This window comes from Bartonella senegalensis OS02 (genome assembly GCF_000312545.1).
In the GTDB taxonomy this organism is placed as follows: domain Bacteria; phylum Pseudomonadota; class Alphaproteobacteria; order Rhizobiales; family Rhizobiaceae; genus Bartonella; species Bartonella senegalensis.
Window position 1 is genome coordinate 700,628 of record NZ_HE997540.1, and the last position, 57,671, is coordinate 758,298.

General features: G+C 38.0%; 37 protein-coding genes and 1 pseudogene (1 of these 38 cut by a window edge). 22 read left to right on the forward strand and 16 right to left on the reverse strand.

Going from position 1 to position 57,671, the window contains the following annotated elements:
- Positions 1–1,669: 1,669 nt before the first annotated feature.
- Together BN200_RS02765 and BN200_RS02770 are read right to left on the reverse strand one after the other, a co-directional pair.
- Positions 1,670–6,319, reverse strand: a complete 4,650-nt coding sequence (locus tag BN200_RS02765; protein ID WP_019220913.1) for a translocation/assembly module TamB domain-containing protein — start codon at positions 6,317–6,319, stop codon at positions 1,670–1,672.
- Positions 6,319–8,280, reverse strand: coding sequence for an autotransporter assembly complex protein TamA (locus tag BN200_RS02770; protein ID WP_019220914.1), 1,962 nt, complete (start codon positions 8,278–8,280; stop codon positions 6,319–6,321). The genes BN200_RS02765 and BN200_RS02770 overlap by 1 nt, the downstream gene beginning before the upstream one ends.
- 426 nt (positions 8,281–8,706) lie before the next feature.
- Between BN200_RS02770 and BN200_RS02775 the strand changes: the two genes are divergently transcribed.
- Positions 8,707–10,239, forward strand: coding sequence for a YifB family Mg chelatase-like AAA ATPase (locus BN200_RS02775; protein WP_019220915.1), 1,533 nt, complete (start codon positions 8,707–8,709; stop codon positions 10,237–10,239).
- Positions 10,240–10,250: 11 nt separating this feature from the next.
- Here the strand turns inward: BN200_RS02775 and BN200_RS02780 are convergent, their stop codons facing one another.
- Positions 10,251–11,135: a transporter substrate-binding domain-containing protein gene (locus tag BN200_RS02780; protein WP_034988663.1), complete on the reverse strand. Its 885-nt coding sequence runs from the start codon at positions 11,133–11,135 to the stop codon at positions 10,251–10,253.
- 1,815 nt (positions 11,136–12,950) lie between these two features.
- On the opposite strand from BN200_RS02780, the gene gyrB reads away from it, so the two are divergent.
- The 9 genes from gyrB to trxA all read left to right on the forward strand — a co-directional run bounded on the left by gyrB (position 12,951) and on the right by trxA (position 30,889).
- Complete coding sequence (gene gyrB / locus BN200_RS02790; RefSeq protein WP_019220918.1) at positions 12,951–15,383, forward strand: DNA topoisomerase (ATP-hydrolyzing) subunit B; 2,433 nt, start codon at positions 12,951–12,953, stop codon at positions 15,381–15,383.
- A 119-nt stretch (positions 15,384–15,502) separates the two neighbouring features.
- Entirely contained in the window at positions 15,503–16,285 is a 783-nt protein-coding gene (gene ubiE / locus BN200_RS02795) for a bifunctional demethylmenaquinone methyltransferase/2-methoxy-6-polyprenyl-1,4-benzoquinol methylase UbiE (protein WP_019220919.1), read from the forward strand.
- A gap of 2 nt (positions 16,286–16,287) precedes the next feature.
- Positions 16,288–17,874, forward strand: coding sequence for a 2-polyprenylphenol 6-hydroxylase (gene ubiB / locus BN200_RS02800; RefSeq protein ID WP_019220920.1), 1,587 nt, complete (start codon positions 16,288–16,290; stop codon positions 17,872–17,874).
- A gap of 87 nt (positions 17,875–17,961) precedes the next feature.
- Positions 17,962–19,374, forward strand: coding sequence for a bifunctional phosphopantothenoylcysteine decarboxylase/phosphopantothenate--cysteine ligase CoaBC (coaBC, locus tag BN200_RS02805; RefSeq protein ID WP_019220921.1), 1,413 nt, complete (start codon positions 17,962–17,964; stop codon positions 19,372–19,374).
- 125 nt (positions 19,375–19,499) lie between these two features.
- Complete coding sequence (locus BN200_RS09585; protein WP_244426857.1) at positions 19,500–20,024, forward strand: hypothetical protein; 525 nt, start codon at positions 19,500–19,502, stop codon at positions 20,022–20,024.
- A 116-nt stretch (positions 20,025–20,140) separates the two neighbouring features.
- Positions 20,141–20,998, forward strand: coding sequence for an MFS transporter (locus tag BN200_RS02815; protein WP_020424306.1), 858 nt, complete (start codon positions 20,141–20,143; stop codon positions 20,996–20,998).
- A gap of 2,879 nt (positions 20,999–23,877) precedes the next feature.
- Entirely contained in the window at positions 23,878–27,000 is a 3,123-nt protein-coding gene (addB, locus tag BN200_RS02820; RefSeq protein WP_019220923.1) for a double-strand break repair protein AddB, read from the forward strand.
- A complete protein-coding gene (gene addA, locus BN200_RS02825) occupies positions 26,997–30,470 on the forward strand; it encodes a double-strand break repair helicase AddA (protein ID WP_019220924.1) in 3,474 nt (1,157 codons plus the stop codon). The genes addB and addA overlap by 4 nt, the downstream gene beginning before the upstream one ends.
- A gap of 95 nt (positions 30,471–30,565) precedes the next feature.
- Positions 30,566–30,889 carry a thioredoxin gene (gene trxA, locus BN200_RS02830; protein ID WP_019220925.1) on the forward strand — a complete coding sequence of 108 codons (324 nt, stop codon included), beginning with the start codon at positions 30,566–30,568 and terminating at the stop codon, positions 30,887–30,889.
- A 99-nt stretch (positions 30,890–30,988) separates the two neighbouring features.
- On the opposite strand, the pseudogene BN200_RS02835 reads toward trxA, so the two are convergent.
- Together BN200_RS02835 and BN200_RS02840 are read right to left on the reverse strand one after the other, a co-directional pair.
- Positions 30,989–32,566, reverse strand: a pseudogene (locus BN200_RS02835) (peptide chain release factor 3).
- A complete protein-coding gene (locus BN200_RS02840) occupies positions 32,566–34,227 on the reverse strand; it encodes a lysine--tRNA ligase (protein ID WP_034988887.1) in 1,662 nt (553 codons plus the stop codon). Before BN200_RS02840 ends, BN200_RS02835 begins: the two are co-directional and overlap by 1 nt.
- A 184-nt stretch (positions 34,228–34,411) precedes the next feature.
- Between BN200_RS02840 and BN200_RS09115 the strand changes: the two genes are divergently transcribed.
- A complete protein-coding gene (locus tag BN200_RS09115) occupies positions 34,412–34,561 on the forward strand; it encodes a hypothetical protein (RefSeq protein ID WP_154645968.1) in 150 nt (49 codons plus the stop codon).
- Between the two features lie 1,722 nt (positions 34,562–36,283).
- Entirely contained in the window at positions 36,284–36,922 is a 639-nt protein-coding gene (locus tag BN200_RS02850; RefSeq protein ID WP_019220932.1) for a LysE family translocator, read from the forward strand.
- A gap of 25 nt (positions 36,923–36,947) precedes the next feature.
- On the opposite strand, the gene rlmN is transcribed toward BN200_RS02850, so the two are convergent.
- From rlmN to lptC, 6 genes are all read right to left on the reverse strand, one after another.
- Positions 36,948–38,153, reverse strand: a complete 1,206-nt coding sequence (gene rlmN, locus BN200_RS02855; protein ID WP_034988889.1) for a dual-specificity RNA methyltransferase RlmN — start codon at positions 38,151–38,153, stop codon at positions 36,948–36,950.
- Between the two features lie 40 nt (positions 38,154–38,193).
- Complete coding sequence (locus BN200_RS02860; protein ID WP_019220934.1) at positions 38,194–38,703, reverse strand: invasion associated locus B family protein; 510 nt, start codon at positions 38,701–38,703, stop codon at positions 38,194–38,196.
- Between the two features lie 1,360 nt (positions 38,704–40,063).
- Positions 40,064–40,528 carry a PTS IIA-like nitrogen regulatory protein PtsN gene (gene ptsN / locus BN200_RS02865; RefSeq protein WP_019220936.1) on the reverse strand — a complete coding sequence of 155 codons (465 nt, stop codon included), beginning with the start codon at positions 40,526–40,528 and terminating at the stop codon, positions 40,064–40,066.
- 1,211 nt (positions 40,529–41,739) lie between these two features.
- Positions 41,740–42,534: an LPS export ABC transporter ATP-binding protein gene (lptB, locus tag BN200_RS02870; RefSeq protein WP_019220937.1), complete on the reverse strand. Its 795-nt coding sequence runs from the start codon at positions 42,532–42,534 to the stop codon at positions 41,740–41,742.
- Positions 42,535–42,540: 6 nt separating this feature from the next.
- The gene (locus BN200_RS02875) at positions 42,541–43,149 is read right to left on the reverse strand and encodes an LptA/OstA family protein (RefSeq protein ID WP_034988666.1); all 609 of its coding nucleotides are present in this window, start codon (positions 43,147–43,149) and stop codon (positions 42,541–42,543) included.
- An 82-nt stretch (positions 43,150–43,231) separates the two neighbouring features.
- Positions 43,232–43,882 carry an LPS export ABC transporter periplasmic protein LptC gene (lptC, locus tag BN200_RS02880; protein ID WP_019220939.1) on the reverse strand — a complete coding sequence of 217 codons (651 nt, stop codon included), beginning with the start codon at positions 43,880–43,882 and terminating at the stop codon, positions 43,232–43,234.
- A gap of 195 nt (positions 43,883–44,077) precedes the next feature.
- Between lptC and ihfB the strand changes: the two genes are divergently transcribed.
- From ihfB to BN200_RS02920, 10 genes are all read left to right on the forward strand, one after another.
- Positions 44,078–44,356 carry an integration host factor subunit beta gene (ihfB, locus tag BN200_RS02885; protein WP_019220940.1) on the forward strand — a complete coding sequence of 93 codons (279 nt, stop codon included), beginning with the start codon at positions 44,078–44,080 and terminating at the stop codon, positions 44,354–44,356.
- Between the two features lie 8 nt (positions 44,357–44,364).
- Positions 44,365–44,661, forward strand: coding sequence for a LapA family protein (locus tag BN200_RS02890; protein ID WP_019220941.1), 297 nt, complete (start codon positions 44,365–44,367; stop codon positions 44,659–44,661).
- Between the two features lie 169 nt (positions 44,662–44,830).
- Positions 44,831–45,763, forward strand: a complete 933-nt coding sequence (locus BN200_RS02895) for an RsmD family RNA methyltransferase (RefSeq protein WP_019220942.1) — start codon at positions 44,831–44,833, stop codon at positions 45,761–45,763.
- 2 nt (positions 45,764–45,765) lie between these two features.
- Complete coding sequence (locus BN200_RS02900) at positions 45,766–46,605, forward strand: TrmH family RNA methyltransferase (protein WP_019220943.1); 840 nt, start codon at positions 45,766–45,768, stop codon at positions 46,603–46,605.
- A gap of 25 nt (positions 46,606–46,630) precedes the next feature.
- A complete protein-coding gene (lspA, locus tag BN200_RS02905; RefSeq protein ID WP_019220944.1) occupies positions 46,631–47,134 on the forward strand; it encodes a signal peptidase II in 504 nt (167 codons plus the stop codon).
- Between the two features lie 561 nt (positions 47,135–47,695).
- Positions 47,696–47,950 carry a hypothetical protein gene (locus BN200_RS09590; protein ID WP_244426859.1) on the forward strand — a complete coding sequence of 85 codons (255 nt, stop codon included), beginning with the start codon at positions 47,696–47,698 and terminating at the stop codon, positions 47,948–47,950.
- 105 nt (positions 47,951–48,055) lie between these two features.
- Positions 48,056–48,649 carry a hypothetical protein gene (locus BN200_RS09595; protein WP_341871739.1) on the forward strand — a complete coding sequence of 198 codons (594 nt, stop codon included), beginning with the start codon at positions 48,056–48,058 and terminating at the stop codon, positions 48,647–48,649.
- A gap of 89 nt (positions 48,650–48,738) precedes the next feature.
- Positions 48,739–49,491 (forward strand): acyl-[ACP]--phospholipid O-acyltransferase, encoded by a 753-nt coding sequence (locus BN200_RS09600; protein ID WP_244426861.1) that lies wholly within the window; start codon positions 48,739–48,741, stop codon positions 49,489–49,491.
- A gap of 637 nt (positions 49,492–50,128) precedes the next feature.
- Positions 50,129–50,902 (forward strand): Bax inhibitor-1/YccA family protein, encoded by a 774-nt coding sequence (locus tag BN200_RS02915; RefSeq protein WP_019220946.1) that lies wholly within the window; start codon positions 50,129–50,131, stop codon positions 50,900–50,902.
- Positions 50,903–51,014: 112 nt separating this feature from the next.
- Positions 51,015–51,893 (forward strand): endonuclease/exonuclease/phosphatase family protein, encoded by an 879-nt coding sequence (locus BN200_RS02920; RefSeq protein WP_019220947.1) that lies wholly within the window; start codon positions 51,015–51,017, stop codon positions 51,891–51,893.
- Here the strand turns inward: BN200_RS02920 and polA are convergent.
- From polA to BN200_RS02945, 5 genes are all read right to left on the reverse strand, one after another.
- A complete protein-coding gene (gene polA, locus BN200_RS02925) occupies positions 51,890–54,796 on the reverse strand; it encodes a DNA polymerase I (RefSeq protein WP_019220948.1) in 2,907 nt (968 codons plus the stop codon). The two genes, BN200_RS02920 and polA, sit on opposite strands and share 4 nt — an antisense overlap.
- A 344-nt stretch (positions 54,797–55,140) precedes the next feature.
- The gene (gene dnaQ, locus BN200_RS02930; protein WP_019220949.1) at positions 55,141–55,848 is read right to left on the reverse strand and encodes a DNA polymerase III subunit epsilon; all 708 of its coding nucleotides are present in this window, start codon (positions 55,846–55,848) and stop codon (positions 55,141–55,143) included.
- A complete protein-coding gene (gene coaE / locus BN200_RS02935; protein ID WP_019220950.1) occupies positions 55,841–56,440 on the reverse strand; it encodes a dephospho-CoA kinase in 600 nt (199 codons plus the stop codon). The genes dnaQ and coaE overlap by 8 nt, the downstream gene beginning before the upstream one ends.
- Positions 56,437–57,318 (reverse strand): shikimate dehydrogenase, encoded by an 882-nt coding sequence (locus tag BN200_RS02940; protein ID WP_019220951.1) that lies wholly within the window; start codon positions 57,316–57,318, stop codon positions 56,437–56,439. The genes coaE and BN200_RS02940 overlap by 4 nt, the downstream gene beginning before the upstream one ends.
- Positions 57,311–57,671: the 3' portion of a Maf family nucleotide pyrophosphatase gene (locus BN200_RS02945; protein ID WP_034988894.1), read on the reverse strand. It continues 236 nt past the right edge of the window; only the last 361 of its 597 coding nucleotides appear in the window; the start codon falls outside the window, past its right edge; it ends in the stop codon at positions 57,311–57,313. Before BN200_RS02945 ends, BN200_RS02940 begins: the two co-directional genes overlap by 8 nt.

Below are 57,671 nucleotides of genomic sequence, written 5' to 3' on the forward strand. Positions count from 1 at the left end.
ACCAATGTTTTGCCTGTAGTAACATCTTACGATAATAAAGAGAATGATAATACAGGTTTTCACCTTCATAAGCTTAAAGTTGGTAGTGTGCAATAGATTTACCATTGATATCTTTCATAGAATACCATCATGAAATGGTTTTTATACTAGAGATGCTTCTAAAAAAACGCATGAATTGGCAATAGAATGGCATTTTATTCCTCGTGAAGGATATGCCTCTATTAAACCAACATGAGAAACAAAGGCGTGAAGCAATGCGCACTCTGTATTATTAGAGATACTGCTGTAGATGCTTTTGAAAGCCATAAAGCTAAAAAGGTGATAGAATGAAGGCTAGAAATTGGTTTTTATCTTTATAAACTTTATCTCCCCCAATGAAGATGTTTCCACGCTTATGAAGTCACAAGTTGGTATATGCTCTCTGCCAGCTCTTAGTATCGCTACATTTCTTGCCTTGAGGCGATTCATAAGGAGCATTTTACTCCTTTCTTGCTCAGTTTTTACTACATGGTAGCTCTGCTTATAACCAGCAAACAAATGATTTTAATTGATTCAATCTAAAAGTACTTATGATAACAGAAGCTTAGAATATTCGGGATTCTGATTCAAGTTGAAAAAACAATAATTTATTATTATAATTCAGTCTCTTAATCCACTTCAGAGATTACACAAACAGATACACATAATATTCCTGCTCTAATGAGCAATGCAAAAGCCAATACAGCTAACCCTTATCCATCTCAACCTTTGTCTCAAACGTGCTGCTGTAATAGATTTAAACGTTGATTTATAGATGTAACAGCAAAAGCATGGTCTTTTATTAGGAAACGCTATAAAACACAAAAATTGCTTGCTGTGGACTAGATATCCTAGCTTTTTATCAAACACTGAGTAAAACGATAACAATCACACATCTGGTTTTGTGTTTTCTTATCCTTACAAGGGTGCATGCAAATCCCTTGAGTCATATTCATAAAGAATAGAATTGACAGCAATATATTTGCAATCTCTGCAAAGAATATAAAAAAGGAAAGCGTGGTGTTACAAGAGAAAATACTGCGTAATTATAATGGACCATCTTTACAAAAAACGTTGCTTGATCAAATGCATCTTTCATAAAATATAATAGAGCAATTTATTATGGTTATTTATCATTTTGCACTTTGAATGAAAACTCGGAATATTATAAGATTATTTTAAATCTTCGCATTCAAAATCAAAAAAAATTTGCACGTCACAAACGAGATAAAAGTGTGACTAAAAAACCATTTGAAACAAGAGTAAATAAGCCCTTATAAAAACATTTTATGCAGGATTGCCATGTTAGGAGATGGGAAATAACATGGGAGTACTCATTTATTTTATATAAGATACTTGTGTCTTATAGATTTTTCTTTCCACCATTCATGAAGAGTGTTGTGAGGTTGAGAATAACGAAAGACGTTAAAATGAGTGCGTGCATGAAGAGCACAATGGTTTTTTGTAAAAAGTGTCACTTCCTTAAAGAACATGATAAATAAAAAATCAAATATTTCAGGCATATCTTTTCGTGACTCGGTAAAGAGTCTTTTTGTTTTATGAGACTCCTAGTCGATTATTGCAATCTTTCTCTCACTGAGAGCTTCAGGTACATAAAGCTTAAGCAATTGGAATTTCAGAACTTCAATCTTTAATAATCTCTTTCATAAAAGAGACCAATACTGGAATTTTTTTCATTCCCTATAGCACCTTTCGCTTTAAGGTGGCGGGAAATGTCTAAATTAATTGTTCCCTTCGTCGTTCCATTCGATCCTGCTTCAAAGCCTAAATAAATGTTATTATGTATATAGCGCCCAATGCGTAAACCCGTATTCCCTTTTTCATCAACGATGATATCAAGATCATCAAGACCAATTTTAGCTCGTAACGTATTCAATAAGGATGTATTAGAAGCACCGGCAAGATCAGCTGCCGCTGCCGCAAGTTGAGCAATCTGAAATGGTGATAATTCATTAAGAGAGCGATTAAAAATCAAACGTGCCAAAATCTCATCTTGTGGCAAATTAGGTTGTGAAGAAAAATTAATCTCAAGATTATCAATCGTTCCACTTACGGTTACAGTAACGCGAATATCACCACTATTCTTGTTTGCCACAAAATAAACCGTAGGATTAAGACTACCGCTAAAACTCGCTTGCCCTTGATCAAAACTGAGACGTTGTGACAGAATATCAAAACGTCCACGAATCATCCTAAACTCACCAACTGGATGCACATCATTTAATGGACCTGCTAAGTTAATGCGTCCTCCCAATTCCGTATCTAACCCTCGTCCACGTACAAAAAACTGATTGCGCGCCATAATACGCATATTCGATAGTATTACAGAAGAAGTTTCTTGAAATTCTGCTCGATTTTTATTGATATCCTTAACATCAGCACGTTCGAGTGTTTTTTTAATCGATTTGGTTAAATTCTTATTTTGAATATCAAGAAACTTTGCGTTTCGAAAGTGATCAGGAACCACAACTTCAGCTTTTTCAACTGTGACATCACCACCAATAACAAGGCCATCTTTAAAATGCCCTGTCATAGTTATCTTCCCCGCCAACGTTGCAAGAATCATTGATCCATCGTTATAATTGGCGTTGTTAAGATAAAAGACCAAATCTGGTTGTAAATCATTAGAAATACGACCTGAAGCAGAAACCGATCCTCCCTCAGACGAAACAGCTAAAGCCTTCTCTAAAAGAAGATGGTCGCCATTTAGTTTTCCTTCAATGGTTATATTATTTAACCCTAAATTGGTTTGTGAATCAAAAAAACTACCATTGACTATAGAAAAACTTCCCATCAATTGTGGATTAAGTAATGCACCATGAAGAGTTGCATCAATTCTGGCCATGCCTGTTACATGCGCACCTCGCTTTGCTAATAATAAATCAACAAATGCAATAGGCATTATCCCTTTAACATTCAATTTTGTCTCTGAACCATTGAAAGAAACAGGCCCTTTTATGGAGAGATCTAATCCCTTGTCTCCTGTCGCTATCAAATTCTCAACTTGAAAAGTCGATTTTTTGTAAGAACCATGAGCTTTCATATTGATCGACAGAGGTCCTTTATGGGTCATAGCAGTTAAATTTTGACTAGAAAGCTCAAAATGAGCAGAGGGATCCTTCATTTTTCCGGCAATATCGATCTTACCTGCCACTGCTCCTTCAAGTGCGTGTCCTTCTATAAAATTATTAAGAAAACCTGCAGGAAAATCCTGTAAATTAACATGGAGATCAAGCTTATTTTGTGGATCTAAAGATATACGCCCCTGTGCTTGTGCTTGTATCCCTTCCCCCGTTAAATTTGCATCCAAAGTAAGGTTTTTGTCTATTGTTTTACCTTTAGCAGAAAGCGCAAAAGGCATTATTTTTTTATTTTGAAGAGCAAGTGTTGTCAGCTCCTCACCCTTTATATCATAGATCACATCAGGACTTTGAAAACTACCTCGAATCGTCACTTGCCCTGTCACGCTACCAACCACTCCAAGGTCGGACTTCCATAGATTAACTAAAGCAGCAGGAAACGCATTCATTGTAAGGTGCAAATTAAGGGTATCTTGAACATTTCCTGCAAGGATAATTTGACCTCCATTAATCGCAATTCCTAATTCATCGACTGTCATTCCCTCTTTATCAAAAACAATTGTAGCCGATTTAGGCAATGTCGCATGAAGATTGTGTTGTTTAACATCTATGGTTTTAATCTGTACTTCTCGTCTGAAACCTTCTGGAAGTTCTACAGTAACCATACTACCAGAAAGCTTTGCATTTGTGTTATGAGGCAACATCGCTTGAACAGTAAAAGCTGTTTGCCCATTTTTGCCATTGGCATGAGCATCTAAACGATTAACCATCATTAAAGGCGTTTGAATATGCTCGGCATTGATCAAACCCTCAAACTGGATCATAGCAAAAGGATCAAAGATATCCCCTTTTATTGTTAACTTTTTAACTTTATTCTTTGCAAAGCTTAAATGGTCAACACCTGCCTTTAAACTAGCCTTTTGTTTGCCATTTTCTTCATCAAAAATAAAATCTCCTTTTAGTTTTCCACTGCCTTCTTGTAAAAATAATGCGGAAAGTGCTGAGATATCCTCAGCATCAATATGCAAAGCACCTTTCACAAAACCTCTCGTTTGAGAAAGATCACCGGTTATTTTTGCGCCTCCCGCCCTCATATCGATATTTTCAAATTTTCGAATCTGATGAGAATCCTTAAAAGAAGCAGATAAATATAATGGCTTCTTAGCAAAAGTTCCTTCACCCTTTACAAAGCCAGTTAAAGACATAACTGATGATGTATTATCCACCAGTGTTTGCATAGTAAGTGTTGCGTTTTGCAGCTTCTTTCCTATTAAAAATGCTTCAGCAACATGAGCATGTGTCTTAAGCTTTATAAGGCGATTGTGCCCTCTCGCGGTACTTTTGATTGTGAGAGCACCGTTCATTCTCGAATCTAATTTGGCGAGATCAGATATTTGAGTATAGAAATCCATTTTAGCTCTTTCACTTGAAAAATATCCATCAGCCTTTATGCTCGCATATTGACTTTTCAAATTCAAATGACGCAAAATTAAATTTGCCGTGTCATAAGAAGCACCACCTGAAAGAGTAAAATTTCCTCTGAATAAACGATCGAAAGGTTCAACGCCTATTTTGGTGTTTTCCGTTGTTCCTGATAATTCAAGATCAAAAACACCCCTCATTAAACCAATGGTTCCTTTGGCTTTAATATCTGCGCTACCAGAAAGTGACTGTTTACTCAATAAATTAAAAGAAGCAAGGGTTTGCGCCTTTAAACCAAGATCGCCTTTAAAAATAAAACGATCCATTTTCCCTTTTAACCAAGCAGAAAACCCCTGACCCGTGACACTAAAATCATGTATTAAAACTGGTTTTCTAGAAATAATATCAGTATCTAGATGCACATGAACTGTTTGTCCAAGATCTTCTGCCAATGTGCTCTTACTTTTTTTAATCCCTTGAAGGGTTCCCTTAACCTGGATACCAACATGACGAGATGTTGTATCATCAAGATTTTCGCTCACTCCCCCCATATCAAAAATGGCATCACGAATATGAATATTTTGATTGTTCAAATGATGTACAACAAGTCGTCCATTCCAAGAATGTTGTCCTTCACGGCCATAGTCAATGTTTAAAACAATATTATTGGCAGGCTTTGACGTTTCTGATACTGATAAACGAGTAGGTTCATTTTCTTTATTAAGAGCCATTTTTCCATCAACAAAAAGTCGTCGCAAAAAACCATCTGCTGTTACTTCAGCATTCGCCAAAACATTGATTGCTTCACCCTGAATGACCATATGATCAAGGTACTTTATACCTTCTTTTGTCACCCTCGCTTCTGCTTTCAATATTACATCAGATTCGAAGAGATTATGATATTGAGGGGGCATTAAAGGACCAAATTTGCCTATCAGTTTCGTAGAAAAACCGTGTCCTTCTGCAATAGTTGTAAGAATAACATTGCCATCTAAAATAGGCTGGTGATCCGCTTGCAAAGCAAGTTTGACAACCAAATCATCAAAAGTACCATCACCTTTCATAACGAGATTTAAGGCGGGGCGTTTTTCAAGTTTAAAAATATTCGCCAAAATGCCATTTTGTGGTTCATCCGCAGAAATATCAATTTTAGCGGTACGATTGCTATCGGATAACTTCGTCACAACAGAAAAAGACCCAGGTGCATCTAAACGCTGAGCCGCTATATCAACATCAAAATCATTATTCGCAAAGGTTAGATATCCGTTTAAAGACATATCAGCAGAAACACCCAAAAGCTCCTGTTCAAACGCCACACGCTGAACTGTAAGCGTATTGATAGAAATGGCAAGGGGTAATGTTGGTAAAGAAAATTTCCCTGCCTCAAGGGAAGAAACAAAAGAAGAGTTTCCCTGCGGTTTGCGTAAAAATGTAATCTGATCCATTGAAAGCTGGTTAATACTCACCCTCCCCCTTAGCAAAGCTAAGCGGTTCCAATCTATTTTAGCATTGGTCATTTTAAGCCAAACACCTTTTTTATCGCTGATGGTGATAGCACCTATAGATATTTGCGAAGACAGTGTCCCTTGCATATTATGCAAACGAACTTGGCGATTAGGGGCTGAAAGTCTGCGCTCAATTAAAGAGACAAGCCATGAACGATCATCTGTTGTTACTTGGCTAGAGAGTGAATTTCCCTTCTGCGCAAAAATAAGAGCGCTTAGTAAAAAAAACAAAAACCCAAAAAAGAAAGCCGATAAACGCATAGTTTTTTTCATTAAAATGCTTGCCCTATACCTACATAAAAACCAATGCGAGGATCACCTTTCTCGCGCTTTAGAGGAAATGCAAGGTCAACGCGCAAAGGACCAAGATTGGTCATATAGCGGCCTCCAATACCGGCTCCCCATTTCATTTTTTTAGAAAAATCAAACTGCGCTTTATCTCCTACGGTACCTCCATCAAGAAAACTGACAACCCCTATCTTATCATTTAAAGCAAAACGTAATTCTGCTGACCCTTCAAAAAGTGCACGCCCACCAACAATAGAATCCTTGTCTGTTTTGATACCAATATTACGATAAGCATAACCGCGAACAGAACCACCACCACCAGCAAAAAAGAGTGTATCCGAAGGTATTTGTGCTGTATCACTGCCAAAAATCGTACCAAACTTTACACGTGCTGCAAAAATAAAACGATCTTTTTCATCAAACGCCCAATAAGAACGACCTTCCACAGTCATTTTTGCTACAAAATTGCTAAAACGCATTTCATAAAAAGGTTCAAAAATCGCTTCACCATACAGACCTTTTGTTGCATTGAATTTATTATTACGACTGTCGTAAATCAAACTACTTGGTAACCCTATTGTCGTAAAATCACGGCTCCCAAAATAGATATCGCGTGAATAACCGTTAGAAACTTCTACAGCCGCCTGCCCTGATAGATGCGCATTAAAAATATGCGTGATCCCTAACTTGCTTCTAATGGCTTTTGTCGTATAATTTTCTAGGACATCTTGCTGGATTTTCAGTTCTGCCCTAAAATCTGTATCAGGAGTGAATATACCAGGTTTTATAAACGTGCCACCCAAAAGGTAATTAAAATTTTTAAAATTATATGATTGCTTCTTTTTGCCACCAATACCATTTATTTTCGTCTCAATTTTAAGACGTTCCGCATGACCAAAAAGGTTTTTATGCATCCAATACGCTTCAAAACCAGCACCATCTAATGTAGAATAGCTTCCACCAGCACCAAAGCGACGTGGCTTACGCTCTTGTACAACAAGTGTCAGAGGGAGACTCCCATCTGGATTAATTGTCTCAGCTTCACGGAGATTCACAGCACGAAAAACATCAAGTCGTGTAAGCCGTTCATTCGCTTTGGCAACAGCCTCAGAATCATATCTCTGACCTGGCTTTAATCCTGTCATCCACGCGATATAGGCTGAATCTACACTTGGTTCTTTGCTCACATTGCGCACACTTAAAGGACCGTAATATGCTTGGCGCCCAGGATCAACAATAATCTGCGCATCAATAAGGTGCGTAGCATGATCCGCAACAACATCACTCTTGATAATCTTAGCTTTTGCATACCCTTGTCGACGCCATCCTTCAATCACCCACCGTTCTGCTTTAAGAATAGTTTCAGATTTGGCAACAACCCCAACTTTATAACCCAACTCTTCAATTGTAGGCATTCTATTGCTTTCATCTTTTATGAAGGGAGCAACTTTATCGATACCTGCAACACTAAAAACATATTGAGGCCCTGCATCAATAGTAATAACAACCTTAGAGTGTGTTGGCAATTGAGTCACCGGACTTAAATCAGCGGCTTCTAAATCATTAATCTTAATACTAATAACACCACCATAGCGTCCCTCAGCATAAAGAGCGGAAAGAATTGCCCGATAATCTGAACGCGCTTTAGCCAACAAGCCAGAAGAACTCGATAGGGCTTTCTCTCGGTCAGCGAAAAGAGAAGACACAGCTTTTACTATTTTAACACCCTCTGGTGAGGCACCCGGTGATGCAACGACATCAACTTTATAAAATCTCTCTGCACCACTGGCATGAGAAGAGGAATTTGTTCTCTTGTGACCAAAAAGAGGTATACCGAATAACTCAAATGCTGCAAGTGACCTCGGAAAAGTCAAAACCAAGCATAGACCTATCAATACGCTGCGCATGGTTGCTGATTTAAAAAAAACTCCTGTCTGATATACCATCAAATCAGATACCTTCAATACACTTTAAATCATTCTTTTATAAATAACACCGAACAAAAAAGATAAATATATCTGTTGGGAATATTTTATACTTTTGCTCACAGCAAATTTTATACGTTCACGCGTATAAAATAACACTCTTTGCTTGCAATACATAAAAAGCCCCCCTTATATTCACAAAATCCTGTACTGGTGCACAACAAAATCGCCTCAATTTTCCTTCCTAACATATTCATTTAGCGTATTATAAACGTTTTATTGAGTGGCATGCTATCATGGTTAAATTTGTGCAAACCATTCTCCATAATTGCACTATAAGCCCGCATAATTTAATATAGATCTCTCCTTACAAAAGACTATACAGACACTTCTTGATTTTTATGTGCAGATGTGATTGTCTCGTTTAAGTCAAAAGGGGGGGAATTGATGATCGCGCATGTTACAACTGTCGCTTTTCGTGGTCTAGAAGCAGTCCCTGTTGATGTACAGGTTATGATTTCTTCTGGTAAGATAGGCATGGCTATTGTTGGATTACCAGATAAAGCAATCGCAGAAAGCCGTGAACGTGTGCAAGCAGCGTTTCATGCTTGCGGGCTTTCTCTGCCCAACAAACGGGTCACTATTAATCTTGCTCCTGCTGATCTGCCTAAAGAAGGATCGCATTATGATTTGCCAATCGCCGTAGGCTTAATGCTCGTTATGGGAATTCTTCCTCTTGATGTAGCACAAGACTACATCATTTTAGGCGAATTATCATTGGACGGTTCACTTACAGCAGTTAATGGTGTTTTACCAGCAGCCATGACAGCTTTAGCATGCGATAAAGGACTTATTTGTCCCTCCCCATGTGGACCTGAAGCCGCATGGGCCAATGCAGAAATGAACATTCTCGCACCTGAAACGCTTCTTACCATGGTCAATCATTTTAAAGGAACACAAATTCAAAAACGTCCACAACCACGTCAATATACCATCCAAACTGAGCTTCCAGATCTTTGCGAAATTAAAGGACAAAAAACCGCCAAACGTGCATTAGAAATTTGCGCAGCTGGACGGCATAACCTTTTATTTGTCGGTCCTCCTGGTGCAGGAAAGTCTATGTTAGCACAACGCTTACCTTCCATTTTGCCGCCCCTTGATAGCCGTGAGCTCTTAGATGTCTCTCTGATTGCTTCTATCACAGGAGAAATAGTACAGAATACCATTTCACTCCACCGCCCCTTTCGTGCACCGCATCATTCTGCTTCTATGGCTGCAATGATCGGTGGTGGACTTAAAGCACGACCAGGAGAAGTCTCACTTGCACATAATGGTGTCTTATTCCTTGATGAGTTGCCGGAATTTTCTCCACAAGTTCTCGATTCTCTTCGCCAACCTTTAGAAAGCGGAGAATGTGTTATCGCCCGCGCTAACCACCATATTAGCTATCCTGCTCGTATCCAACTTATTGCTGCGATGAACCCTTGTCGATGTGGGATGGCAGGCGAAAAAAATCATGTTTGCGCAAAAGGAATACGTTGTCAAATCGATTATCAATCCCGTATTTCTGGTCCTCTGCTTGATCGAATTGATTTACGAATTGATGTCCCTGCTTTAACAGCTATGGATCTTATGCAACCTGAACAATCAGAAAAAAGCTGCGATGTTGCAAAACGCGTCGCACGGTGTCGTACCATTCAAACCAAACGTTTTACTCAACTGGGGCTTGACCATATTCGCACTAACGGTGATTGCCCTGCTAAAATTATCGAACAAATTGCTATTCCTGATAAAAATGCCGCTACACTCTTACGAGATGTAAGTGTAAAGATGCATCTTTCTGCACGTGCCTATCATCGTATTCTCAAAGTTGCACGCACCATTGCTGATCTCGACGAAGCAGACTATCTCTCACGCCACCATCTCGCGGAAGCGATTTCCTATCGACTGGGCACTGAAAGATTAACAGCCCTTACCTAAAAAAGCATGCTTCAATAAAAACTGATCGGAAAATAACGCAGATAAAGTTCTGTAAGCTTACCATCATCTTCTAGAGATTTCAGAGCATAATTGAGTATATCAACCAACTGTTCGTTCTTTTTTGCAACAGCAAGCTGCATTCCTTGTCCTAATAACTGTGGCGCCAGATAAGCTCCTCCAACAAAATAGCAACAATCAGCGGATTTTGGATTATTTAGCCATAAAGATAAAGCAAATCCATCATCAAAAATAAGATCAATTTTATGATCTTGTAGCGCTTTATAGAGCTCTGCCCTGTTTTTAAATCTTTGCCATTTGGCTTCAGGAAAATAACTACGAAACAGCTTTTCGTGCACACTTTTAGACAAAACGCCACTGTTTAAATGTGTCAGTTTATCACTTATTGGTTCGTCGAGATTCAAAAGTTGAGAGGCAATAAATCGAGACGCAACAAATCGCGCTGGAAAACGCAAATAAGATCCTGTAAAAACAAGATCTTGATGCGTTTTAATGGTTTCTTTTAAACCTGCAATAATCACTTCCGCGTTACCATTTTTGACATGATCTATAAGCTCTTCCCAAGGAACAACTTCTACCTCACAGAATTTTTTAAGGTTTAACTTTGAACAAATAGCACGTAATAAATCGATATTATAGCCTACAAGATGTCCTGTTTTGTCAAGAAAGTTAAAGGGAGGAAAATCAAAAGTTGTTACAAAACGCAAGCGAATGATATGCGATGTATCAGGTTGTAGCAAACGTTCATGTGCATTAAAAAAAGAGGGCAGTTTTACAGCCGTTTCAGCCTCTGCCAAACAGGAAAGCAGCCCCCACCATGCCATCAAAAGGACTCCAATGAGAACATTAAATCTCTTTATAGTTTTTTTTATTTTCAAAATCTTGTCCCTCATTTTGCAAAGCTAAAATGCAACTTCTCTCAACCATAATATCTAACGCCCTTAACTGAAATATCTGGTCCTTTAATCAAATTAAAATGCTTAATGTTCTTAAAAATTGTCACAAAATTTAACAATTTTTCCCTATTTAAAATATATCGAGATTTAGAATTTTGGAGTAATATCAAAATTTTAGTGCCAAATTCCCCAAGACAAATATATAAAGAATGCCATAAAACCATTATGAAGAAAGCGTTTTCTTTAGCACAAGCGGAAAACACCCAATTCTATACAATTCGATTAAAATTTGAGAGCGAAGATGGGAATATTTACAAAAGATAGGCTTTTTACCAGAAAAAAGCATTCCATACAAAAATCAGCAAAGGATTTATCTTTATGGAAGATAAATTGCTCTAATTCGTGTAAAAACTGAAAATCTTCCTCATTATTTTATTGAAAACATTCATGTTGTTTTAAAAGCTAGAATTCAAAGACGAGAGCTCTTAATCCTTAGCTCAATAATAGTTTTGTTCGTGTATCCATGGAAAAGCGTAACGTCAATCGATAAGCGTTATAAATACTGGTATCAGAAAGAAAGTATCCGGTTTTAGAATTATTTTCCAAGGATTATAAATTATTATTATGATGACTTTGAAAATTAATACTCCCTTACTTATTTCTATGTGACTGGCTATGAAGGTTATTACAAGAGACAAATATTGAGAAAAAACAAGCCCAAGATGTGACTGAGAAGATTCATGGCTGTGCTGGATGCTTTGAATCAATTACTGTATTTTCTTCTCACGCTGGATAACCGGTATGCTATTTTCAAACAGCTCAGCTTGTTGAGGCAAATAAAAATAGACAAGTTATTGCTGATAAAGATTATATTTAGATGCATCAAGAAAACAGCACAGAATAAAATATCTTTATAAATCAGGACTCTTTTATCGAAGAATTCTTCAATAAACTAGAAACCTCAAACATGTCTTCTCATGATTTGATAAAAAGTTTCTTTTTTATGCAATTGCTGGTCTCTGCTGCGATTATCCTGTAGCTTAGAAGGTATGCACATCATGAGCAAAAATGGAGAATTAAAAACCGATATTTTTGGCATATCGTTCATTTTATTTTCCTCAATATCTCTGCTGAATTAAGAATATTTCTCATGCTTTTACTTCAAAAAAACCTCATTTTTCCTTTTTAATAATACATTCTGATTCTTCAAATAAGCTGTACACACTTTTGGCATCACAACACAATTTTTTCAAAGCTTCTGCGTACGAAAAAATATGATGTAAGGAGACATTGTCAGTTTTGAAACATGATGCAAAAAGAAGCACAGTAAATGCTCTGCTGTTATAAAGTCAATTATTGTATAGTGACAACAAGCGCTTATATAAAGCATACGAATTGATTTCGTGAGCTTGTTATACACTTCTTATTCATCATCATAAGGTGGTGGGGTAATAACACTTCACTGTTCCTGTCATTGTCATGCAGCACTGTGACTATCATCTCCTCTTAAAAAATTAATAATCCCTAAAAATAAACTTCTTTGAGACGCTCTCTGCCTCTTTATTACAGCTAAAAACGCAACCTAACAGGATACTATCGCTTGCGTGTGAAAAAAATTGTTCTAAGTAATTGTGTAATATGGAGGACTTCTACCTATTCTATATTCACAGATATTGAATATAAATCTGATATACGGTAAACGTTTAATGTGGTTATTCCATAAATAACTGGCAAAAATGTTAAGCTCCAAAAAAGCTTATGAAATATCGCAAATTGAATACAGGAATGGATTAACTTATGAGTGATGAAATAGCCTCACAAGTGGATGGTGATGACTATGGTGCCGCTTCTATCAAAGTTCTCAAAGGTCTTGATGCTGTACGTAAACGTCCTGGTATGTATATCGGTGATACAGATGATGGCTCAGGCTTGCATCATATGGTCTATGAGGTTGTAGACAACGCTATTGATGAAGCTTTAGCCGGTCATGCTACTCTTGTAAATGTGACACTCCACGCTGATGGTTCCTGTTCTGTTCGTGATAATGGACGCGGAATCCCTACCGATATTCATCCAACAGAAGGTGTTTCAGCGGCCGAGGTTATCATGACCCAACTTCATGCCGGTGGAAAGTTTGACCAAAATTCTTACAAAGTTTCGGGAGGATTACACGGCGTTGGTGTTTCTGTTGTGAATGCACTCTCTGTTTGGTTACAACTACGAATCAGACGCAATAGCAAAATCCATGAAATGTCATTTACTCACGGAGTCGCCGATGCTCCACTCAAAATTGTTGGTGATTGCGATGCAGAAAGCGGAACAGAAATCCGATTTTTACCAAGCCCTGAAACCTTTACCATGGTTGAATTTGATTTCGAAACTTTGGAGCGTCGGTTACGGGAACTCGCTTTTTTGAATTCTGGTGTGCATATCATCCTTGTTGATCAACGTCATGCCGACATCAAATCTGTTGAATTGCATTATGAGGGTGGATTAACTGAATTTGTCAAATATATTGACCAATCGAAAAAAGCGCTCCTTGATCATCCTATTTACATTGCAAATGAAAAAGATGGGATGAGCGTTGAAGTTGCTTTATGGTGGAATGATTCCTACCATGAAAAAGTCTTGTGTTTTACCAACAATATTCCTCAGCGTGATGGGGGAACCCATTTGGTGGGGTTCCGCAGTGCTCTTACACGCCAAATTAATGGTTATGCCGAATCTTCAGGCATTGCAAAAAAGGAAAAAGTGAACCTCACTGGTGATGATTGCCGCGAAGGACTTACAGCTATTCTTTCTGTTAAAGTCCCTGATCCCAAATTTTCTTCACAGACAAAGGATAAATTGGTTTCCTCTGAAGTGCGGCCTATTGTTGAAAATTTGGTGAATGAAGGTCTCTCTGCGTGGCTAGAAGAACATCCTAGTGAAGCAAAAATTGTTACGAACAAAGTAGTGGAAGCTGCAGCGGCTCGAGAAGCTGCACGCAAAGCACGTGAACTCACAAGACGAAAAGGGGCTCTCGATATCACCTCTTTGCCTGGAAAACTCGCCGACTGCCAAGAACGCGATCCAACAAAATCGGAGATCTTTATCGTTGAGGGAGATTCTGCTGGTGGTTCAGCAAAAAGTGGGCGTTCACGCCAAAATCAAGCAATTTTGCCTCTACGCGGTAAAATTCTCAATGTCGAACGCGCACGCTTCGACCGAATGCTCTCCTCTGATATGATTGGAACACTCATCACTGCTCTTGGAACGTCCATTGGTAAAGATGAGTTTTCGCCAGATAAATTACGCTACCATAAAATCATCATTATGACCGATGCTGACGTTGATGGTGCCCATATCCGCACCCTACTCCTTACTTTCTTTTTTAGACAAATGCCTGAATTGATTGAGCGTGGACACCTTTATATTGCTCAACCACCTCTCTATAAAGTAACACGAGGAAAGTCTTTTCAGTATATCAAAAATGAAGCAGCGTTCGAAGAATTTTTGATTGATACTGGACTAGAAGAAACAACGTTAGAACTTTCAACAGGAGAAGTTCGTGCAGGTGCTGATTTGCGCCAACTTGCCGAAGATGCCCGTACGTTACGCCAACTGTTAAATGGTCTTCACACGCGCTACAATCGCAATATTGTTGAGCAAGCCGCAATTGTTGGTGCTTTTAATCCTGAAGCTTTTGCAACACCAGAAAAAGCCAAAACAACAGCTGAGAAGGTAGCTAGTCGTCTCGATTTGATTGCTGACGATATGGAACGTGGGTGGAATGGTCAGTTCATACCAAATGGAGATTTATGTTGTGAACGTGTTTTACGCGGGGTTAAAGATGTCGTTACCCTCGATGCAGGACTTATCAATTCAGCTGATGCACGCCAAATTGATCGTGTTTCTCAAAATCTTATGGAGATCTATAGCTCTCCCCCTCTCTTGCATCGTAAAGATAAATCAGAACGTATTTTGGGACCTATGAGCCTCTTAGAAAGCATTTTTACAAATGGCAAAAAAGGCATTACGCTCCAACGTTATAAAGGTCTTGGAGAAATGAATGCTGAACAGCTTTGGGAAACCACACTTAACCCTGATGCACGCGCCCTTTTACAAGTTAAAATCAATGATGCAACCGATGCAGATTCACTGTTTTCCCGTCTAATGGGTGATGAAGTTGAACCACGGCGGGCTTTTATTCAAGATAATGCCTTAAGTGTTGCCAATCTTGATATCTAAAGGTACTCTCCTGTTTCTGGCTGTATAAACGTCGTGGTTTTAGAGAGGGGTTTTATATATTTGAATACTCCTCTACACTCCAATTTACGACAAAAGAAAAAATAAGGAAGATCACGCATATGACAGCTGAAACAGAACGCATAGGAGTCAAAGGAGGTATGGAATATTCTTTTGGCTTTACAAAAATTGATGAAGCGCAAAAGCAATCCATGGTTGATGGAGTCTTTCACTCTGTTGCTGAGAACTATGACAAGATGAATGACATTTTGTCACTTGGATTACACCGTATGTGGAAAAATTCCATGGTCGCATGGCTTTCTCCACCAGCAGTTTCTCATTGGAAAGTTTTGGATGTGGCTGGCGGTACCGGTGATATTGCTTTTCGTATTCTTAACGCTTCACGGCAAAAAGCCCACGCTACAGTGCTTGATATTAACGGTTCGATGCTTAGCGTCGGAAAAAAACGCGCAGAAAAAAACGGTCTTGCCCCTCTGATTGACTTTGTTGAGGCAAATGCAGAACATCTGCCTTTTGAAGATCAAAGTTTTGATGCTTATACTATTGCTTTTGGAATTCGTAATGTCCCTCATATTGATCAAGCCCTTAGGGAAGCTTTTCGTGTTTTAAAACCGGGTGGACGTTTCTTGTGTTTAGAATTTTCAAATGTTGAAATGCCTCTGCTCGAAAAAATTTATGATCTTTGGTCTTTCCATGCTATCCCTAAGCTTGGTCAACTTATCGCAAATGATGGTGATGCTTATCGTTATTTGGTTGAATCTATTCGCAAATTTCCTAAGCAAGATGATTTTGCCCATATGATCAATCATGCAGGTTTTTTGCGAGTATCGTACCGCAATCTCACGGGTGCAATCGCAGCGCTGCACTCAGCCTGGAAGATTTAAAAATGGTGCCAATTTCCACTTACTTTCAATTAATACGTGCCGGATGGGTTTTAGCACGTGAAGGCGTTTTGAGTGCTTTACCTCACGATAATCTTCAAGGACTTTCAGCATTATGCTACCGTATTGCAAGTGTATTAGCGCGGCGCAAAACCAAAAAAAAACAACGATCTGAAAAACTTTCCTATGCTATCAATAGACTAGGCCCCTCTTACATAAAACTTGGTCAATTCCTTGCGACCAGACCCGATATCGTAGGACGTGATATTGCTGAAGATTTGGTACAGCTACAAGATCGTGTTCAAACATTTTCCTGTACAGCTTCCATTGATCAAATTGAAAGTTCGCTTGATCGCTCTATCAATGATTTATTCGTAAACTTTTATCCTCCTATTGCTGCCGCTTCTATTGCTCAGGTTCATCCAGCTGAATACTATGATGAAACAGGACATAAAAAAAAATGTGCTGTTAAAGTCATTCGTCCTAATATCAGAACGCGCTTTGCTAGAGACCTTAGAGGATTCTACCTTATTGCCCGTTTGCAGGAACGTTATATACCAGCTTCTCGACGGCTGCGTCCTGTTTGTGTGGTTGATACTTTAGCACAAACCACACGACTTGAAATGGATTTGCGATTAGAAGCAGCTGCTATATCAGAAATGGCTGAAAATATTCAACATGATACAGGCTTTCGGGTACCTAAAATTGATTGGGAACGAACAGGACGTAATGTTCTCACAATGGAATGGATTGATGGTATCAGAATATCGGAAATTTCTGCCCTGAAAGAAGCCGGTTTTGATTTGCAAGCACTCGCAGTTACACTCATTCAATCTTTCCTTCGTCATACATTGCGTGATGGTTTTTTTCATGCCGATATGCATCCTGGTAATTTATTTGTGGACTCAAAAGGGTGTATTGTTGCTGTCGATTTAGGAATTACAGGACGACTTGGCAAAAAAGAAAAGCATTTTCTTGCTGAAATTCTCTATGGCTTTATTACCCGCGATTATCATCGGGTAGCACGTGCTCACTTTGAAGCAGGATATGTACCTCCACACCACAACATTGAGAGCTTTGCGCAAGCCAACCGCGCTATTGGTGAACCAATTCATGGACAATCAGCACAAAGCATTTCTATGGCTAAGTTACTTACACTGTTATTTGAAGTCACTGAATTATTTGATATGCAAACGCGCCCCGAACTTTTATTACTGCAAAAAACTATGGTTGTCGTGGAAGGGGTTGCTCGCACCTTGGATCCCAATTTTAATATGTGGAAAGCCTCTGAACCCGTTGTTAAAGAATGGATTAGCAAAAATTTAGGACCTGTGGGAGTGGCAAAAGACTTTAGTGAAGGAGCGCAAGCACTTCTTTCGTTAGCACGTAAAACACCGCAGTTGATACAAAATTTTCAACGTATAGAAGAAGACCTCAATCAAATGATAGAAACAGGGTTTAATCTTTCTCCCACTACCCTCAAACAACTTGCCGTTGAACAAAGTCGCTCTAATCGCTATGGACGTTATAGCCTTTTCATCATTGCGCTTTGTTGCATTTGTCTCACTTTTTACCTTTTTCACCTTTTTTAATCCGTTGAATATACTCAAAAAAACATTTATAATGAAATCATTGCAATATGAAATCATTGCAATCATTTTGTTTTTTGGGATATTTTAATGGCTAGTCTTACTATTCGCAATCTTCCTGCCAAAGTGAAAGAAATTCTGCGTATAAGAGCCGCGCAAAATGGTGTTTCTATGGAAGAGGAAGCGCGTCGCCTTTTAAGCAATTGCACAACTCCAACGCCATCACCCTCTCAAGCAAGCTCTGTAGAAATGCAATCATTGCAATCAAAATCCATACTCCTCATTATTGGTGGAAGTATTGCAGCCTACAAAGCGCTTGATCTCATTCGCCGTTTGCAAGAACGGGGAGCACGCTTAAATATTATTATGACAAAAGCAGCACAAAAATTTATTACCCCTTTAGCAGCTGAAGCGTTGAGTGGTCGTACTGTTTATAGTGATTTATTTTCACGTGAAGAAGAACATGATATTGGTCATATCCGGCTAGCACGGGATGCTGATTTGATTATTTTAGCACCAGCCACTGCCAATCGTATTGCAAAAATAGCAACCGGTAGAGGAGAAGACTTGGCTGATTGTGTGCTGTTAGCAGCACGTTGTCCTCTCTTGATTGCTCCGGCTATGAATCCAGCCATGTGGACACATCCAGCAACTGTTCGTAATATTGCACAACTATGTGCAGATGGTGTTCATATAGTTGGACCAGAAACCGGTGCAATGGCTGAGCGTGATGAAACAGGTCTAGGGCGCCTGAGTGAACCCTTAACTATTATAGCTGCAGCAGAAGCCCTTTTGAATACAACAAAAAGACCACTTTCTGGTCGCCATTTCATTGTTACCTCTGGCCCTACCCATGAACCCATTGATCCCGTGCGTTATATTGCTAATCGCTCTTCGGGCAAACAAGGCCACGCTATTGCAAAGGCTTTAGCTAACTTGGGCGCCAAAGTGACGCTTATTTGTGGACCAGTCAATCTTACCGATCCACCAGAAGTGAACACTATTCATGTTGAAACAGCGTGTCAGATGTTACAAGCTGTACAAAAAGCATTGCCGGCTGATGGAGCAATTTTTGTTGCCGCTGTTTGTGATTGGCGCAGCCAAACACCATCTCTCCACAAAATCAAAAAGAGTGCTCATAAAACACCCCCATCCTTACAGATGGTCGAAAACCCTGATATTTTAGCAACAATTGGTCATGCTTCAAACCGCCCTCCACTTGTCATTGGTTTCGCGGCTGAAACCTGTGACCTCATTGCTCATGCACAAAAGAAATATGTTGAAAAAGGAGCCAATTTTATTCTTGCGAATAACATTACTCTCCCTGATGGTAAAAACGTTATGGGAGCAGACACAAATCAAGTTTATCTTGTCAGCAGAGAAAATACCGAACAGTGGCCGCATATGAGTAAACAACAAATAGCGCAAAAATTAGCAAGCCTTGTTGTCTCATTTTTCTGTTCTTCTTCTGCTGCTCATTCAAATGAAAAAAGAAATCTTTAATCCTAAAAGTTTTTTAGATAACTAGATATTACTTACAAAACACAATAGAAAATGAGACGTAATTTTTATCATAAAGTTACACAAAAATATCTGCATCATCAACTTCATTAATTTCATGATAGCGCTTGCGAGAAGAGAATCTCACTGCGCTCTCTTCTAAAGGTTGGTTGCATGCAGAGCCTTTAAAAACGCATAAATCACTCTCAAACTCAATAGAATTTACTCTTACTTTAATAAAATACTTTGCAATGATAATTTTTCTACCTAAAAGTTATGATCACTCCGTCATCTTTAGCACACCGCATCCCAAAATAACGGATATTCTAAAAACAAGAATATTGAAAGAATTTTGCACGAAATCCACCGCCTCACTCTTCCTTACTTTTAGAAGACAGAAGTTGATAATCATGCTGCCGTCTGATTGCCGATTTAGCGTCACTCGCATAGGCGCAGATTGGTATCAATCAACAATGTATTTTTACATATATATCCAAAACTTACCACTGATGGCTGTTTTATTATTTATGATTATAGATTTTTGGATTGCAGGAAGGCCGTTGATACCTTTAGGGCTCAAAGGAGAATCGACAAATCCAATCAGTACTGCTAACAAAAAAGCAGGAGGGGTATTTTGGCGCAAGCAAACATAGCAAAAAAAATCGCTTACTGGTTCTTTTACTAGGTAATGGCATGGTATCCTTTGGTGGATGAATTGATGACATCGTGATTTTAACCGTATCCGTGTTCTACTGGAAAGCTGATCAATATGATAGCTTTGATTGGAGCGGCAACATTATTACCTGGGATACTTCTGTCTAAGCCAATTGGAATGCTAGTAAGTAATCATTATATGACACATTGGTTGCGTGCATCGTTACTGTCACGTGTAGCTAGTACTGTTGTCTTATTGCTGGCAACTAATCTGCAAGGATTTATTGTACTGGCAGTCATTCGATCGATATTCCATAGTGTAGCCATTCCAGCAATTTCCGTTCTCAGTGCAAATTCTGTTCCTGAACATGGACGTATCCGTTACTATTCTGTGCTTAACATGATCAATAGTGCGGCAAAAATGAGAGAACCTGCTCTGGGTAGTACTCTCTCTGCATTTTTTTCAGATACATATACTTTATTGTTTTCTGGATTTCTGACATTGCTAGGCTTTATGATGTTTTGTTGTATTTGCGCAAAACCTGTTTCTTCACCAATAATAAAAACAGCTAAAACCATGAAATTACAGCGTAGGCTTTATGGGACAACTTGGTATGCATATGTTGATGTGATGTTCGTTTATTTTGCTCTGATCTTTATGGTGAATAATCAGTTACCGGTCATCCTCAATGCACTGCAAATGAATAAAAAGGCTCTTGGGATGCTGGTATCAGCTTCAGCGATTGGTAATTTTCTATATGGAGTTTGGAATGTGAAGCGATCAAAGCATAAACCCCTTACGGGCAAGATATCGGAGTTGTTAATGCCAGCAATGCTAACAATGGCTTGTTTTGTAGTGATCTCAGTGTGTTTTTTTACTCGGATTTGTTACGTATCAAAACTTTGTTGCTCTGTTTTTTCCTCATTGGAATGGTCAATGCTCATTTTTTCACATCTTCTCAGGTTTACCTGATAACCAATTTCAATGAACAGATTGGGGTGGCTTCTGGATGGGTGTAGTCTGTACAAAATTTAACTATGTTGGTAGCTCCGTTTATTGGAGCTTTTGTTTTAGATCACACTTCATTTTAGCAGTTATTTCTCCTTTCTGGATTGATTAGATTATTCTGTTTATTTGGTATCAGGATATTGGTGAACAGTTCTTTGTCAATGATTGGTTCTCAATGATTTGCTCATCAACTCAATAACTGTTTTTCCTAGGTTCAGGAGGCGTGGGGAAAACACTAAATAGGTATTGAGCAGCTTTTTTGACATTACAGGTTCAATCTTTGTTTTTACTTAACCACTCATATCTTTGTTCTTTCGGGTCTCTTCCTTCTCGATACAGTTCCACCGTTTCGTAAACTCAATCCGGAGCAACGATTTCACTGTATTTGGCATTGCTATGACACGAATAATCAAACTTCAACCCTTGCCACAAATCCTCGATCAGCTTTATTTGCAACGATAATTGCAGCATAAAACGAGCTATAGCATGAATTATCGAATAACTGTTTCTACGAAACATGTTTGCTAATGATATAAGCGTTTGCTGTTTCGGAGACGCTAATAAAGCATACTCCAATCCAATTTTCTAATTTCAGGATTTCTAAGGAGCACCGTATTATCATAACAGCACCCCCCATTAATTTCGCAAGAGTTGAACTAAGAGACAACACTATACTGACCGGTCTGTGATACTCATACGTGCATCAATCCAGCCGCATAAAGCTTTTTAACTGTTAATTTTGCCTACGCTTCATGCGATTTTAATCCTTTTTACATAAATGTTGATAACGGTCTTTTTGCGTTTAAAGTAGTTTTTGCGACATGAACACACACTGTTCTAGACAGTTATTTTTTGCATCTGACCGTGTGCTCTTCAGAGAATACTGTCACTCATTTATCATATTGATTTTATGGTATTTGATTTTTATGCTTTCTAATGATTTAAGGGAGAAAATTTTTTGTCTGCAAAAATCAGTCATTTTCTGTCTATCCTCGTTTCGACAAGTCGAAACGGAGATGGTGTTAAGCGGCGCATTCGCGTCGCTCACGTAGAAAACAAAGCTATGGTATCATGATAGTGCGCTTTCGTTAAGTGAGAGATGCGAACGCGTTGCTATAAAAAGTTATAATTTTCCACAAAGCAGGTTTATCCATCAGGTCACATAAGCAGCCTGTGGGTAAACTTTATCTATAAGCGTAAAATGGCAAGCTGGTCATATATAAATTATCTTCCCTATGATTTTATCAGCCTTAAAAATTACGTGAACAAAATCTAAAAAGAACTGGCTTCGCTAGAATTTAAAAAAAAGAGAGTTCCAGTGCAAAAGTGCTATTTTGGTTTATGGATGGAGCGGTGGTAGTTTGAACAATAAAATCTCTGCTAACTTAATTGCTGGTAAAACTAAACTAATTATTAGAATGTGTTGCATTATTGTATAGTAAAATTAGAAGGATGATATGATAGATAAAACTTTTAATTTATTGTGCTGAAAAAACGCTGAAAAATGAATTTTCTAAGGTAGCAAAAAATCCCCAGTGAGGCAATTTTTACGCGATTACATAGCTGAGTTCATCCAGCAACATAACGAAAAAAGTGTCCATGACTTTTGATGTAGGAAATAAGTTTATAATAGCCATATCTGCAATGTATGAAGATATAATCTCTTTTAGAGGAAGTAAAAAGAGACACTGCTGAACGGAAAGAGCGAAGAAATATCCCAAAAAACATGATCGATGTTTAATAATGGAATAAAATGTATTGATTTTAATTTGGACTAAAATAGCCTCATGAAATTCGTGAATATATAGCTAGAGATAATCCCAAAACGGTTATTGAATCCAATCAATTATTAGATGAAAAATCGCTAGGACTTATTGATTTTCTTGATTTAGGTCGGATTGATCGGACTTCGGATACGTGTGAATTGATAGTGCATAAAAACTATATTATATGATATCGTTGGTATTTTTTACGCAAAATATGAGTTGCTTAGAAACTAACGCGCGCTGATTGTGCTCCCTTCGCATAAGTGCTTGTTGAACTTATCTGTTTTCTGTTAGTATTTTTCCGCTATTCGGATGCATTTCTGATTATTTTTAAGGTTTTAGCCGCTTTATTGAGAATTCACTTAGCTGCAAAATTTGCTGTATTGCATAATTCAGCACGATCTATTCTGTTCTCTATAGGTTAAAACCGTCATATTTAACCCGTGGACGTATTTCCCATTCTATGAAACAAACTCTCTTGTTAATTAGAGGATTTATGCCACCTAAAGGATGCACATATAACTGTTTCCATTTTCTTTTTGCAAATCTTCAATGAGAGATAAACCTATATTTTCAAAAATAACTATTTAGGTATCATAATGTTATGGAGCAATTTTTTTTGCAAACGCGATGCCTTATGTCATGAGTCATGAGCCTTTTCATTTTACACTGTATAAACAGCAGAATAAATTATTTTTTTATTCTATTCACTCACTGATGAGAGAACTGCAAATGCAAAGCCTTTGAAAATTTTACTCCTTATATTTCCTATCTAAATATTACCTGTCTAAGCTCAATAATGGATTGAAACCAATTCTTGGTTAAACAGTATCAGAGAATCTCTTTATCTTTTTGCACGATGACTCAAGTCTTATAAAATTTCTCCAACAATTATTTGCTTAGAACCTGAAATAGCGTGAAAGATACGATTCAATATTTTTTTCATAAATTAAAAGCAAAAATCTTCCGTATAGATACAGCTTTTCAGTTTTGTTCCTTCATAAAAATTGTATACAGTAAGGATGATGCAAATAATCAATAAGATGGAATCTTTCCATACAGCTCAAATGAGATCACATGACCTATAAGCCGCGTGTTTTTTCTATTTCTTCGGGAACTGCTTTTCTACCGCATTTTGTTGATGCATTACTCTCTGGTACGCTTATTGATGACTTTGCCCCAAATGGGGATATCCAAGCCGCTCTTGCAGATACCCTCATTTATGTACCAACGCGCCGTGCTGCTCGGGCTTTGCGTACGACCTTTGTTGAAAGAAGTGACACAAAATCAACCTTTTTGCCAACCATTCGTGCCCTAGGAGATGTGGATGAGGATAGTTCCCTTTTTGTTGAAAACTATACCAACACTCTCAATCCTCCCATTGGAGAAAGTGAACGCCTCCTGCTTTTAGCGCGTCTCATTCACCCTTGGCGCAAAAATTTACCTGATCATTTGCGCGCCATGTTTGGTACAGAAGACGTGCTTATTCCTGCTCATACTGCTGATGCAATTTGGCTTGCCCGGGATTTAGCACAGTTGATGGATGAAATGGAAACAGAAGCAGCAGATTGGTCAAAACTTAAAGAAATTTCCCCCGATATGGTCGCCGAATGGTGGCAAATAACACTTGATTTCCTCACCATTGTTACACAAAGCTGGCCGAAAATCTTAAAAGAAAGAGGGCGGAGTAATCCAGCGGAATGGCGTAATCAAATACTTAAAATGCACGCCGAGACTTTATGGCAAACACAGTCTAACAAACCTATACTTGCAGCTGGTGTATCAGGTTCTATTCCCGCAGTCTCTCATCTTTTAAAGGTCATTGCTTCTCTACCAAAAGGAGCTGTTGTTCTTCCTGGACTTGATCTTCATATGGATGAAGAACAATGGGAGGCATTGGGTACAATCAACGAAGAAAAAACAACTTGTAATGTTTTCGATCGTGCAGAAAATGCTTTTAGCCATCCTCAATATCACTTAAAAAAACTTCTCTCTCTTATAGGATGTCACCGCATTGATGTGCGTGAAATTGGTCAACAAAGCGCAATAAAGAAAAGGCGTGCGGCTCTTTTATCAGAAGCACTGCGACCAGCCTCTACAACAGAGCGCTGGGTACAAATTGCCCGCGATGATTATGAAAACATTTGTGAAAATTGGTCATTCATTGAAGCTATAAATGAGCGCGAAGAAGCGCTCGCCATTGCTGTTGCTTTACGCAATGCTATTGAAGAACCTCAAAAAACCGCAGCTCTTATTACAAATGACCGTAATTTAGCTCGTCGTGTCGCAGCTGAATTACAGCGCTTTGGAATTGAAGCAAATGATTCAGGTGGAATACCACTTGCACAAACGTTGCCTGTAACCTTGTTCCGGCTTCTTTTAGAAAATATATTTCAGCCTGGTGATCCTATTGCTTTTCTTTCGCTTCTTAAACATCCACTTACAACTCTAAGACAAAGCCGTCATCGCTTACGCGAAATGGCAGAAAATTTTGAACTCTTTGTTCTTCGAGGAAATACGGGCTGTATTAATCTTTGTGAATGTGACAAATTTCTTGAAACATGGATAGAAATATACTCCCATAAAACTTCTGAAGGTGACATTCTTGACCAACAAAAGTGTGAAGAAGCACGTCTGCTTTGTCATCTCTTGGTCAAAGCTATCGAACCTTTAGCCTGCCTTATAAAACAAGAGAGAGCGTGTACTATCAATGAAACCATATTAGCAACGATTGAAGTATTTGAAAACTTTGGGCGTGATGAAAACAATGCTCTTGCCCATCTTTATCAACATGAAGAAGGTCAAGCTCTCTTAACTTTTTTGCGTGAATTGGTAAGTGATCAATCGGAATTAAAATTTCCACTTTGTGAATGGCCCGCTATATTTTCAGCCCTTATAGCAATGCGCTCCGTAACACCTTCTCCCGGAGGACATCCGCGCTTGTTCATTTGGGGAACCTTAGAATCACGTTTGCAAACCGTTGATACCGTGGTTATCGGTGGTCTTAATGAAGGATCATGGCCTATTACAACTCGTAATGATGCTTTTTTATCGCGAACGATGAAAATGATGTTAACCCTTGAACCACCAGAAAAGCGTATTGGTCTTTCTGCCCATGACTTTCAATGGGCTATGGGAATGAATAAAGTGGTGATGAGTCGAGCCCTACGGGTGAACCATACGCCTTCACTTCCTTCACGCTGGTTACAGCGTTTAGAAACGGTTATAGGAAAACAGGTCTGGAAAAAAATCCGTGCACGAGGCGAAATATTTCTTCATTGGGCAAAAATGCTTGATCAGACAAATATCATTGCCGGTGCGAAACGTCCTTGTCCTGTACCACCCCTTGATGTGCGTCCTCGCCATTTTTCTGTCACTGAAATCGCAACGTTGCGCTATGATCCTTACGCTATTTATGCAAAAAAAATCTTGCGGCTTAAACCGCTTAAACCTCTCACCCATGCCCCTGGTGCTTCTGAACGTGGAACGCTTTATCACGCTATTCTCGCCGCTTTTTGTCAACAAGTAAAAAATCTAAATGGTGCCAATGTCCTTGATGTGCTCCTTAATATTGGACGTCAAGAATTTGATAAATTCAATTTGCCTGCAGATATTGAAGCAATCTGGTGGAATAATTTTGAAAATCTTGCTCCATTTTTTATCGAATGGGAGCAAAGTTTAGGACCTCGAGAACGGTATGCTGAAGTGGTATCGCAAAAAATACCCATAGGGACTACAGGTGTAACCCTTTCAGGACGTGCTGACCGGATTGATGTATTGCCGGGAAAAATGGTTGAAATACTCGATTTTAAAACCAGCACTCCCCCTTCATCAAAACAAGTGCGCGATTTATTATTTCCACAATTGGCATTGGAAGCAGCTTTGCTTATGCAAGGCGCTTTTACAGATTTTCAAGATCTTACCCCTGTAAATTTATCTTACATCGCCCTCAATGTAAAAGGGGAAATCACGTCCCAGTTAATTTTTTCAAATAAAGACACAAAAAATCACCAAAACGCCATTGATCTTTGTGAAAAAGCATGGAAACATCTTATCGCATTAATGGATTATTATCAAAATCCACAACAAGGTTATCTTTCAAACGCAGTTCCTTTAAAAAAAGAATATGAAGGTGACTATGACCATTTGGCGCGCTTATGGGAATGGTCCAACGGTTTTCATAAAGCAGATCAATCATGACTCTTTTTTCTATTCCTGAAGCAGCCCTTGATGCACAAGCAACGGCAACACATCCAAAAACAAATGTATGGGTTTCTGCCAATGCTGGGTCTGGAAAAACCCATGTTTTAAGTGAGCGCGTTATTCGTTTGCTTTTAAACGGTACCCCTCCAGCACGTATTTTATGCCTTACTTATACGAACGCTGCCGCTGCCGTTATGCAATCGCGAATTTTTCGCACACTTTCCAGCTGGAATGAACTGGACGACATACAGCTGCAACAAACTTTATCGCAACTTGAAAAGAAACCCATTACTGCGCAAAAACTCATCTATGCGCGTCAACTCTTTGCTCGTGCCTTAGAAACACCGGGGGGCTTAAAAATTCAAACGATTCATGCATTTTGCGAATCCCTTTTGCATCACTTTATGCTAGAAGCCAATATTGCTGGACATTTCGAACTGCTTGATGATATCAGTCGAAAAAAACTCTTCCAAGAAGCGCGCCGCCAGCTTTTGAAACATAAAGATGCACAGTTTGCTTTAAAACAGCTGCTTAAAGTTATCAGTGAGCACACTTTTAATCAATTACTTTATGAAGCAACGGAAAAACAACATAAACTTTCTGATTTTTTGACCTCTATTCTTTCTGAAAATGGGGAAAAGCGATTGCGTGCGCTTTTTCATTTAGAACCCGATGAAACAAACCAAAGATTGTTAGAAAAAATTCAACAGAATGCTCGTCTGCCTCTTTATGCTCTTACTCATTGTAAAACCTATGGCAATAAGAGCCTTAAGGAAATGATCGCGAAATTTTCTCAATTAGAAGAGGCTCGTGACGAAGAAAACATTATTAATACTCTTTCCGATATTTATTTTACAAAAAAAGGGGAACCGCGTAATTTTTCATGTTTGTCTTGTAAAAAATCAGATGAAATTTGGCCCTTTATTCAACAACTGATTGAAGACAAACAAAGCAAGCTTTCTATTCTTTTAGAAAAATATCAATGCGCAAAAATCGCCACGCTTAATAAGGCTGCGTTTCAGCTTTGTGCCATATATCTTAAAATCACTGCCAATCTCAAAAAAGCCAACGGATTTTTAGATTTTGATGACCTCATCGAACGTACACTCCATTTGTTACAGCGTAAAGGTGCAAGCCAATGGGTACACTATAAACTTGATAGTGGTCTTGATCATATTTTGCTTGATGAAGCACAAGATACAAACCCTGAGCAATGGCAAATTATTCAGCTTTTGGCGCAAGAATTTTTTACAGGTCACAGTCAACGCACCAATATACGCACTCTTTTTGCTGTTGGAGATGAAAAACAATCCATCTATTCTTTTCAAGGTGCTGCCCCAGAAAATTTTGCCGAAAACGGACGCGTGATTCAAAAAAAAGTGCAGCAGGTGAATCAGAAATTTGAAAAAATACAACTCAATTATTCTTTTCGCTCTACAGTTGAGGTCCTTAAAAGTGTGGATCTTGTTTTTGAAACACCAGAAAATTATAAAGGACTTTCAGCAGACAATATAAAAACCGTGCATGAAGCGATCCGTGTCCACAGCCCAGGAGAGGTTATTGTATGGGATGCTCTCTCCAGAGAAAAAAGTGAGTTTCCTGATGATTGGCATTCAAGCGTTGATCATTTAGATACACCGGAAATACGTTTGGCAGAGAAAATTGCTGAAACTATTGCCGACTGGTTACACAATGGAAAAATGCTTCCAGCAAAAGGACGCCTCATGCATGCTGGTGATATTATGGTCTTGGTACGCAAACGGGATCACTTTGTTTCTGCGCTTTCCCGCGCCCTTAAATACCGCAATATTCCCGTCGCAGGTGCCGATCGTTTACAACTTACCAAACATATGAGTGTGCGTGATTTAATGGCGCTAGCACGGTTCGTCTTGCAACCACAAGATGATCTTTCTCTTGCTTGTGTTTTAAAAAGTCCACTTTTTTCGCTTAACGAAGAGGAACTTTATCAACTTGCTGCCCACCGTACAGACTCTCTTTGGCAAAGTCTTTGTATGCATGCCTCATCACACGAATCTTTTAAAAATGCTTTCGAAAATTTGAATCATTATCGCACTCTCGTGGATAAAATACCGGTTTTTGAATTCTATAGCTATATTTTAAACAATGATAAGGGACGACAAAAAATCCTCTCTCGCTTAGGATCTGAAGCAAATGATGTGCTTGATGCTTTTATAGATTACACACTTACTATTCAAAAAACCGGTTTACCAGGATTACAGGCTTTTTTGGAAACACTCACTGCAAATGATCCAGAAATTAAACGAGAATTTGATCAAAATCATGAAGAAGTTCGTATTATGACTGTGCATGCCGCAAAAGGACTAGAAGCTGCTGTTGTGTTTCTGGTGGATCCGGGGAGTGCAATTTGGCACCCTCAACACGCACCCCACTTGCTTAAAGCTCCTTCAAATTATGGGCAATGGAGCGACCAACAGGCGTTTATTTGGCGTCCCAATAAAAAATTTGATACAAAACTCTCTCAACAAGCGCTGTCATACCTAAAAGAACGCGCAGCAGAAGAATATAGGCGTCTTCTCTATGTAGGAATGACACGTGCTGAAGATCAATTGATCGTTTGCGGATATAGCGGTGAGAAAATCTACCCTCATACATGGCTAGAATTGGTAAAGAACGCTCTCAAACCGCATGCCGTTGCTATAAAAGGTCCAGCAGAAGATATTGCGGCTTGGCGTTATTGCATTACAACTTCTCCTTCTACCCCTATAAAACAAGAAGTACCTTGTGCTGAGTGCCAAACACCCGCATCTTTGCCCGCTTTTTTCTCCCATAAAGTTCCAGTAGAACCAGCTCTACCAAAACCGTTGAGGCCCTCTGTTGCTAGCCTTTCTATTGAAGCTGATCCTGAGATTTCTTCTAACCCCAAATATTTGAGCCTCTCCCCTCTTTTAGGAGAAACAAACACCAACAAAGCCTTTTCCATTGAGTATGGTAATATTATTCACCATTTGCTGCAATATTTGCCCAATTGCCCCCCTCAGAAACAGCGCCATTACGCCCAGCATTATCTCAATACCAGAGCTTCTCATTGGCAGGAAACAGAGAGAGAGAAAGCTCTTTGTCATGTTTGGCAAATTTTAGATCATTCCTATCTTAAACCCCTCTTCTCTGAACATTCGCGTGCTGAAGTCTCCTTAATGGGTATTGTAAAAATTCATGGCAAAGAACAAGCAATTTCCGGACAAATTGACCGTCTCTACATCAAAGACAACAGTATCATCTTTGCTGATTTTAAAACGGGAGCACCACCAGAAAATGAGGCCGCTATTGCTCCACACTATTTGCTGCAAATGGCTCTTTACCGAAAATTGCTACAAACAATTCATCCCGATAAAGATGTTCAAGCTCTTCTTGTTTACAGTAAGCAAGTGAAAATTTTTAAAATTCCTCCGGAAAAACTCGATGTGCTTCTTGATGAAATTGCTTGATAAGCCGAGAAAAGCTTTTTCTATTTATCTTTGCAATAACTTGATATGAAGCGTTATCGTACCAATCTATAAAGATGAATATAAAGGATAAATCAATGACCTGTATAAAAGTTGATAAGAGCAATTTCGAAAGTGAAGTTTTGACCTCTTTTACCCCTGTTGTGGTTGATTTTTGGGCAGAGTGGTGTGGTCCTTGCAAAATGATTGCTCCAATTTTAGATGAAATCTCGATGGAAATGCAAAATCAAGTCAAAATTGCCAAAGTGAATATCGATGAAAATCCGGAACTGGCTACCCAATATGGCGTGCGTTCGATTCCTACCTTATTGATGTTTAAAGGTGGAAATATTGCATCAAATATGGTTGGAGCTGCTTCTAAAGGGCGTGTTTCTGAATGGATTAAAGAGGGGATTGGTTAAGCCTTCTCATAGTAATTTTTCTAAAAAGGAGAGCGGTTTTACCGCTCCCCTTGGTTTGGTTTTTTTAAACAATTCTTTTCTGACAAAAAAGAGACCTGTTTATTCAGAACGTCTCTGATAATCCTTAAAAGCTGCAAATTTTATCTTCGGTGCTCGCTCCGCTTCATAATTCAATGAAAAATGATTTTCTGCTAAAAAAACTGGATCGCCTTCCAGGTCATGAGCAATGGCAGAACGGTGATTGGTGAGAAATTTTTGCATCTCATCCTTACTTTGTGCTGAAATCCAACGGCATATATTAAAACGTGCTGGTTCAAAACTCACTGGCAATCCATATTCTATCTTAAGTCGCTCCTTTAAAACATCAATTTGCAAAGCACCAATTACACCAATGAGAGAAGGAGAACCATCATCAGGAATAAATAATTGCACGACACCTTCTTCAGCCATTTGTTGCAAAGCTTCTTTCAGTTTTTTTGCTTTCATCGGATCGCCTAAACAAACACGACGCAAAATTTCTGGTGCAAAATTGGGTACTCCTTTAAAAAGAATATTTTCTCCTTCTGTCAAGGTATCACCAATACGCAACGTTCCATGATTAGGAATGCCTACAATATCACCAGCATAGGCTTGATCAGCAATTTGGCGTGAACGTGCAAAGAAAAATTGCGGTGCCGAAAGTGTCATGGGTTTTCCTGTTCGTACCAACTTTGTTTTCATGCCCCGTTCAAGTGTTCCCGAACAGACCCGAAAAAATGCAATACGATCACGGTGATTAGGATCCATATTCGCTTGAATTTTAAACACAAACCCTGTCATTTGAGATTCCGTGGATCTCACAGTGCGTTGATCTGCACCCTAATCACGAGGACTTGGACCAAAAGCAACCAATGCATTGATCAAATCACGAACACCAAAATTTCGTAAAGCTGAACCAAAATAAACCGGTGTCATATGTCCTTCCTGAAAAGCTTGAAGATCAAAATTTTTGCAGGCACTTCGTGCAAGCGCTACGCCTTCGATAAAAGACAAGCGTTGGTTTTCAGGAAGTAAATTTGCCACCTCATCCGGGCAAGAAACCGCCTGTTGTGTCACCTCATCATCTTTTTGGCGAAAACGATTATGATGCAGATCAAATGTTCCAACAAAATCTTTACCCGTACCAATTGGCCAAGTTATTGGTGCGGTATCAAGAGCAAGTTTTTCTTCAATTTCATCTAAAAGTTCTATAGGATCACGCGCCTCACGATCCATTTTGTTGACAAAAGTAACAATAGGAATATCCCGCATCCGACAGACTTCAAATAATTTCAGTGTTCTAGGCTCAATTCCGCGTGCCCCATCGAGCACCATAATAGCGCTATCAACCGCTGTGAGAGTGCGATAGGTATCGTCAGCAAAATCCTCATGACCTGGAGTGTCTAACAAATTAAAGATATGATCTTCATATTCAAACGTCATCACCGATGTCACAACCGAAATACCGCGGTCCCGTTCAATGTGCATCCAATCGGAACGGGTTTGAATACGATCCTTTTTTGCTTTTACCTCACCAGCAAGCTGAATAGCCCCACCAAATAATAAAAGCTTTTCCGTTAATGTTGTTTTTCCTGCATCTGGATGTGCTATAATCGCAAATGTGCGACGTCGCTTTACTTCTTGCGTTCTCTTTTCCATTATTCCCCCATAGGTCGCGCAAGCGCTTCAGTAATCAGTGCCCGCATTTCACTAATTCCATACAAGGCAATAAAGGATCCTAATCTTGGTCCTCTCTCCTGCCCTAAAAGTATTTCATAGAGCATTTGAAAAAAAACATTTGAAACCCCTGGTCCCCCTTCAGGACTTTTTTTGTTATGATCTTGATAACGTTCCGTTAAACGTGCAACATCAAGAAGCGCATTTTGAATCGCATTTCCATCGGCATTTTCAGGTAAACTGGCTAATTTTGCATCAATTTGCGCTAACGTTGTACGTTCACTGTCATCTGGTGCTCGAAATTTTTTGTTTGGCTTAACAAAAACATCAAAATATTTGAGGGCAAATTGCACCAATTGATCAAGTTCCGGATAATTTTGTGCATTGGCTCCTTTAGCATAACGAGAAATAAAACCCCAGAGCACTTCTTTATTCTCTGCATTTGAAGCACTAACCAAATTCAGTAGCAGAGCAAAGGATACAGGTAAATCACTCTGAGGAGGGCAACCATTATGAATATGCCATACCGGATTATTAAGCCGCTCCTGCCATTTTTGGCGACCATAAGCTGAAAGATGCGCATAATATTCATCAACGGCTTTTGGAATAACATCAAAATAAAGTCGTTTTGCTGTTTTGGGTTTTGCAAACATATAAAGCCCAAGACTTTCTGTGGGAGCATATGTTAACCACTCATCAATGGTTAAGCCATTTCCTTTGGATTTGGAAATCTTCTGCCCCTTCTCATCCAAAAAAAGCTCATAGTTAAATCCTTCAGGTGGCTTTCCACCAAGTACTTTACAAATTTTAGAAGAAAGATTTGTGGAATCGATAAGATCTTTTCCTGCCATTTCATAATCAATCCCAAGCGCTGTCCAGCGCATTGCCCAATCCACCTTCCATTGGCATTTAACTTTTCCTCCTGTCACCTCCGTTTCAATGCTTTCTCCTGTTTCAGGCTCAATGTAGGTGACAGTACCTTTTTCAACATTACGAGAAATCATCGGTACCTGTAGTACTTTTCCAGAAAAAGGAGAAATCGGTAAAAAGAGTGAATAAGTAGCGCGCCGTTCTTCACCCAATGTAGGCAAAACAATTGCCATCACCTTGTCATAACAAGCAAGTATTTTTAAGAGTGTTTCATCAAAACAACCGGAACTATAATAATCGGTAGCACTGGCAAATTCATAATCAAAACCAAAACGATCAAGAAAAGTGCGCAAACGTGCATTATTTGCCGCTCCAAAAGAAGGATACATATCGCCAAAAGGATCTGGTATGCGGCTCAGCGGTTGACCAAGATAGCTTTCCATCTTCTCACGATCTGGTACATTATCAGGAACTTTGCGCAAACCATCCATATCATCAGAAAAACAAAACAGTTTTGTTTTCACTTTATTCTCAGTAAGAATCTGAAATGCATGACGCACCATGGTGGTACGTGCTACTTCTCCAAAAGTGCCAATATGCGGCAAACCAGAAGGTCCATAACCTGTTTCAAATATCACATACTCTGGATACCCTGTCTTTTCATACCGTTTGATAATCTTACGTGCTTCTTCAAATGGCCAAGCTCTCGATTGAACAGCTGCATCTCTTAATTCTAGCGTAAGGCTAAGGGCATCACTCTGATCACGCATCATCATCTTTATCCTAAAAAATTAAACTCTTTCATGGTATGGTGTATGGTTCTTGAATTTATTCGTCAATAATAGCAAGCAAAAAGCTATCAAAAATCTCTTTATTATGCTCTTGTTATGACAAGCCTTTGCACTATTCTTTTCGTTGTATGCTCTTTTATTTTTATATCAATGAAGTACAAATATTATGAATCGTAATTTTCTTATTTTGATTATTGGTGTTTTAATTGCCATTATTCTAGGCTTTGCCTATTACACTTATCTGCAAGAAAAAAAATCCTCTAGCATCGAACTAAAAATTGGACAGATAAACTATTTACTAACATCAATAAGTTAGAAAAATGACAAAATTGAACGTTTTATACAAAATCACCCTTTTAATTATATTGTAAGAATATTTTCATAAGACTGTTTATTTCAATTCTGGTCAACGTGCTGCCAACATGTGTAAAGATAGGGCATTTAATTTCGTAAAACTGGCTGCACTTTTTTAGGTCATGAGTGTTTTCATTATCCTCAAAAATTGCAAATTTAGCGGAGTAACGTGACTATTTTTGCTTTAGTGCCCTTTAGCAATTACATTACCCTTATAAAGTTTTCATATAACTTCGCCTGCCACATTTTGCACTCAGTGAAAAAGCAAAAGCTATAATAAATGCGTTCCGACGAGCGTAACAACCATTGTGCATCACTATCTTTACGCTTATGAAGCAGAAAACCGGCACCATCGTTCTCTTCACCAGCTCAAAGTGTTGCCGATAACCCTTGGAACTTGAGACAATTCATGAAAGGCATTTTTAATCATTTTTTCACTGGTTTTTTACCCGCATGCCAGCCCTATTTGTGAGATGTAAGCGAGTAATTTTAATTGATTCAATATAAGAGGGTTTGGAATGAGACAATTTTAAGATATCATGACTTCTATTTAATCTGTAAAATAATGAGTTATCCTTATCAATCAATGCATTGTCTACTGGAGTATTCATTCATCTTTCAAATGCATTGCTTTCTTATCCAAGGTCAAAAATTCCCTTGCATGGTAAGCCATCAAAAGAATGGTTCTTGTTAAATCTCATAAATGCTAAGTGCCGATAAAAGCATTTTCTCACAAATCTCAATAGTCAATACTGTTTTAGTTGCATCCATAATTATTCAACTCAGACAGTAAATTCGCATAAATAGACACTTTTCCCATTGATCGAAATACTATCGCCTTTTTAAAATTAAGAGTTATTATGGTTTTTTGATCTGAGACAGCTTTTAGTTAAAGGTCCGCATATGCAACATATTCAAGAGTAGGAGGTGCTGTATCTTTTAAAATTTTCCTCTGAAGATGAATGCAAAAAAATCTGCATCAACCGAAAAAGGCATCTCAGCTTGCTTATCCTTTTTCATCAGAATTTAATATGCATGTACAAAACTCATCAAATTCATCAAACTCTGAAAAAGCCTATCACACCATGAATCAAAATTTTGAGCACAAGCAGGAAACTTAAAACTCTCTTCATTCATTACCATTTCCTATTTATTGCCCATGAAAATTGCATTTTCATCTATTTCCTTAGAAATTTCAATAAGTTTGAAAAAAGTGGATGAGCAATTAACGTTTCCCAAAAGATAAATCTCTTCATAAAAGGCATTCACTCGAAAGATCAGAAAAATAAAACTGCACACAAATTCTTTACGCAAATCTTCAAGAGAGATTTCTTTAATACCTAGTATTTCTACCTTTACGAGTATAAAAGTGCTAACTCTTATCACCACCCTCAATCAGATATATTACAACTTCAGCGCCTCATTTGTTTTGTAATTATTTCAGAATGATTGACATAGACAAACCTTCTGAATTAAACCCGAAATAATTTTTTTACATTTTTTATCTTAAAGCTCTCTATTATTGGTTTTCTTTATTGCTACTTAAAAATCAAAATGATGTAAATTATGAGAACAAATTTCCTTTAAGTGATATTTAAAAGATGCAAAAAAATGAAAAAGAATAAAAAATATTTATATAAAGATGTAAATTGTGAGCATCTTTTTAAAAATTAAAGAGGTTTACATGTCATTTCTTCCTGAATGGCACATTATTGTACAGTTTTCCTTAGCATCATTGGTTCTAGCCCTTATTCCAGGACCTGATATTATGCTGTCGGTAGGACGTACTATGGCACAAAATAAAAAAGCTGGAATTATGTGTGCTTTTGGAAGTGCGACAGGTTTTGCTATCCAAGTTGTTGCTGTAGCTCTCGGTTTATCAGCACTTATTTTTACCTCACCACGCGTTTTTTTTCTTCTCAAAATTATGGGAGCCTTTTATCTTTTGTTGCTTGCTATTCAAACGCTGTATAAACCTTCAACCTTGTCTTTCAAAAAGACATCACCAAAACACCAAAGCCTTAAACGAAATTATTTTACTGCTATTGCAATTAATCTCTTAAATCCTAAAGTCCTCTTTTTTAATATGACTTTTTTGCCACAATTTATTGATGCGAATGACCCTATGGTCACACAAAAACTCCTTATTTTAGGTCTTTCTTATATCCCTATTTCTTTGCCTATTAATATCTCTATAGTTTTTATGGCCCATAAACTCTCTCAAGGAATAAAACGAAATCCTTCTTATCTTCGTTTTCTTGACTGGCTCGTCGCAGGGATTTTCACAAGTTTTGCTCTCAGTATCCTTATCGATGAATATTGAGTTACAGACTGTTAACTCCACATTCTCATTGCAAACGTTCAGATTTTCGTAAACGCTCTGAAGCAGATTTAAGTTGACCGCATGCCGCTAAAATATCGCGGCCACGCGGTATCCGGATAGGTGAAGCATAGCCTGCTTGATTAACCACATCAGCAAAACGCTCGATTTGCTCCCAATCAGAACACTGATAATTACTGCCAGGCCACGGATTAAAAGGGATTAAGTTTATCTTCGCAGGAATCCCTTTCAGTAACTGCACCAACCGCTTGGCATCATCCAAACTGTCATTGACATCTTTTAGCATCACATATTCAAATGTAATTCGCTTCGCATTGGAAAGACCAGGATATTGACGACAAGCATCCATTAACAGGGAAAGTGGGTATTTCTTATTGATTGGAACAAGCATATCTCTTAGCGCATCATGCACCGCATGGAGTGAAATTGCCAACATAACCCCAATTTCTTCTCCGGTTCGGATAATTCCAGGAACAACTCCACTGGTTGAAAGCGTAATCCGACGCTTCGACAGAGAAAGTCCATCCCCATCGGAAGCAATTAATAAAGCTTTTTTTACCGCTTCAAAATTATAAAGCGGTTCTCCCATCCCCATCATAACAATATTGGTGATTTTGCGTCCTTCCACTGGAACAATCGCACCATCAGGAGTCTTCTTATCAGGAAAATCACCCAAACGATCACGTGCAACCAATAGTTGCGCTAAAATTTCTTCCGCTGTGAGATTGCGAACAAGAACCTGCGTTCCCGTATGACAAAAAGAACAAGTTAAGGTACACCCGACCTGCGATGAAAGACATAAGGTACCACGCCCTTCTTCAGGAATATAAACCGTTTCAATTTCCACAGGCCTGCCAGCACCGCGTGCTGGAAAACGCAAGAGCCATTTACGCGTACCATCTTTTGATATTTGTTCCCCAACAATTTCTGGGCGCGCAATGGAAAAATGACTTTTAAGAATTTCTTGTATTGACTTAGAAATATTGAGCATTTCATCAAAATTTGAAACACCACGCACATAAAGCCAATGCCAAAGTTGACGCACACGCATACGCCTTTGGCGTTCTGGAACACCAATTGTCTTTAAAGCTTCTACCATTTCGTCCTGCGATAAACCAATTAAAGAGAGTTTATCTCTCTCTTTCACAATAACATTATCTGACACTCGTGCCGGACATGCACCAATTGGTCTGAGATCATATGAAACAGCCATTTTTTCCAATTTACATCGCTATTTTAGAGTTACAAAAACCTTAATGGCATTTTTGTGCCGCATTTAATGCGGCTGTTACACCTTTTAAGGAGTAAGTATAAGTCGTTTGTGTTCCCCGTTTTGAAAGTGCACTCACTGTCATACTTTTTCCAGCACGCATCGCAGAAACAAGCTGCTTTTCTAGTGCTGGTGATGCTAACCAAGCTGATGAATCTTTGGTGAAAAAATCAAATTCTTTATTTCCAATGGTTACGGTAACTCTTGACCCCTCTTTCAATGGATAACCTGCCATGAACTGGGGCTCAAATGAAAGAGGTGAATGAGAACGCTTAGTAACTAAAAAGAAATTATCGCCATGCTTAACAGTGGTTGGAAAAGACTCCAAAGGTACAGACAACACATAGCAAATTGTATTTTTGGGCGATTTATAAGAATAAGCTCCCCATGCTCCAAATTGATCTAAACGGCTTGGTGCTTGAGCACATGTTGCTCCAGTAGAAATAAGAACCATTATAAATACAGCCATAATTTTTCTTTTAAACATCTTCATTTAGCTCTCTTCTTTAGTCTCTAATAACATTCCCTTCCTTCAACAAGCTCAATAACTGTCTCAGGGATGTTGTCCCAATAACCTCAACAAACGAAATATTCTTGCATCAATCAAAACAGATTTTGACCTCTCATTGTGATCTTTTAGTTGTTACTAAAACATGAATTTTTTATTTCATAACCCGATTGAAAAACAATATTTTGATTTTATTTCACTGCTTAACCCTTAATTTCGTTTTGTATAAAAAACTCCTTCTTTAAGCAATGGTATTTTCAAACAAAGTGTCAACATACCCTTCCTTTGCCTAAGAAACAAACTCCGCTCTCTGTACATAAGCAACCTCTTGCAAAAACTTGAAAACGTATCCCTTTAAAGAATACTCCAAATTTTACAACTTTTTGAATAGCATCAATAAACTCAAAACCCCCAATGCCTTTGCGTTTATAAAAAGCGCAAAATAGCCTCTTTCTCTTCCAATTTAGCGCGTTTATGCTTCTTATTCAACATTTTCCAGATACCGCTTTCGACGATTTTAAAATCCTTTTGCGAAAAACCTACAGATCAGTATATTAATCATGAAACACTGAGCATCTCATTCCTTGCCCAATCACCGCATATCATTTTACCTCCTTTGAAACCATTTTCTCTTACTACCATATGCTTTAAACTTAAACATTATCAATTTCTCACAACCAGCAATTTAAATCGCTTTAACATACTCTTTTAATATATTAGAGAACATTCACTCTCTTACACCAAAACTTTCAAGGAGTTTTTGCCAACACAACCATCACATTTCACTAGAATTTATCAACAAAAACACCCGCCTCCTTTTGCCACAACAGTGCTTACACTTTCCGACCTATATTTTTGAAACAACCCCTTCATCAATGAAGCCAAGTTTGAATAAGCTTTACATGCACAAAAAATCCCTCTTCATCTAAAAATCTACAATCTTCATTCCCTTACCCTTACTGTATAACACTGTCTTTCGCTCTTAGCTCTTTGCAACAGCTAACATTTATATCAAACTTGTCCTTAAAAAATTGACCTCTTCTTAATCTCTTAGATAAAACATATCCTTATCCATCTGAAACTTAAGAACCAATAAAAATCTCACCACAGATGAATACCCCTAAATAAGGTTAACTCAGAATAGATTTATAAATGCTTCATATATGAAACATAAAAAAGTCAGCGGTTATTCCTGCCGCTTGCTCTTCAAAAAGAGAATTGTTTTGAGAATAATTTTTATAAAGCGCCTGATGCAATCAGTATTGTCAACTCTTTAAGGACAAATTCTTCCTTTTTTAAGTCTGTTTCGTACACTCCCAGCAACATGTGTCCATCACACAAACTTTTAAGCTGCGTTGGATGTTGAATTCTGAATCAATAAAGCATAAAGTGCATGGGCATCATGCGTATTACGCAATTTTTGAACAACATCAGAATGACGCAAAAAACGCGCAATCTGTGATAATGCTTTTAAATGATCGGCACCAGCATTTTCAGGTGCCAAAAGAAGAAAAACCAGATCAATAGGCTCATCATCGAGCGCTTCAAAATCAACCGGACTCTCAAGACGCGCAAATATTCCAATAATTCGATTAATATCAGGAAGTTTTCCATGAGGAATGGCAATACCACCGCCCAAACCCGTTGAACCTAGTTTTTCACGTTGCAAAACAATATCAAAAACCACACGCTCATTAAGACCTGTTAACTGGGCAGCTTTTTCGGCTAAAATTTGCAGAACCTGTTTCTTAGAATTCGCCTTAAGAGCCGGAATAACAGCTTCAGGTGCAATTAACTCACTCAAATTCATACTTTAATTTTCCTTTTGCATGCTCAAATGCCTACCTTCAAACCAGTTAATGGTATGGATAGTTAAAGTCTTTTGTCACTTTCTTACATCATCACATGTGAATTTATTTTTCAGTTCATAACAGGTTATGGTTTAATTCATTTCATTACTTACGATCAGCACAACAATAATAAATAACTCTAAGCTCTGCATTAATAGCATCAGAAAACAAGGAAACGGTGTAGTCCATAAAATAATCTCCCTACAATACCGAACAATGGCCTCTACCCACAAACTTTCGATCTTCTAGACACAAAAGTTGATATAAAATTCTTTATCAGATCTTTCTTTTCCTTTTAAGAACGGGCTCCCATAAGGTGATAAATATACTGAGACAAAACGGCTCTTCACTTTGACAAGGACTCTGTACGCTTGAATATTAACAGACAGCAATGACCTCAACAGGCTTTTATACGTTGAGCGGATATTTCAAAAAGACACGCAGATTTAGCCTGATATACGCAATCGTGCACAAATTTTTAAATGCGCAAGGCAAACCAACAAAACACCATACATCCTCTTTGACAACCATAATATGTAAAACCCATGGTGCTACCATCAAAATATCTAAAACAGCATCATTAATACGTTATATGCCTTCCAACAAAACGTGCGTTGCTTTCTTTATCATTCATTATGAAGTTAATCTAGCGATATCTTTTCCAGAGTGCCATTAAAAGCAAACAAAACCGATAAAAAACGAGACCACCTCATTGTAATGAGACTTTTTTCATTCACCTAATAAACATTGAGTCTAAGACTACAATTATAAAAAAATTTAGGCATAAATTAAGGAGTTTTCCAGTAAAAACATCATCAACATAATCACCATAGAAGATCTTATTGCATAACCGGGCTAAAAGGCTTCACCTTCCTCTCGCCTCCAAAGCTGCATCTTTTTATCTATTTGAAGCTCTTCATAACATTTCTACAGTTTCTGCAACCTTACAATAAATTTTCCTTAATTATAGAAGAGAAATCTATAGAAAAAACTTCTTCATTTATCCCTGTGAGATGCGTCTAATTGCCTAAATCTTGAAGTACTTGTGCACATCATGATTTTAGCTTAAATGAAATGATTCTTTTAAGTATAAGCAAAAATGCATAAAAAACGCCACGTAAATTGACTATAGGGAAGAAAGGCGTTTTGATGAAAAGCCAAAGCTGTAGAATCAGAGAGAAAACTGGTTTCCTAAATAAATTCTGCGTACATCAGCGTTGTTGATAATATCATGAGGAGAACCATGAACTAAAACTTGTCCCGCGTGAATGATATAAGCACGGTCAACAAGTCCTAATGTCTCACGTACATTATGATCCGTTATCAAAACACCAATCCCACGCTTCGTTAAATAACGAATAAGCTGTTGAATATCAGAAATAGCGATAGGATCAATTCCTGCAAATGGCTCATCAAGTAACATAAAATTAGGGCGAGAGGCTAAAGCACGCGCAATTTCAAGTCGTCGACGCTCACCGCCTGATAAGGAAAGAGCAGACATCTTGCGTAAATGGTCAATTTTAAATTCATGCAAAAGGGCATCCAAATCTTCACGTCGTTTAAGCCGGTCTTTCTCGACTACCTCTAAAACAGCTTTAATATTATCTTCTACTGAAAGACCGCGAAAAATCGACGCTTCCTGCGGAAGGTATCCAATACCCAAACGAGCACGCCGATACATTGGGAGATGCGTGATATCAAACCCATCAATTTTAATGGATCCTCCATCCGATTTAATAAGACCCGTCACCATATAAAAACAAGTCGTTTTGCCTGCACCATTGGGACCTAAAATGCCAACAGCTTCTCCGGTACGAATACCGAAAGAAACACCATTAATAACTTGTCTTCCACGGTAAACTTTAACCAAATGGCTGGCAACCAAGGTTCCCTTTAAGCCTTCTCTTAAAGTCTTATTTGCAAAATCATGTCTGTCCGCTTGCTTTTTTCTTTTGATTCCAAACATGAAATCTTAATGGCCATTCTTTTGACTTTGTTTAAAAATGATGGAAACGCGACCCTTTTTTTCAGACGTCTCACAACCTTCCAGAAAAGCCTTTCCACTTTTCATATCTGCTGTCAGTTTGCATCCCGTTGCCACATTATCACCATCGGTTAATACAACATTCTTCCCTGTTAAGCTCATCATTTTTGACTTTCCGTCAAAAACACCTTTATCACCCGTAGCAATTTGTGTGGCAATTTTTATATAAACCTTTCCTAAAGCTTCCATTTTCTTAATACCAGCCGAACCAAACCAAACCGACGAAGCTGTCTTCATATTCTCTTGGTCCTCATCAGCTCCTGTATGCGTCTTATTATAGTAAACTACTAATTTTGCTGTCCGCAAAAGACGTTCACCTTGAATCACTGAAACATCACCATTAAAAAGCGCTATCCCCTCTTTATCACGTATTTCTAAAGAATCTGCATAAAGTTCCACCGGTTCTTTGTCATTTGACAGATGAATGCCAAAATGAGCACCTTCAGCATGTCCAGAAACTGCTCCAAAACCTAAGATTTCTAAGCTCACGGCCAAAGTAATACCCATCCATTTTCTGTATGATCTCTTCGGCTTCATCTTATCGCTTTCAATTTTTTTTCATACAGATACATATTCCTCTTTCATCAAAGATAAGTTCAAGATTCGTATTGATATGATCTCATTGTTTGTCAAGCACTAAATGTACACCGCCATGAAAATATATTTTTTGCCCTTTTTCTCGGATTTGCAAAGCATTTGCTGCAAGATGAAACCCTGCACGTTGGATCTTCACGCGTTTATCTGTGTTTAATTGCCCCTCAGATAAATTAATATTTGCTGCCATAAATTGTGCAATTATTCCATCATTTGTTGTAATGCTAAAGGGCTTATCTAATTGCAAACAACCATTGATATTATCGTAATTTCCTCCTTGCGCATCAAGAAAAACGCGTCTTTGTTTGCCTACAAATGCCTCAGCTGTAATCTTTTGCAATCCAATGATTCCAGAATGTGTACGATCTTGAAAGGCCTTCTCCGCTTTGAGCCAATAGGGCTCACGAGAACGTGTGTAACCTTCTAATTTTGGATTAAGCATTGTCAACTTCATGATTCCGCTCTCTTCATCATTCAAAATCACAGGATCAGAAGCAGCAGGAACAAAAAAGAATGTAAACCAACAAAAAACCACCCCTGCAGTCAAGGCACAGAAAGGTAACAAAAATTTTAAGATGCTAATACTACGCGAATGACGCGATGCTTTTCTAAAAGCATCCTCAAAAGGCGATTTCTCACTTTTTGAAAAAATTTTAGACTGATTATGTACGGACATACTCTCCTAATCTCTTAAATATTCCGCGTTTTTTGACTTGTATAATCCCTATAAGATGTATTTTCAAATTTTGTTTCTTGCAATTCGTTTTTTCTTGGTTTTATTTTGCTTTTGTCTATTTATATATGTAATGTAATGTATATGTGTGAAGTGTAATATTGTAAAAGAATCTTTTTTGTATGAAGAGAGGTTATTTTGGTTAAGTCAGAACTTGTGCAAATTATTGCCCGTCATAACCCGCATCTTTTTCAACGGGATGTGGAAAATATTGTGAATGCTATTTTTGAAGAAATTTCAACAGCACTTGCCAATGGTAATCGTGTTGAACTTCGCGGTTTTGGGGCTTTTTCTGTCAAAAGTCGCTCAGCTCGTAATGGTCGTAATCCACGAACAGGCGAAGCCGTTATGGTTGAAGAAAAATGGATCCCTTTTTTCAAAACAGGTAAAGATTTGCGCGACCGGCTTAATCAGTGAGTAAATTGATGACAACCAAACGTACCGTTTTAGCAATTATTTTAGTGCCCATAACAGCTCTTTTAATTGCTTTTATCATCGCTAATCGTCAAATAGTTACATTAACGCTTGATCCTTTTCGAATCAATTCTGAAAATTTTACTTATCAAGCTCCTCTTTTTATATGGCTGTTTATTTTTTTCGGTCTTGGTATTTTACTAAGTAGCATAATGCATTGGTTTACATGTCATAAATACAAAAAAGCTCTTAAAGAAAGTAAAGCGGAACTTGAGAAATTAAAAATGTCGATCACTAATATAGTATAAAGAGAGTTCGCTGAAATCTTTCTCTCATGGTGTTTAGCACATTATTAAAAATAAGCTTTCTCTTTTTTACTATAAATGTTTTAATCGACTTAAGGTCTTTATACTATTATAGAAATTGTAAGAGCCTTTTAACATAGTTTTTTTCAAGAGCTTTATTGTGAAACCGAATATGCTTGCGCAGTGCTTTCAATCACACCCTAGTGGTATATATCCTCAGGAAAAATTGCCTCTTATTTTAGAAACAGGGTCAAGTGCAGATTATGCTCTCATAGATTCTGGTCATGGGCGAAAATTGGAGCGTTACGGAGCTTACCGTATTATTCGACCAGAAGGTCAAGCACTATGGAAACCAGCTTTATCAAAAAAACAGTGGGCGAATGTTGATGCTATTTTCACTGGAAATCGAGAAGAAGAAGGTGTTGGTCGTTGGCATTTTCCCAAAAAGCCGCTTTGGGAAACATGGCCACTTTCTTGGAACGGACTATCTTTTCTAGGCCGTTTTACTTCTTTTCGTCATGTGGGGGTTTTTCCTGAGCAAGATGCCCATTGGTGTGCAATGGAAGAACAAATTGTCAACGCCAAACGTCCTATCAAATTGCTTAATCTTTTTGGCTATACAGGCATTGCCTCTTTGATTGCTGCACGTGCAGGTGCAAATGTAACACATGTTGATGCTTCTAAAAAAGCCATTGCTTGGGCAAAAACCAATCAAGAAAGAGCAGGGTTATCAGATCGCCCTATTCGCTGGATTTGTGATGACGCTGTAAAATTTGTTGAGCGCGAACTGCGTCGTCAAAAAACTTATGATATGATTCTTCTTGATCCTCCCGCTTATGGACGTGGACCTCATGGTGAAATCTGGCAACTGTTCGATCACTTACCCACAATGATCACAAACTGCCGCAAACTTCTCTCTGATAAACCTCTTGCCATGGTACTCACAGCCTATTCTATCCGCGCTTCTTTCTATACATTACACACTCTTATGCGTGATGAATTTATAAATCTTGGTGGTACAATCGAATCAGGAGAACTGATCTTGCGTGAAGAAACCGCTGGACGCGCTCTTTCTACTTCTCTTTTTAGCCGTTGGATTGTCTGAACATGTGTATGCCCAAAATCGGTAAGGTTAAAGACATTACCTCTCTTAGTAATCCTATCATTAAAGACCTTAAAGCACTTAGCCAGAAGAAAAATCGTAATCGAGAAGGACTTTTCATGGCTGAAGGGTTTAAATTAGTGATTGATGCTCTCAATCTTGGTTGGAAAATACAAACACTCATTTTTTCTAAAAGCAAAATTGGTAACGCTGCTATCGAAAACACCGCTGCACGCACTGTAGCCAACGGTGGTCTTGTCATTAAAGCATCACAAAAAATTATGGAATCTATCGCACGACGTGATAATCCACAGACAGTTATCGGTATTTTTAAACAACAGTGGCAACCATTTGAAATGATCAAAGGACAGGCTGAAGATGTTTATGTTGCGCTTGATCGAGTGCGTGATCCAGGAAATCTTGGTACTATCATCCGTACTGCTGATGCTGTAGGAGCCAAAGGTGTTATTTTGATCGGTGAAACAACAGATCCTTTCTCACCTGAAACAGTGCGTGCAACAATGGGATCAATTTTTTCTGTACCACTTTATCGTTGTGATGAAAATGCCTTTTTAAGCTGGTCTACCCAGTTTAAAGGCATGATCGTCGGCACGCATTTAAAGGGATCTATTGATTATCGTACAATTGATTTCAAAAATGGTCCTATTATCCTTTTAATGGGCAATGAAAAACAAGGTTTACCAGATATTCTTGCAAACCGTTGTGATCAACTCGTGCGTATTCCACAAAGTGGACGTGCTGATTCTCTTAATCTCGCAGTAGCAACAGCTCTCATGCTTTATGAAATTCGCCGTTCTTCTTTAACATTAGAACCGCACATTTAACACTGGAACTATACAGGGCCATAATATGACACGCAAATCATTGTCTTTTTTTCTTCTTGGTTTAATTCTTACAGTAGGGATTGATCAAGCAGTTAAGTACTGGGTTATGCACACTATGCCCCTCGGAACAGAGATCCCACTTTTCCCTTTTCTTTCTCTCTATCATGTACGCAATTCTGGGATCGCATTTTCCTTTTTTTCCTCTTTTTCTCATTGGGCACTTATTTTTCTTACACTCATCGTTCTTATTTTTCTTTTATGGTTGTGGAAAAATACCGAATACAATAAACCTTTAGCACACTTTGGTCTTACCCTTATTATTGGTGGTGCAATCGGTAATCTTATTGACCGAATCTGTTTCTATTATGTCATTGATTATATACTCTTTTATATTGACGATGTCTTTTATTTTGCTGTTTTTAATCTTGCAGATACTTTTATCACGCTTGGTGTTATTGCTATCATTATTGAAGAATTGCGTAGCTGGATTAAAAGAAAAAGCACCTTCAAGAACATTTCTTCTGAATAAGAGTACGACTTCTTTCCAAAAGCTCTCTTCTTCGATAATGGAATCAAAAGAAAGCCAATATATTATCGGTTTTTATTCATAAATTTCGAATTAGAAAGATTTTTAAACCATTTGCCTCTGAAAATTATATCTTTTTGGATTTATGTTTCTCCCTTTCAATTCCTCCATGAAATTATAGAGATTCACTATCAAGGCTTATTCTGATCCGTCATTCTTTTATCATTTCAATAATTCACCACTTTATCGGTAACAGTTAAAAACCGCTCTGTCGTCAAATGTATTACAAAATTATCGCCTCTTCATTATTTTATATTATTTCATGCTTTCATATTTAACTCAAAGGTGTCACGCATTTTAAAATTGAAATATGATAATCTGTACAAAGCTGTAATTAATTCTAACAGCGTTTTTTGCTTTTCTCACCTGTTTATATTCCTTTATCCAGACAGGAAATACAGTCCTTTATTGACTTGAAATTAAAAAAACATATCATTTTTCTCTTTTTTTGGAAATATACTGTTTCTTTACAGAGTATAGAATTAAACGATAAGGAGAAGAAAGATGAATGAAAAGAATTCGGCTCCTGTGAAAAATTTTCTAAGTGCAGATAATCGTTCTTTTTTATTAAGTTCAGGCGCTTTTGCACCTTTGTTTTGGAGCCAATTTTTTTCTGCTTTCAACGACAATTGTGTTAAAAATACTTTAGTTTTTCTCATTATCACATGGAGTGCTTTAGAATACCAACCAAGCCTTATTAGCTTAACAAATGGTGTTTTTTCGCTTCCTTATCTCTTATTTTCTGCAACAGGAGGTTAATTAGCTGACTGCTTTAGTAAAGCAAAAATTGCTCGTTTAATTAAATTTTTTACTCTCTTTATTGCTTTAGCAAGCCCGATCTCTCTCTTTTTATCTTCCATTACTTTGATTATGTTCTGTCTATTTCTTTTTAGTTCTGCATCAGCACTTTTGGGACCTATTAAGTATGCAACATTCCCAGACCATATGGCAAAATCTCACTTACCACGTGCCAATGCATGGATAGAAACAGCAACCTTTATTGCTATTTTATTAGGAACATTATGGGCTGGACTTAGTTTCGATTTTCAAAATAAATTACAAATTATTCCAGCGTTCACTATAATTATCTTCACTACACTTTCATGGGCTACGAGCTGCTTTATGCCAGAAAATACTCCTGCACAATCTAATGTTATTGTTGACTATAACATTATACGTGCCACCAAATCTATTTTCAAATATTGTATCCAAGAAAAACGCTTATTCATTGTAAGCCTTATAGTTTCTTGGTTTTGGTTTATAGGTGCTACACTCCTCTCCATCATTCCAATACTCATGGCTTCTCTTAATATTGCATTGCCAATGGGAACGATCTTGTTTTTAACATTGTTTTCCATTTCCTGTGCTCTTGGCTCTGCGATGGTGGCTTGGCTTTCAGCGGAACGAATTAACTTGCTATTACCGATTATAGGAACTTTTGTTGCATTGTTTGTATAGACTTAAGTATTATTCTTAATGGTCTTGATCCTGAATTTAAAATTGAAACGTTTATTGATTTCTTTTCTCATTCGAAATTATTGCACATTATGTTTGATTTTGCCTTGGCAGCAATTTCAAGTACTTTTCTTGTTGTTCCTGGATTTTCCGCACTGCAAGCCTGGGCTAAACCTTATAAACGCGCACGTGTTATTGCTGCTAATAACATCCTCAATTCTGCTCTTATGGTTATGGGAGCAGGTATTATCACTTTTATTCAATATCTTGGTACTTCCATTGATAAGATAGTTCTTATTCTTGATCTTAGCTCTTTAATAACTGCAATCGTGATACTAAAATATTTGCCTACGAATTCTTTTTGCGATTTTATTTTCATTTTCTTTCGCCTGTTTTTTCGTTTAAAAATCAAAGGTGTAGAAATTTTTTCCAAAATCAGAAAATCCCCCATTCTGGTTTTTAATCATGTCTCCTTTCTCAATGTTTTTCTGGCTCTCGCTCTTTGCGAAATAACAAATTTGCACAATCCCGTTATTGTTATTGACGCTCATACTGCAAAACTTTGGTGGATGCATCCCTTCATGAAATACATAAATGTTTTTCCTCCAGATCTCACAAAACCGTTCATAAATCGCCATTTTATAAATACCGTACAAAAGAAACCCCTTGTTGTTTTTCTAGAAAGAAATATTTCTGTTACAAAAAACTTCATGAAAATTTATGAAAAGAGCAACGCAATTATTGATAAAGCAAAAGTTGTCCCTATTAAAATTTATGGTTTTGAAAATTCTTTTTTTCAAGTTTTTCTGACATTCACACACGCCGTAAACTTTTTCCTAAAATAACAGCTGTTATCAATGAACCTGTTGATTTTCATATGATATAAATCTGAAAAACTCTGCCCATCGCTTACTTACTGGAAAGCAGGTTTCTCGTATCATCTTTTGAATTTGCAGATTAAAGTAATACACTCATCCAAAAATTCTTTAAAGATTCTAGTAATCACAGGATATGCAAAAAAATTATTGAGGATTGTCCTATAGACCCAATAATTTATGGATTTATATTCTTAACTCTTAGAAGTTTATATCTTAGCTCTCAAATACGCTATACTTACTCTAAAAAATTATGAGGATTTGTCTGACTATCAACAAAGTTATGCAAATAAATTTTTAATATTTGTGCCTTAAGAGAAACATCACTGCAATACCCTCTTCAGCTTTGTAAAAATTATACTCAAAAGACTTGATGTCCTTGATCAAAATCCTCTCCCTTCATTACCAATTTGTAAGCTTCCTTTTTAATAAAAGTCTCTTGTAATTTTGAAATAAATCTCCATAATAAGGGGAGGTAAGCTGGAATTCCGCCAGCAGCACCTGGGGTCCTTTCTGCTTGTCAAGTAAAAGCTCTTAGGAAACTAGAAGGGAGCGTCCCTTTCTGACCCCAACACCTGACGGAACATATGCTAAAGGACTTTATATTATGGCTGATTTCAAAAATTTACGTTCGGCGTCTGTTTCCCGTGCCGATGCATCAATTGATCAAGGATTGCGCAGCTATATGCTGGGTGTCTATAATACAATGGCCATTGGTTTGCTTATTACAGCTGCAGCCGCTTATGCAGTTGCATCATTAGCAACGACAACGGAAATGAGCCAAGCAGCCGCTCAAATCAGTAGCAGTGTTTACTTAACTTCATTTGGAGTAACATTTTATACATCACCATTCTCTTACATTGTTATGTTTGCACCACTTGTGGCGGTATTATTCCTGAGTTTTAAAATCAATACACTGAGTACAAGTGCGGCACGTAGCCTGTTTTTTGGTTATGCTGCCCTCGTTGGACTTTCACTATCCTCGATCATTCTGCGTTATACAACAGAAAGTGTTGTGCAAACCTTTGTTATTAGCGCTGCCACTTTTGGTGCTCTTTCGCTTTATGGTTACACGACAAAGCGTGATCTCACGGCGATGGGCTCATTCTTTTTCATTGGTCTAGTTGGCTTGATGCTTGCCATGGTTGTCAATATCTTTCTCGGATCAAGTGCCGTGCAATTTGCTATTTCTGTGATCGGCGTCTTTATCTTCGCTGGTCTCACAGCTTATGATACGCAAAACATTAAATTGATGTATTATGAAGGAGATGCAAATGACACGCAAGGACGTAAAATTATCATGGGTGCGTTAAGTCTTTATCTTGATTTCATCAATATGTTTGTTTTCTTATTGCAGTTTCTTGGTTCAAACCGTGATTGATCGTAGCAATTATTCTTAAATTAAAAAACCTTGTTTCTCAAAAGAAACAAGGTTTTTTAGTTTTTAATGCAAGCATATTCCTTTTATCACTTTGGCATATACACTTCACAAAATGACAAAGAAGCCTTACAAGCAAAAATTTCCTCGGTTTGTAACATTTATCCAGCAAAAGCTTGATAGTCCGCTGTTAAAAGCCATCCGCAGACGGTCTTCTCATCGATCAGACATCATCAACCACAATGATAATTATGATCTTACCGTCGCTTCCTATAATGTTCATAAATGCATCGGTGTTGATAAAGTTTTTAGTCCCACTCGAACTGTACAGGTTATTACTGAACTGCAAGTTGATATTCTTGCCCTTCAGGAAGCAGATAAACGTTTTGGTGAACGAATTGGCTTGATTGATCTTCAACTGTTAAAAGCCAAAACAGGTCTTATTCCGGTGCCCTTAAACACCATGTCACCTCATAGTCATGGTTGGCACGGTAATGCTCTTTTTTTACGAAAAGGACATGTACGCGATACCTTACAAATTACCCTGCCTGGTATTGAACCACGTGGGGCGGTGATTGTAGAGCTGGAAATGGAAGCGGGTCCTATTCGTGTTATTGCTGCTCATTTCGGATTATTACGCCATTCTCGCAATCAGCAAACAAAAATGCTTCTTTCATTACTGCAAAAACGCCCTCTTATGCCCACACTGCTTATTGGGGATTTTAATGAATGGCGGATAGGAAAAGGTTCCTCTTTAAACCATTTTGCGCCCTATTTTGATAGCACAGTTGGAACTGTACCAAGCTTTCCCTCTCGTTTCCCCTTTTTGGCTCTTGATAGAATTCTTGCTTTCCCTCATCAATTGATGACACGTGTTGAAAATCATCATTCACCGCTTGCACGCATTGCCTCCGATCATTTGCCTATCAAAGCTTATCTTGATCTTTCTCATGCAATGAATACCCTTAAAAACAAAATAAGTGAAAAAGGCTAATGTGCTTCATCCCAATTTTGAGCAGCCATTACTTTTACTTCAAGCGGCACAGACAGAGAGAGAACCGGCATTGTAGCATTTTCCATAACTCTTTTAACAACAGCCATAGTCTTTTCACTCTCCTCTTCTGGTACCTCAAAAATCAATTCATCATGCACTTGTAACAACATTTTTGCTGATAGTTTTTCTTTTTCCAAAGCATCTTCCATGTGAATCATAGCACGGCGAATAATATCCGCTGCTGATCCTTGAATTGGCGCGTTGATAGCAGCCCGTTCATTAAAGGAACGAACTTGTGGATTCGCTGCTTTTATTTCTGGATAATGGATACGACGTCCAAAAATTGTCTCTACATAACCATTTTGGCGTGCAAAGGTCTTTGTCGTTTCCATATAATCTTTAATTCCTGGAAATCTTTCAAAGTAGAGTTGAATATAACGCCCCGCTTCTTGCCGTGAAAGACCTAATTGGTTGGCTAATCCAAAAGCTGAAATACCATAAATAATGCCAAAATTAATCGCTTTTGCACGTCTTCTTATATCTGATGGCATCCCCTCTATTGCTACTCCAAACATTTGTGATGCTGTTATAGCGTGAATATCCTGCCCCTTAGCAAAAGCTTCTTTGAGCGCTGTAATGTCGGCAATATGCGCAAGAATGCGCAATTCAATTTGGCTATAATCAGCCGATAGCAACAGATGCCCTTTTGGAGCAACAAAAGCTGTTCGGATTTTTCGCCCTTCAGCGGTTCGCACTGGAATGTTTTGCAAGTTGGGCTCTGATGACGATAACCGCCCCGTTGATGTTATTGCCAAAGAATAATTCGTATGAACACGCCCTGTTTTTGGCAAAATATAAGAGGGTAAAGCATCTGTATAAGTCGATTTTAGTTTTGCAAGTTGACGCCAATCAATAATTTTACGCGGTAAAACATGGCCTTCAGCAGCCAATTCCTCTAAGGTTTGTGCAGAAGTTGACCATTGTCCACCCTTTGTTTTAGTACCTCCAGGTAATCCCATTTTGCCAAAAAGAATATCCCCTAATTGTTTTGGCGAAGCAAGATTAAATTTCTCACCAGACAGCTGATAAATTTCTTCTTCTAGAATAAAAGCTGCCTGTGCCAATTCTCCTGAAAGACACAACAAAATCTGCCTGTCAACGAGAATCCCACGTTCTTCCATCCTTGCAAGAACTTCTATTAGTGGCCGATCAAGACGCTCATAAATTCTTGTCATTCCCTGCGCCACAAGTTGTGGCTTCAAAACTTGCCATAAACGAAGCGTTATATCAGCATCCTCCGCAGCGTAAAGGGTTGCTTGTTTCAAATCTACTTCTGCAAAAGATGTGATCTTTTTTCCGTTATATGTTAAATCTTTGTAGGCAATCGGCTTATGACCAAGCCAACGTTCAGACAAAGCATTCATATTATGTGTTAGAGTTCCAGCCTCTAGGGCATACGACAAAAGCATTGTGTCATCAAAACAATGTATTACAATGCCGTGTTGCTTCATCACTAACCAATCATATTTTATATTCTGACCAATTTTTAAAATCGCTTTATCTTCTAATATTGGCTTTAAAAGTGCCAAAGCCCTTTGTGTTTCAATCTGCGAAACAATGCGCCCCCCTCTCAAAAGATCATTTTCCCCTTCAATGTGTTCAAGGGGTACATAGGCTGCTTTTTCTGGTTGTAATGCCAACGAAAAACCAACAAGCTTTGCTTGCATAGGATCAAGAGAAGTTGTTTCCGTGTCAAAAGCAAAAAAACCTTGCTCTTGCGCTTGTGATAACCACTCTCTCAAAGTTTCCTCATCAAGAATGGTTCTATAAGTCTCTCTTGTAATTTTCTGACTTAAAGCTTGATCTTGACGTTTTTGTGCTAGCCGTTGTGGGGAGTTCTCAGAAAAATCATGAAGGATTTCTCTCTCAACTTTTTTAAAATCAGAATCACATTCAGATCCAGGCTTGTCCCATTCAACATCTCTATCAAGTGCATCAATAACTGTTGCATCACATGCTGTTGCTTCTGCTACACGACGCGTTAATGTAGAAAACTCCATAGCTTTAAGAAAAGCGATTAAGCGCGGACCATCTTGAGGTTCTAAAATAAAATCATCTAAATCATTTTCTACAGGCACATCTGTTTTAAGCTGAACCAATTTACGAGAAATTTTTGCTTGTTCACTATAGGCTTGAATATTTTCACGCCGTTTTGTTTGCTTAATTTCTGTCACATGCTTCAACAAGAGATCAAGAGAACCAAATTGATCCAGCAATTGTGCTGCAATTTTGGGACCAATCCCTGGAACACCTGGTATATTATCTGTTGGATCTCCAGTTAAAGCTTGCAAATCAACCATTTTTTCAGGTGCAACACCCCACTTTTCTATCACTTCAGAAATACCAATATGCTTATCTTTCATTCCGTCATACAAAGATACATGTGTATTTACCAATTGCATCAAATCTTTATCAGAAGAAATAATCGTTGTTTTTGCTCCAACCTTTGTTGCCAATCGTGCATAGGTAGCAATTAAATCATCCGCTTCAAATCCTTCCTTCTCAATACAAGGTAAATTAAAAGCCTTTGTTGCTTGGCGTATGAGAGAAAATTGAGGAATAAGATCTTCAGGAGGCGTCACACGATTGGCTTTATATTGTGGATAAATTTGTTTGCGAAAGGTATCGGATGAATAGTCAAAAACAACAGCAAAATGAGTCGGAACAATGCCGGTATCTGTACTGCGTGCATCACAGAGAAGTTTCCAAAGCATATTACAAAAACCAGCGACAGCTCCTACAGGGAGTCCATCCTTTTTGCGCTTTAAAGGTGGTAAGGCATAGTAAGCACGAAAAATATAGCCTGATCCATCAACCAAAAAAAGATGATCCGTTGCTTTCATGACAATTTCATTTCTCCGTTTCAGCTAAAAAACAATCTACTCTTATATATTTTTATATTTTTTTTTCATTCTTATTTTTAAATTTATCAAAATGCCTCTAAAAAGCCATTTTTTGTTTTCATAAAGCATAAAGTCGTTACAATTTATATTTAGTACCTAGAGCTTTTCTTTGCTGTTACAGGATATAATAGCTTTCATTTTGCTCCTCCTATGATAGCTGAGGTACAATGTGACGACGGGGTCGTTGTGGTGTTCCCCTCCCCACAACGACCATATTTTTTAGAGAAATGTATCTTAAGAAGTCTTGTTATTTTTTGTTTTTTAACAATCTCTTTCTGAAAAGATTATTGAGGGACTTTAAAGGAGTTCCAGAGAGCCTTTTCACCCATTTTTTTGATAAAATTAGCATGCAGAGTTTTTTCTTGTGCACTTAGCCTTGGAGAAAGAGTTTGTGGACGAACTTTAACTGTTAAGAGAGCATTTTTGTCATCCTGGCTTTCTTCATCAACACTTCTACTGTTCTCAAAAACTAATATGCCCTGTTTTCCACCAATGAGTTCAATATAAACATCGGCGAGAATCTCCGCATCAAGCAAAGCACCATGAAGAACACGGTGACTATTATCAATGCCAAAACGTTTGCACAAAACATCAAGAGAATTAGGCCCCATGGGAAATTTGCGCCGAGCCATAGCCAATGTATCAAGAATATTGTCAACACTAATAAGTGGCTTATTTGCCCGTGCTAATTCTGCATTCAGAAAACCAATGTCAAAACTCGCATTATGAGCAATCATTGTTGCGCCATTGATAAATTCTAAAAATTCATCAGCTATATCAATAAAGCTTTTTTCATTCTTTAAGCGTTCATTCGTCAACCCATGAACGGCTACAACTTCATCAGGAATAATAACACCTTGTGGATTCAAATAAACATGGAATCGGCGTCCTGTAAGATAACGATCAACCATCTCTACACAGCCGATTTCAATTATACGGTCTTTCTCTTTATCTAAACCTGTTGTTTCTGTATCAAAAATAATTTCACGCATTCGTTTCATTCTTTAGCAAAATTTTTATCACAAAAAGAACTTGTTGACGGGTATTCTCTAAATCTTTTCCTGTATCAATAATAAAATCAGCACGTGCTCGTTTTTTTTCGTCAGATATCTGCCTTGCATTGATAAAAGCAAATTTTTTTTCATTCATATCTTGGCGAATCATCACACGCTCTTTTTGTATTGCCAATGGGGCAGAGACAACAATTACACTGTCTACACGTTTTTCACCTTTTGTTTCAAAAAGAAGTGGAATATCAAGAACAACCAATTTTTCTCCCTGTTGACGCGCTGTATTAATGAATTCTTTTTCTTTTTTTTGCACTAAAGGATGTATTATTTTTTCTAAGGTTTGTAATTTTTTACTATCGTTGATCAAAATTTCAGAAAGCTTTTGACAATTCACTTTACCATTTTCAACAACACCAGGAAATGTATGGTCTATAAGCGATAAAGTTGGTTCACTCTTGTAAAGTTGGTAAACTGCATCATCAGCACTAAAAACGGAAATGCCCGCTTGTCTAAAAAAATCAGCAACTGTTGATTTTCCCATGGCAATTGATCCCGTTAATCCTACGATTTTCATCCTCTCTCTTCACCAATATCCTGTAAAATTGCAGTCCGTAATGCCTTTGTCACCTGTGGTCTTATTCCAAACCATCGTTCAAACCCTAGAACAGCCTGATGTAAAAGCATGCCCAAGCCATCAACTGTCCTTAGACCATGCGCTTTTGCTTGTTGTAAGAAAGGGGTTATTAGGGGCGTGTAAACAATATCTGTTACTAACGCCGTTGCCTTTATTTTATGAAAATCATAAAAAAAAGAAGCACTCTTTTCCTCATTTGGGTTTGTCATGCCTACAGAAGTTGTATTGACAATCAAATCAGCCTGATGAAGTATTTCATGCACCTTATGCCAATCGTAAACTTCAACTGGCTTTCCAAAATGCTCAGCTAAATTTTCCGCCCGTTGTTTTGTACGATTAACTAAATAAATACGCTCAAATCCTCTTTTTTTTAAGGCATAGAGGATAGCACGTGCAGCACCACCGGCACCAAAAACAACAGCTGTTTCCGCCACCCAATCAAGAGCAGAATCATCAAGATTAGCACTAAAACCATAGGCATCACTGTTTGTGCCACAAAGTTTATCCCCTTCATACCACAGTGTATTAACAGCTCCAATCATTGTTGCAACATCATCTTTATAATCTGCCAAACGAAAGGCTTCTTGTTTATGCGGTAAAGTAACATTCCCTCCACAAAACCCTTTCTTTTTTAGAGATGCTAAAAAATCTCTCAATTCTTCAGATATTACTTCTTGTGCCAGATATTCTCCCTGTAAATCATATTGTTTGAGCCAAAAATTATGAATTTTTGGCGATTTTGAATGGTAAATAGGTGTGCCAACAACAAAGGCACGTGGAGGTATTTCTTTTTCACGCTTCATCGTCAAATTAACCATCGATAACCCCAAAATGGCGTAGTTTTATGAGTAAAGGTAATAAAGGTAACCCAATAATAGTAAAAAAATCTCCATCAATTTTTTCAAAAAGATGAATTCCTTCTCCTTCAATTTGATACATCCCCACACTGTTTAGAACATCTGCCCCTACACGTATAAGATAACGTTCAATGAATTCTGATGACAGAGGACGTACTGACATATGAGCACTAAAAGCTTCCACCCAAATTTCTTGGCCATTCTGGAATAAAGCCACTCCACTGTGAAGAGAATGAACTTTTCCTGATAAAGTACACAAACGTTGATATGCTTCTTGTTTACTTTTAACTTTATGAAGAATTTTACCTTCTAAA

Excerpts from the sequence above, each read along its gene's own strand:
- BN200_RS09590 (WP_244426859.1), top strand. The coding sequence starts at position 47,696 with ATGAATGAAAAGAATTCGGCTCCTGTGAAAAATTTTCTAAGTGCAGAT.
- ubiE (WP_019220919.1), top strand. The coding sequence starts at position 15,503 with ATGACAGCTGAAACAGAACGCATAGGAGTCAAAGGAGGTATGGAATAT.
- BN200_RS09115 (WP_154645968.1), top strand. The coding sequence starts at position 34,412 with ATGAATCGTAATTTTCTTATTTTGATTATTGGTGTTTTAATTGCCATT.
- lptC (WP_019220939.1), bottom strand. The coding sequence starts at position 43,882 with ATGTCCGTACATAATCAGTCTAAAATTTTTTCAAAAAGTGAGAAATCG.
- coaBC (WP_019220921.1), top strand. The coding sequence starts at position 17,962 with ATGGCTAGTCTTACTATTCGCAATCTTCCTGCCAAAGTGAAAGAAATT.
- ubiB (WP_019220920.1), top strand. The coding sequence starts at position 16,288 with ATGGTGCCAATTTCCACTTACTTTCAATTAATACGTGCCGGATGGGTT.
- BN200_RS02915 (WP_019220946.1), top strand. The coding sequence starts at position 50,129 with ATGGCTGATTTCAAAAATTTACGTTCGGCGTCTGTTTCCCGTGCCGAT.
- BN200_RS02815 (WP_020424306.1), top strand. The coding sequence starts at position 20,141 with ATGATAGCTTTGATTGGAGCGGCAACATTATTACCTGGGATACTTCTG.
- gyrB (WP_019220918.1), top strand. The coding sequence starts at position 12,951 with ATGAGTGATGAAATAGCCTCACAAGTGGATGGTGATGACTATGGTGCC.
- BN200_RS02940 (WP_019220951.1), bottom strand. The coding sequence starts at position 57,318 with ATGGTTAATTTGACGATGAAGCGTGAAAAAGAAATACCTCCACGTGCC.
- trxA (WP_019220925.1), top strand. The coding sequence starts at position 30,566 with ATGACCTGTATAAAAGTTGATAAGAGCAATTTCGAAAGTGAAGTTTTG.
- BN200_RS02920 (WP_019220947.1), top strand. The coding sequence starts at position 51,015 with ATGACAAAGAAGCCTTACAAGCAAAAATTTCCTCGGTTTGTAACATTT.
- ptsN (WP_019220936.1), bottom strand. The coding sequence starts at position 40,528 with ATGAATTTGAGTGAGTTAATTGCACCTGAAGCTGTTATTCCGGCTCTT.
- BN200_RS02875 (WP_034988666.1), bottom strand. The coding sequence starts at position 43,149 with ATGAAGCCGAAGAGATCATACAGAAAATGGATGGGTATTACTTTGGCC.
- addB (WP_019220923.1), top strand. The coding sequence starts at position 23,878 with ATGACCTATAAGCCGCGTGTTTTTTCTATTTCTTCGGGAACTGCTTTT.
- BN200_RS02765 (WP_019220913.1), bottom strand. The coding sequence starts at position 6,319 with ATGAAAAAAACTATGCGTTTATCGGCTTTCTTTTTTGGGTTTTTGTTT.
- addA (WP_019220924.1), top strand. The coding sequence starts at position 26,997 with ATGACTCTTTTTTCTATTCCTGAAGCAGCCCTTGATGCACAAGCAACG.
- coaE (WP_019220950.1), bottom strand. The coding sequence starts at position 56,440 with ATGAAAATCGTAGGATTAACGGGATCAATTGCCATGGGAAAATCAACA.
- BN200_RS02850 (WP_019220932.1), top strand. The coding sequence starts at position 36,284 with ATGTCATTTCTTCCTGAATGGCACATTATTGTACAGTTTTCCTTAGCA.
- BN200_RS02900 (WP_019220943.1), top strand. The coding sequence starts at position 45,766 with ATGTGTATGCCCAAAATCGGTAAGGTTAAAGACATTACCTCTCTTAGT.
- lptB (WP_019220937.1), bottom strand. The coding sequence starts at position 42,534 with ATGTTTGGAATCAAAAGAAAAAAGCAAGCGGACAGACATGATTTTGCA.
- BN200_RS09600 (WP_244426861.1), top strand. The coding sequence starts at position 48,739 with ATGTTTGATTTTGCCTTGGCAGCAATTTCAAGTACTTTTCTTGTTGTT.
- dnaQ (WP_019220949.1), bottom strand. The coding sequence starts at position 55,848 with ATGCGTGAAATTATTTTTGATACAGAAACAACAGGTTTAGATAAAGAG.
- BN200_RS02890 (WP_019220941.1), top strand. The coding sequence starts at position 44,365 with ATGACAACCAAACGTACCGTTTTAGCAATTATTTTAGTGCCCATAACA.
- rlmN (WP_034988889.1), bottom strand. The coding sequence starts at position 38,153 with ATGGCTGTTTCATATGATCTCAGACCAATTGGTGCATGTCCGGCACGA.
- polA (WP_019220948.1), bottom strand. The coding sequence starts at position 54,796 with ATGAAAGCAACGGATCATCTTTTTTTGGTTGATGGATCAGGCTATATT.
- lspA (WP_019220944.1), top strand. The coding sequence starts at position 46,631 with ATGACACGCAAATCATTGTCTTTTTTTCTTCTTGGTTTAATTCTTACA.
- BN200_RS02770 (WP_019220914.1), bottom strand. The coding sequence starts at position 8,280 with ATGGTATATCAGACAGGAGTTTTTTTTAAATCAGCAACCATGCGCAGC.
- BN200_RS02895 (WP_019220942.1), top strand. The coding sequence starts at position 44,831 with ATGCTTGCGCAGTGCTTTCAATCACACCCTAGTGGTATATATCCTCAG.
- BN200_RS02840 (WP_034988887.1), bottom strand. The coding sequence starts at position 34,227 with ATGATGCGTGATCAGAGTGATGCCCTTAGCCTTACGCTAGAATTAAGA.
- BN200_RS02860 (WP_019220934.1), bottom strand. The coding sequence starts at position 38,703 with ATGAAGATGTTTAAAAGAAAAATTATGGCTGTATTTATAATGGTTCTT.
- BN200_RS02775 (WP_019220915.1), top strand. The coding sequence starts at position 8,707 with ATGATCGCGCATGTTACAACTGTCGCTTTTCGTGGTCTAGAAGCAGTC.